The organism is Floridaenema evergladense BLCC-F167, from assembly GCF_041929205.2.
Classification (GTDB): domain Bacteria; phylum Cyanobacteriota; class Cyanobacteriia; order Cyanobacteriales; family Aerosakkonemataceae; genus Floridanema; species Floridanema evergladense.
This window is the reverse complement of sequence record NZ_CM171625.1, coordinates 5,453,268-5,510,938: the sequence shown is the minus strand read 5'-3', so window position 1 is coordinate 5,510,938 and position 57,671 is coordinate 5,453,268. Positions and strand designations below refer to the sequence as shown.

Here is a 57,671-nt window from a genome sequence, read left to right as displayed (position 1 = left end):
TTGGATAGCTTGGCAACTAATTAGCCAGAAGATGAGAGCCACAGCTGCCATTGAACTCGCAACTGTTACCCACTGGAGAGCGAAATCTGACTTTTTTTTGCCTCTTGCAGAATGCTTGCGAGCCAATTTTCGAGCCAAAATCCCCACTCCTCAACTCAATAAAACCCTGTTTCCATCATGCGAGATCATGTCACGCTGGCAAACAGTTCCTCCCAACTTTTTTCTGCCGCTTGAGGCCCAGCAACAACTTCAACTATTTTATTCGCCGCTGCTGGTTGAAATAATGCCTCAACGCAAGTCTGCGCTACTTTAGTTCTAGATATCCTACCTTCAAACAAACTGTCAGCGACAGACATCACAACTTGCTGGGGATTTTCCTCATTCGTCAGACCACCAGGCCGAACTATTGTATAGGTCAGACCACTATTTTGGAGATATTCTTCAGCTTGTTTTTTCCACACTAAAATTAACCAAAACAAATTTAGTGGATGAAAAAACTTTGATACACAAAGGGATGTAACCAAAACAAACTGTTGAATGTTATTAGCTTTAGCAACATCAACTAAGTTTTTGGTACCTTCATAGTCTACTTTGTAAGGGCCTGTGGGGTCAAAACTGGGACTAGCGCCAGTAGCGCAAAGCAGAACTGTACTATCTCCGATCGCCTGAGCTAAACTCTCAGGTTGTAGTACATCCCCAACTACTAACTCTACTCGATCTGGCAACAATCCTTTGGCTTTTTCCAAATCCCGCACTAAAGCGCGAACAGGAATTTGCCGCTTCACCAATTCTTGGACAATCCGGCTACCAGTTTCACCTGTTGCCCCTGCTACAAATGCTTTCATGCTTCAAGCTATATTGATTAGCATCTTTTTTACTAGGAGACTTTTTTGAGTTACCTAACCCTAAATTAGAGATAGGAGTCTCTCAGAGATAATCAGCGTGCTGATTCTACCAGGATAGGAAAGTTATATGCAACTGTTTTCTCCCTATAGGAGTATTTATTACTGTAGGAGGAGTTCCCAGGACAAAGGATGATGTTTGTAAAATTAAAACTTAACAGTTATAAATTTTCTAGGTTAAAATTCAAAACTTAGATGTAACTTTTTTTCCTGTAAATGGGCATCCTGAAAATAGATAACCAATAAACAATTTAGGATAGCATCTATGCAATCACAATACAGCGAGTATCAATCTAGAGAACTATCTGAGACGTTTTTAGATTTTCGGCAAAATTTTTCGGAAGCAGAAGAGCCAAGCGCACAAGCTGCTGAAGAACTAGAGCCATTTCGCTTTCATGGCTATTTTGAAGATTGTATGGAAATGTACGCGCCGCCGGAAGTAGTTGCTGAGTATCTAAATGCTCATCATGAATGGTTTCGACGTTGCGCTCAACCGATGAAAGCTGAGCCTTTAGGGGAAAATGGCTATGCTTTAGTAATAGGAAAATTTGGTTCTTTTGGTTATGAAGTAGAGCCAAAAATTGGTTTGCACCTATTACCACCGGAGGCTAGTATTTACCGTATCCGCACAATTCCTATTCCCGGTTATGTGGCTCCTGGGTATGATGTAGATTTCAATGCGGAGATGAAATTGCTTGAGGTAAAGGCAGATTCACTTGAGGGAAATACGGAGTCACCTAAAAATTTACCAAGTACAATTACCCAGATAGAATGGCAACTTGATTTAGCTGTTTTTATAAAATTTCCCAGATTTATTCATCGGTTACCTAAATCTTTAATTCAAAGTACGGGCGATCGCTTATTAGCCCAAATAGTCCGGCAAGTAAATCGCCGCTTAACGCAAAAAGTCCAAGAAGATTTTCATAAAAGCTTAGGGCTAATATTACCCCAAAAATCTAAAAGGCACTAATGGGGAATTTCAGATTAAATTTAAACTAGGAATTTTAACTCTGAAATTCCCTCTTTTTTTTGCTTACATTTTGCTGATGATTCTTTGCACGATATCAACCCCTGTAATTGCCTGCCAACCAAACAAAACCAGAAGTGTAATATTCAAAAAAATGTGGCTGTAGCGAGCCCAATTTTGCCCTTTTTGCATGAAAGGAGAAAGTGCAGCTGAAGTAGCAATTAATCCGGTCATGCCTAACCCTACCAACAAATGAGGGCCAACAAACAATTTGCCATTATTGATATATGTAACACCCATACCAACCAGGGTGCCAATTACCATGACCGCCAAAAGTAGAGAGCCTACTTGGTAATGTTTGATGTTAAACTTACCCTTGATTAGCTCTTTCTTAGCTTCCCCTTCTGCACTTCTGGTACGTCGAACTAAAACGCCCAGATATAAGGCATACAGGGATAAGGCAAATAGAATCCACATTAAAGTGGGGTGAATGAATTGGCTCCAAACTTTCACAGAGGTAGGTATTTCCAAGCTCATAGACTCTTAACAATGGGAGGAACTTTATAAAACTTAGCATAATTGTTCCGGTTCTTTGTATAGTTAAGATTATCTCCGATGTTTCTTTTGTAACCGATCGCTTTATTTGCATAATATAGCTGCACAATTGGCATAATGTCGGGGGTACTGTCTTCTCAAATTTGAGATTTAACGCTAAGTTGTCAGTGAGTGGAATGGAACGAGGGACAGGCATGATCTCCACTAAAGATAAAGATGTTTTATTAAGACGGGCAGCACAAACTGGTGACATTAATGGAGTAAAAGCTTTACTTGCTCAGGGTGCGAATCTTAATTCTAGCGATAAAGATGGCACTACTCCTTTAATGTTTGCGGCTCGAAATGGCTATATAGAAATAGTCACACTTCTGTTAGAAGCAGGGGCTAATGCTAACAAGCCAAAAAAACTCAATGGTGCGACGGCTTTAATGTTGGCTGCTACTAGCAACCAAGTGGATATAGCCAAGGCTTTAATCGCTGATGGTGCTGATGTCAACGCCAAAAATGATGAGGGAAGCACCGCATTGATGGCAGCGGCTTTCAGAGGAAACACGGAAGTAGTGCAGCTTTTGTTGGCGGCTGGTGCGGAAGTTAATGTTAAAGATAGGGATGAGGATACGGCGCTGACTCTAGCGGCTAATAGTGGTTTTACGGATGTGGTAGGGGCTTTATTGGCGGCTGGTGCGGATGTGAATCAAACTAGTGGGGGGGAAACTGCTTTAACTTTAGCTGCCGATCGAGGTCATTTGGGAGTAATTCAAGCGTTGTTAGCAGCTGGTGCGGATGTGAATGCGAAAAATCCCGATGGATGGACAGGATTAATTTCGGCAGCAGCTGGTGGTCATACTGAGATTGTTAAAAGTTTATTGGATAAAGGTGCTGATATCAATGCTCAGGATTCCGATCGGGAAACAGCTTTGCATTTAGCTGTGGTGGAGGGGAATCTGGCTGTGGTAGAAGTTCTGTTGGAAAGGGGGGCAGATTTTCAAGCAAAAAATCAGCTTGGGGATACACCTCTACTGTTAGCAGTTTTACATAATCACGAGCAAATTGTCGCTATTTTGCAAAAGTTTGGCGCTGATTGTAATGCTACTAATTTTGATGAAACTGCTTTAACTTTGGCAGTATCTAACGGTAATGCCAGGATGGTGGAAATTTTATTAGCTGGTGGTGCAGATATTAATTTGGCTACGGAAGATGGGAAAACTGGGCTAATTAAGGCAGTAGAAATTAGTAGTAGTGATATGTTGAAATTGTTAATTTCTGCTGGTGCTAATGTGAATGTGAAAAAAGATGGAATGACAGCTTTAGCGATCGCCAAATCTATAGGTGATTATGCGATCGTCGAGTTACTCGAAGCAGCTGGAGCCCAGGAGTAGCAGAGGGGCAGGGGAGCAGGGGAGCAGGGGAGAATTTAAAACTTAAAACTCTCCAACTCTTCTTAATTCAAAACTCAAAACTCAAAACTCAAAACTGTCCCAGTTCCCTAAAACCGACGTACCCAACCGTTGATAGTAAATCTACTGTCAGCAAATGCTTTAGAAACGCAAGTTACTGGCAAAACTTCGTGATAGCATTGGCTGGGGAAAAATACTATGCTGTTGTTGCGTGGTTCTATGGTGTGATAGCTTTCGCTTGGATACCAGGTGGAGTTGAGGGTTTTGCGATCGTAAATTATTAGCTGTCCACCAGAAAAAGGTTTAGGTTCTCGGTAAAAATAGTAGGAATAAGTTAATTCTCTTGTGGCAGTTTCGGGAGTTCCATTATCGTTATGTAATCGGAAGTAATTATTATCATTGTGGGCTGTTAATTGTACTTCTATTTGGGAAATGGGAAATAATTCCATTCCCAATTTACTCATGACAAAAGGCATGGCTTTTCTTAGCCGTTGTAAAAAGATTTCAGAAATTTCAGGAAATTGGTATAAAACCCAAGATTTGCGATGATCTGGATGATAGGAGGTGTTAGTTAAAGGGGCGGTATCTACAAAAACTGATTCTTTTTCTAAACTGTAATTAATTAATTGTGTCTTCTCTGCTTCACTTAAAAAGTCGTCAATTTGAATGAAGGGAGAAGTTAAAATGTTTGTTCCTTGCAGATCCTCTGTATCAGGTTTTTGTAACAGTAATGGGGGTTCAGTTACTACGCCAACCAGGGAACTTTGGGGAAAAGATAAAGCAGCTTGACCATTTTCTAAAGGTATATGAAACCATTGGGTAGCTACATTTGTTTGCTGTTGAGGTTTACCGCTAATTACAGCTAAAAGACTATGTAAAATTGCCGAATTTGTATTAAGCCAAATAGTGTAGTTATGTCCTCCATTCAGGAGAATATTAACTTTGACTTTTTGATTTGCGATCGCTTCTAGATAAAATTCCATAGAAAACTTTCTCAATCACATCTGCAAAGTAAAAAGGGAAAATTCGATCGGGATGTACAGATTTACCAGCTTTTCTTAATTAATCCCGATCGTCATGTAAATCAATAAATCTGAGCCTAATGTAAGAAATGACGGATGCCTGTCAATACCATGACTATACCTAATTCATTGGCAGCTGCGATCGCATCTTTATCACGCAGACTACCGCCTGGTTGAACGATCGCCTTAATTCCCGCAGCAGCAGCGGTTCTTATAGAATCATCAAAGGGGAAGAAACCATCACTAGCTAAAAAAGCATTTTGGGCTTTTTCTCCAGCTTGTTCTAAAGCAATCTTAACCGAACCCACACGATTCATTTGACCAGCGCCAACACCAAGAGTAGCCTTGTCTTTGGTCACAACAATAGCATTAGATTTGACGTGCTTACAAACCTTCCAAGCAAACAATAATTCTGCTAATTCTTCTGGAGTTGGTTGATTTTCTGTCACCACTTTCCATTCACTAATATTTTCTTCAACATCATCAGAATTTTGTACCAACAAACCACCAGCAATTACCTTGACTGTTTGTTTTGACCCATTTTTTAAATCTGCTAAAGTTAACACTCGTAAGTTCGATTTTGCTACTAATATTTCCTCTGCTTCTGGTTCACAACTTGGCGCAACAATACATTCTAAAAATGTTTTGGTCAAAGCTTTAGCTGTAGCTGCATCAATAGGTCTATTTAAAGCTACAATTCCCCCAAAAGCAGAAACCGAATCGGCATTAAAAGCCTTTTCATAAGCTTCAACCAAACTATTACCTAAAGCAACACCACAAGGATTAGTGTGTTTTAAAATTGCCGCAGCAGGAGTGTCGTCAAATTCGGCAATAATTCTTCTCGCCGCTTCTAAATCTACTAAATTATTGTAACTTAATTCTTTGCCTTGTAATTTAGTAGCAGATGTCCAACCAGTAGCAACGGTTCCTGTTTGATACCATGCAGCAGGTTGGTGAGGATTTTCTCCGTAACGCAGGGGTTGTAACTGCGTTCCCGAAATATGGAAAAATGAATCATCAGTTGCTAAATAATTAGAAATTGCTAAATCGTAAGTAGAAGTATGTCTAAATGCTGCTAACGCACAAGCTTGACGAAAGGCAAAACTTGGTTCTCCATTTTGCCTTAGTTCTTCTACGTAATTGTTATATCGATCGGGATTGCATAAAACTGTTAAATGAGCAAAATTTTTCGCAGCAGCGCGGATCATAGCAGGGCCACCAATATCGATTTGTTCGACAGCTTCTGCTAAAGTTACATTAGGGTTGGCAACAGTTTTTTCAAAGGGATAAAGGTTAACTACTACTAAATCTATGGGGCGAATTTGGTGAGTTTCTAAATCTTTAATATCTTCTGGTAAATCTTTTCTGGCTAAAATTCCCCCATGAATTCGGGGATGGAGAGTTTTTACTCTTCCTCCTAAAATTTCGGGAAAACCTGTGTATTCAGAAACTTTTGTGACTGGTAAACCTGCTTCTTTCAAAGTTACAGCGGTTCCACCACTGCCGATCAAATCAAATTGAAATTCTTCGACTAGAATTCGAGCAAAGTCTACTAATCCGGTTTTATCAGAGGTACTCAGCAGTGCTAGACGCGCCATGACTTTAACAATTTCCTATCGCTGATTGACCATTAGTAATCTTACCTGATATCCGGGAATGAGAAAATTATTAATTTATTAAATATTTAGATAATGTCGTCTAAGATGCGGGGATTTGTTAAGGTAATGTCATAAGTTTCTACGCTTGCTTGTTTGCGTAATTTTAGTAATTGTCTTGCTTGTAAGTCTGCATCTAAGTTGGCTAATGCTTGAGCTTCTTTATCTAGTAATGGTGATTGAGGGGCGTTGAGTACTTGTAATCTGGCATTTCTAAGTAATTTACTTGCCATTTCGTAGTCGCCGCGATCGAGATGGTGTACAGCTTCTTTTTTCGCCCTAGCTACCATCATTAATAACATTCTTTGTTGGACTTCTAAACTCGGGGGAAATTCGCTTATTGATGCGGAATTAATCACTGGTAAGCGTAGACTTGTCCAAACTTTTTGCAATTCTTCTTGCTTGGGATTCTTCCAATTTAAGCGAAAATAGCACAGGTCTGTAATTTGTGGTATTGGTGGCACTTGCAATTTTACCACCACTTCCATTGGATTACCCATGATTAAATTTGGTAACTGAAATCTGCCTCTTTGATCTGTTTCTAAATCGTTAAGTACGTCTTCAATTTCAACGGCTCCTTGAGGGTCAATTGCTAAACTAACTGTATGCCCTACTGTTGCCATTAAATCTTGTAATTCTGTGCGAAAAATTAGGGGTAATTTTTCAGGAGATTGAATGTAATAGTATCCACCATTTCCACGTTTTCCCATTGAGGTGAGTAAGTCTTCATCATAATGATTACCGACACCCATAGTGGTGGTACTTACGCCATGTTGGGCTAAACCATAAACATCTGTGGCAATGACATAAGGATTTTTTTCACCGATGCTACTAAAGCCATCGGAAAGTAAAATAACTCGATTTAAATGATGAGAATTAAGATGTTTAATAACTTGGATTGCTCCCGCTTGCCAAGCTGCGTGTAGGGCAGTTCCATATCCCGGTTCAATTTGTTGAATTTCATGAATAATATTAGTTTTATCGACGGCAAATGTACTATCTACTAGGGTACAAACTGCCCGATCGAATACTACTACACTGACGCGATCGGTAATTAAAAGTTGCTGTACTGCATAACAAGCCGCTTTTTTCACGTAATCGATTTTTCTCCCTTTCATGGAACTAGAGCGATCGATCACTAAGCATAAGTTTAAAGGTGGTCTTTGTAAGTCTTTTTCAGGTGGGGGCGGGATAATTCTAATCAGAACATCTAAATCTGATGGCACATCCGAACAAATAGCAGCACGTAAGGGAATTAATTCGATTTGTGGTACTTGCATCCACTTAACTCCATTGACAACAACAGGGAACGATCGATTTAAACAAGAATATTAGAAATAGATACAAAAGCCCACCCAAATAAATTGACGAGTATCAGGAAAATGTTTTTAATTGTTTCTAAATTCCGATAAGCAAATTATCGAGATTGATTGCTGTCACATAATTTTGTATCAGCAATAATCGGTAGATTTACCACTTCAATCTGAACGGTAATCTTAACTAGTTAAGTCCGTATAATTCCAGTCAAAGAAATTTGGTTTGCTGGCTGGGTAGTAGTATTTATACGGTTAATTCTACAAAATAATATTATGAAAGATACATTCCCTTAAGAAACTTCACTGAATCTTCATAAAACTAGGATTTATGTATATTTACGTAATTGTGTTCTTAAGATTGATTTAATATTCTTCGAGAAACTAGAGGTAGCGATCGCCTAAATAATTCATTAAATATAAAATGATGCTTTATCTGCATTTAGTAGAAGATACAGCGAAAACTATTGGTTTAAAATCAAAAGCGTTAGTCTGAAATTAGGAGCAAACTTCTGTCCCTTCAAGTAATTTCCATTCTACCAACAACCGGACAAACGCCGACTGGGGTGATTGTCGCTTTACATGGCTGGGGTGCCAATGCAGAAGATTTGGCTGACTTAGCGCCTTTTTTGAACTTACCGGATTATCAGTTTCTCTTTCCTAATGCCCCTTTTCCTCACCCCTATTCACGAGAGGGAAGGGCTTGGTACGACTTTGAGCAAAATAAGAGTGAGGGCTTACCACAGAGTCGCCAACTTCTTACAGATTGGCTTTCTGGGTTGGAGAGTGAAACTGGTGTTCCTTTGTCGCGCACGATTTTAAGTGGATTTTCGCAGGGTGGGGCGATGACGCTGGATGTGGGATTAAATTTACCTTTAGCGGGTTTAGTCTGTCTCAGCGGTTATTTGCATCCGGTTACTCAGGAAAAAAAAGCATCAGCTTTTCCGCCAACCTTGATAGTTCATGGGATCAGGGATTCAGTTGTACCTGTGATTGCTGCTGAAAATGCTAGGGATATATTGACGAGTTTGGGGGTAGCGGTGCAGTATCAAGAGTTTAATATGGGGCATGAAGTTATACCAGCAGTTCTTAACTTAATGCGAAGTTTTGTGTTGCAGGTGATGTCTTTGGAAAGCCCCAAAGCTTGAGTCAAAAGGTATCTACGGCTTGTTGCAAATAATTAGTAATTATTTACGCATAGTGAGGTAAGGGTAAGATAGTAACAGTGACTGTATTTTTACCAGTTGACCAATTTTAGATTGCAGGTTGCAGATAGCAGGTTTAAACTCTGTGACTCATCCTTATGTGATGTAGCCTGTCTAAAATCCCAAATCTAAAATCGATTGACTCTACGCTGGGATGGGAGGTGCCGAGAGATGATGACAGCAAGCATTGTGAAGCGCGATATAGCTGCTATGACTTCAGTAGATGTAGCTGAATTAGCTGCTCGTTTGGAGCAGGATGATTATGCTAATGTTTTTGAGGGACTGGATGATTGGCATCTACTAAGAGCGATCGCTTTTCAGCGTCCAGAGTTAATTGAACCTTACATTCATCTGTTGGATATGGAAGCTTATGATGAAGCCTGACGATCGAGGATTTTAGATTCAAAATTGGAGTTAAATCCAAATTCCTCAATCTAAAAATGGCGAAGGTTCTGATTGGCATTAGCGGTGGAATTGCTGCTTATAAAGTCTGCGAAGTAGTTTCTGCACTGGCAAAATCTGGGGTCGAGGTAAAGGTTATTTTAACTGCTGCGGCTTGTGAGTTTATCACACCCTTGACCCTGGCTACTCTTTCTCGAAATCCGGCTTTTACCGATCGAGATTTTTGGCAACCGATTCATGGTCGTCCGCTACATATAGAGTTAGGTGAATGGGCTGATATTTTCGTAATTGCACCTTTGAGTGCGAATAGTTTAGCAAAACTGGCGCATGGTTTTGCGGATAATTTATTAACTAACACGGTTTTGGCTTCTACTTGTCCAATTTTGTTAGCGCCTGCGATGAATACGGATATGTGGGAACAGTTGACAGTGCAGCGCAATTGGCAAGAGATTTTTACAAATCCAAGATATCACAGTGTTGGGCCAGGGGCGGGGGTTTTGGCTTGCGATCGTGTAGGTTCTGGTCGCATGGCTGAACCTTCAGAAATTATCGCACATATTCACAGTTTATTACATACTAAAGGCAAAAAAGATTTAACTGGAAAACGAGTTTTAATTAGTGCTGGAGGAACGAGGGAATTTTTAGATCCGGTGCGATTTATTGGTAATCCTTCTACTGGCAAAATGGGATTAGCTTTAGCAACAGCAGCATTGCATCGAGGCGCATCAGTAACGTTAGTACACGCACCAATCAACGGGGAAATTCCATTAGGTGTAAAAAGTGTGGGAGTGACTAGCGCCGCTGAAATGCAAAAGGCAATGTTAGATTCTTTTTATAGCGCTGATTTAATTATTATGTCAGCAGCGGTGGCAGATATGAAACCTGCTCATTATGCCAGTGAAAAGTTACCAAAAAAATCTCTTCCTACTGCTTTGAATTTGGAGTTTGTCCCCGATATTATTGCCGAATTAGGAAATTTAAAACAACCGCATCAAAAGTTAGTTGGTTTTGCGGCGCAAACTGGGGATATTGTAACACCTGCTTGGGAGAAGTTGAAGCGGAAAAAACTGGATGCGATCGCCGCTAATCCCATAGATAAAATCAACAGTGGTTTTGCCAGCGATCACAACCAAGCAATCTTGTTAGATTACCAAGGAAGGCAAGTAGAAATTCCCCCATGTTCTAAATTAGAAATGGCACATTTGTTGTTTGATTTTGTCCAAGAGTTAGGTTAGGTTTTTATGACTCAAGAACTCACAGATTTAAGAAATAGCATCCTTATGGAAAAGTAGGGCGTGAGGCTTATAATAAGTGAATGAATAAAAAAGTTTCACAGCCTTTTCGTCCTACTTCTAATCTACTAACTATAGCAAAGTGCGATCGGCTTTCTTATTTAAAGAAGTCATCGTAGAACTTACCTTTCTCAATAATGCCTAATTCCTTGAGCACGTCATTAAACGCATCCATCATGCCAAAATCTTGAATACGACGTTCTTCACCTTTAAGAATCCGGCGCAATGCCATGTAAACATTTAATTGACCTAGTGCAGAATCATCGCTTTTATCGCTAGTTTCGATAATCCGCTTTGCGTAATTGTTGATTTTATTTTCAACAAACTTCAGTAGTTCTTCCTTTGTCATGTTGTATCCTTATTGATGCTAAAATCTTGAACAAAGCTGGGCTAACACTCAAGTCTTAACTCGCAAACTATTCCTTGAGGAGTATGCCCATAGATAGAATACCACGTATATTTTCCAACCACGCTGTTTTTTTGTTACAAGTAGTAATCTGAGTTGCTTTAGTTAATGAATCTTTACTTAATAAACTGCAATGATTTGGGTGAATTCAAGGAAACATTTGGATTTTCTAACCGGATATTTCTGCCACTATTATCAGTACGATAAACCCAAGTTTTTTGACCATCTGTTAAGGTAATTCGCCATCCGGGAACTAATGCTTGAGTACATATTTGATCTGGTTGGGAAATTCCTAAACAACCATTGGGCCAAGTTTCTTGTTTATAGTTAGTAATTCTAAGTTTTTCGAGAGCGATTCCAGTACGTTTAGCTAAGTCTTTTTTCACAGCATTAGCTAGGGAATCTGGTAGAGTATTAGTAGTGCGATCGGATCGATTTTCACTAACCAAACTACTTCTATAATTAAGCATTTGGTGATTAATTTCGTTAGTATTCTCTGGATAAGCAACAGCAGAGTTACTGATAGTAAAACTGGCACCCAAAGATAAGATAGCAGCCAAAACAAAAACCGGAAAAATACGCCATTTAATGGTTAAATTTGTTGTAAATTGATGAGTAATATGTTTCATGGTAGTAACACAAAGTTTTAATTAAGTAAATTGGCGTTTGCTAAACCTGTGCGTTAGCACTTATCGTTCCCTAGTATAAGATCTATTACCCTGTTCTGAAGTTCCCAAATTCTCAGAAATTATTCCTCCCCAAGGAGTATGGCTGAAAATTGCCGATTAATTAAGATGTCAGAGTAAACGTCAAGTAAAAACCAAGGAATATCAAGTGATTAAAGTTACTAAAAGTTGGCAGCTAATTTGTAAAATATTTGCGATCGGACTGTTAGTTACTAACATTTGGTTGTTCAACTTACCAACTGCAACAGCAGCAGTTAATACTCCTCACGAAGAGACTCATCTTACTCAAGGAGATTCCAACGTTTCTAAAGCTAGGATTAAACGTATTGACGCTGTTGCAGAATGCAGAAATATTTTAGACCAAGGAAATAACAGCAACACTGCCAAATTAGACAGACCATTAGATAAAATGGGAAACGATCGCGTAGTAGGAGCACTAAAAGCTACCGATAACCCGAATCCGACAGAAGCAGAAGTCGCCTTTAAGCGTTGTCTGGAAGCGAACAAGATTGTACCTCAACCTACAAAGAGCGATCGGCCTCACATTCTATAATTACTTTAAATAACAGAGAAAAACATGGAAAAAGCCACTTTTGCTGCTGGTTGTTTTTGGGGAGTTGAAGAAACTTTTCGTCAAGTTAAAGGCGTTATTTCCACAGCAGTTGGTTACACAGGTGGACATTTTCCTAACCCTTGCCATTTAGATGTTTGTGCTAGAATTACGGGTCATGCAGAATCAGTACAAATCGAGTATGACCCGGCACAAATTACCTATAACGAATTATTAGAAATTTTTTGGAATTGTCACGACCCGACCCAATTAAATCGACAAGGGCCCGATCGAGGCGAACAATACAGATCTGTTATATTTTTTCATAGCTCAGAACAGGAAACTGCTGCTGGCGCATCTAAACAAAAATTGCAAAATTCTGGGAAATATGATAAAGATATTGTCACCGAAATCAAACCAGTTGGAGAATTTTATTTAGCAGCAGAAGAACATCAACAATATTTTGCCAAAAAAAGGCAAAAAATCAGTAATTACCAAGCTTTATAAATTTAGGCTGGGTAGCTGAATATTTTTAGATAACAGAATCATAAGGATTCTTAGAGTCAACATATTGAATATTTCTTAACCAATTATCAAAATTATCTATCTGCTAAAAACGTTTTAATGCTAATCTACTGATTGTTTCCAATTACACCGATCGAGTTATCCAACTCTTAAGTCGGTTGTAATACCAAATTCGGGTTAACAGCACCCTTTTGATATTGAGTAGAGACATTTCATGAAACGTCTCTACAGTAGGCAATAAAAATTTTCCATGAGGTGTGATAGGAGTTAACAGTATGTTTAAAAAGCGCAGATGGTTTCCCCTCTTAATAGCCTTGAGTATGATAGTAGCGATGTTAACGCCAAGCCGATCGTACTCGCAAACAAAACTAGCTGATATTCAAGGACATTGGGCACAACCTTGCATCGAACAGCTAGTGCAAAAACAAATTATTATTAGTTCTGAAGATGGGAATTTTCGCCCAAATTCCCCAGTCAATCGAGCCGAATTTGCTACGATAATTAGTAAAGCTTTTCCTAACCAACCCGTAACTAGAAATGCAATTCGCTTTGCTGATATTCCTTCTAATTATTGGGCAGCTAATAGTATTCGTAAAGCTTATCAAACAGGGTTTATTTCCGCTTATATAGGCGAAAGTTTTAATCCACTGCGAAAGATGACGCGAGAACAAGTATTATTATCTTTAGTAAGTGGTTTAAAATATTCACCTATTCAACCAGTTGAAAAAACATTAAATGCAGTTTTTGATGACGCACAAGAAATACCAAAAACTTCTCGAAGCGCCATTGCTGCTGCTACAGAAAAACTACTAGTCGTCAACTATCCAAATGTCCGTCAACTCAAACCAAATCAAATTGTTACCCGTGCAGAAGTAGCAACTTTCTTATGTCAAGCATTGGGAACTTCTCAAGTAGTTTCTGAACAATATATTGCTAGAATTAATTCTCCCACTGTAACCACAACCGAAATTAGAAACCAAACTCCTCAAACTACAGTAACAGGAACTAAACCCACTCCAGCAACAAATTCTACCTCACAAACAACAGGAACTAAACCTAATTCAGTCTCAAATTCTGCCTCACAAACAACAGGAACTAAACCTACTCCATTGTCAACTTCTGCGACTACTCCTAGATTACCAACCCCGCCTGAAACCACATCCCCAGCAGCAGTTTCTATTACCACACCGAATTCTCAAAATAACATAAATAGAACTAGTCAAACATCGACAAATCCAGCAAATATAAATACTACGCCACGAAATCCCATAGCAATAATTAGAAAACCTACTCCTCAAACCTTAGAAAGAACCACAGAAATTAGAGGCGTTTGGCTGACAAATATTGATAGCGATGTTCTTTTCTATAAAAATAAACTTTCTGATGCAATAAATCGTCTAAAATCACTGAATTTCAACACATTATATCCAACTGTTTGGAATTGGGGTTACACACTTTATCCCAGTAAAGTAGCGGCATCAATAGTAGGAAGTCCCATTCGTTTAGTCACACCAATAGATGAAAATCTCGATCCGAAATTAGGTACAGATAGAGATGTTTTGCAAGAAGTAATTACCCAAGGACATAAACAAGGTATGGCTGTAATTCCTTGGTTTGAATTTGGTTTTATGGCTCCAGCAGATTCTCAAATAGCCAAACTTTACCCTGATTGGATTCTGAAACGTCGAGATGGTAGTTCAATTTGGATTGAAGGGCCACACCAACGAGTTTGGATGAATCCTTTTCACCCAGAAGTGCAGAAATTTATTGAAAGTTTAATCTTAGAAATTGTCACAAAATATGATGTTGATGGTATTCAATTTGATGACCATTTTGGGTTCCCATCAGAATTAGGGTACGACGAATTTACTGTTGCACTTTATCAACAAGAACACGCCGGACAATCTCCTCCAGATGATTTTAAAGACCCTGAATGGATTGCTTGGAGAGCAAATAAAATTACTCAATATATGCAGCGAATTTACCAAGCGATTAAACAGCGTAAACCTACAGTTGTAATTTCTGTATCTCCCAATCCTCAAGAATTTTCCTACAAATATTTTTTGGCTGATTGGCAAACTTGGAGAGAAAAAGGATTTATTGAAGAATTGGTTTTACAAGTTTATCGCAACGACTTGAATCGCTTTATTGAAGAAATTGAACGTCCTGAAGTTGAAGTTGCCAGACAGAGAATTCCGGTTGCGATCGGCATTATGACAGGAGTAAAACCTCAAGCGGTTCCCATATCACAAGTGAAGGAACAAGTAGAAGTTGCTCGGAACTGGGGATTTTCGGGAGTTTCGTTCTTTTTCTATGAAAGTTTGTGGAATTTAGCAAAAGAACCACCTGCACTTAGACAGTCGGCTTTACAAAATATGTTCCCCAATAAGATGCCAAGACCTAATATTTTTGTAGGCTGGAAACCACCTCTTTGAGGGAATGGGGAGATGGGGTGATGGGGGGATGGGGTGATAAGGGAGAATAATTAATTTAACTATCTAATTCTTCTACTTCTTCTACTCCCCCTACCTCTTCCTCCCAGTCCCCAATCACCCATTACTAACAGATGAGATTGTGCTGGCAAAAGCGTTGCCTTGACTTTGGTATTTGGGTGTGAGATTGTTGTCTAGTTTTAGCATTGAACCAGATTTATTTGTGCGATACACCCAACGTTTTTTTCTGCTGGCTACAGTTATTTGCCATCCAGATATTTGTGATTCAATGCAGGGGAAATAAGAGCTTTTGCTATTCAAACAACGATCGCTTACAACCAATAGCTGAGCGTCAACTATCTTTAATTCTGATTCTGGTAATCCCGATCGCTTAGACAAATCATTTACAACAGCATCAGCAACCGATTTAGATAAAGTTGTTTGTGCTACGCGAGAAGTAACAACAACTCTATTGCTCCCATTAACTGATGGTCTAACACCAAAGCATAGTATAGTCGTGAACACTAAAGCTAAAACAAAGGGATTTGGTTGCTTAGTAGTTTTAGCAGTTTTATTAAATTTTGCTTTAATAGCGCCAGTATTAATTGTATTTTCCATAGCAAGCTTAGTGAATCTATGGCGTTAACAAAGAGCATTCTTAGAGGTAGAGACTACACCCCAATTATGGAAGACTCCAGAAAACTTATAAAGTTTTTTATTGGGTGCGCTTAAGATGCTATTGCAATATAGCTTTAAGCCTGATAGAGAGAGACTCAGTAAGAGTCACACTGGCATCACAAAAGGCTTCAAAACAGGCAAGCAGTTGCGCCTAAATAGTATGTGTTCCGCAAAAGGTTGGTTTTTGACGAAACTTCACTGAAACCTTACATTAATAGTTTGCTTGCTATTTCCAGGTTTTAACACCTAGAAAATACGGAATTTACTGTAAAAAAGATTACATTTTATTATACAAATTATTAAGCCGAGCTTACTCCACAAAGTTTCCCAGTCCCCAGTCCCCAATCCCCAGTCCCCAGTCCCCAGTCCCCAGTCCCCAGATTTGTCCCGGAGAATGGTTGGTAGAGCTATTTTTCATAGATTTCTAAAGGCAAATCATCGGGGTCTTTAAAAAAAGTAAATCGCTTGCCTGTAATTTCATCAACTCGAATATTTTCCACTGCTACACCCTGAGATTGAAGACTAGCGACAGCTGCATCAAGATTTTCCACTTGAAAAGCTAAATGTCTAAGTCCACAAGCTTCAGGGTTGTTGGTTCTTTGGGGAGGATTGGGGAAAGAAAAAAGTTCAATTTGGTCATTGTCGCTGACGCGCAAATCTAGTTTATAGGAATTGCGATCGGCCCGAAAAGTTTCTTCAATTACCGAAAAGCCTAAAACATCCACATAGAATTTTTTCGACTTTTGGTAATCTGAACAAATAATGGCAACATGGTGAAAGCCCGTAGTTTTCATAATTCCTAAAAATTTAAGCTACAAAAACACTACCCAAAGCAGATTCCATCTCGCCTAACCTAGTAGCTTCAGCAATTTTAGGAATGCCAAAAATGCGAGGTAAACGTTTAGTATCTGCTAAAACTTGTCTAACTTCTCGATTTTTCACATCTGCCAAATTTCTGTTGCTTAGTAGTGCGATCGCAGCTGCAATACCTAAAGCTTGACCGACACCAGAATTATACTCTACAATTCTGCCCGAAGCTGGAGCCATCCCAGTAAAACCAGAACCCGGACTAACAACCGCTAAGTTACGCACATTCCTAATTAAAGTATGTTGAAAACCAACATTATAAATAGGTACCTGAAAAGCAAGTTGAGTAAAACCCTTGGCATAAGCTTTTTCACCAATGCCTTTAATTCCCCCCCGCACGTCAAAATGATAGCCAAAAGTACCCAAAGCTTCCTTACTAGAAACACCTCCCATTAACATATTCGTACCATCAAGAGGTTCGACAACACCAGTAACATTTCCAGCGTGTCTAATATAAAGTTCGGTAGCTGGAATTAAGTCACTTGCACCAATACTTTTAAACCATTTTTCCAGGTAATTCATTTCTGACAACATGGGCAAATTTGGTTTAGCGCCACCCCTAGCTAAAGCTTCTGCTGTGGAACCATTTACAGCGAATAAAAGAGAATTCCAAGAAAGTCTTCCTCCGGGAAGAATGGCGATATTTGCTTTATCAAAAAGTATTCCTGATTCATTGAGAGAAAACTTTAAATTGCGGAAAGAATGGTAAGCTACCGAAAGGGCGGGCGATCGCACTAAAATATCATCAGTTCCTACTACAAGAGTTTTGAAATTTCCCTTAGTATCTACCATATCTTTACGCAATTGTTGTACTAGCTGGTCATTGTTTCCCGCAGCTTTCCATAACCACTCTTGAGCTTCTATATCTGAGAAATTAGTAAAGCGTTTGAGTAGCTTTAATTCAAAATTTCTGAGTTCGGTAATTGTGAGTCCTTGAGTTTCAAAAACTAAGGTAACAGGTAACTCAGATTCCGGCAAACCAAAAGTTTCAAAACCTCTTAATTTTCTGACTCCTGCTGCTTGAGCTAATTCAGCATGGACGGTAGAATCAATAAATTGATTAGCAGTGAAAGTTTCGCCAGTAAAAGTGGTGATACTAACCAATTTATCAGCTTGTTTATTAACAAATTTAATTCCTACATTGCTAATATAATCGATTTTAGTTTCCGTTAGCATTTGCCTGAGAACAGCGTTACCTTTGCTAGGGTCGAGGGAAACAGCACGAACACCCGCTTTTTGCAAAAATTCTTTGTAAATAGCTGGAGGGTCGCCAAAGGTATCTAAACCAAGCGAATCTCTCACTGATTTATCAATTTGGCTTCTATCTAAACAAACCAATCCGCCTCTGATTAAATGACCGCCAATTCCTTGGTATAAATCACCTTTGGATAGTAAAAGAATTCTGGGATATTTATTAGTACGACGGCGATATTCTCTAGCAGCAGCAACTACAGCAAATACCCCAGGAAGCTCATCACCAAAACAGATAATATCGTAGTTACGTACTCCACTAGCGGCGGATTGAATTCGCAGCAAAGAATTAATATCAATCAACCTAAGTAACTCCCATTAACTTAAAGTAATTGTTCGCAATTTGTGCTTACTGACCCGGAAGTGCTGGTAAACCAGTTTGTCGCCAAAATTGATTAAAACTTTGGGGTTGAATAAAGCGCCATGCTGTTAAACCTAAGACCACAAAGATGAGTACACTTATCAGAGTACCAGCTATTTTTACTGGCAAATTATTGTTACTAGACCTTTGTCGGGTTGGAGTTTCCGCAGCTGAGGCGGGTCCAGTCATGACGGGGGAATTTGCGGGAGTTGGGGCTGTTTCTGTAGGGTTTGGTTGAGAAATTGTTGCTGCTGTTTCTGAATTACTAAAGGTTTGTAGTTTTTGAGTTATTGCTGGTGGTCGCTGTTTTGTGCGTACCCATTGTAATAGTGCTGCTGTGGTAATTCCGCAAAGATTGGGTGTATTTAAAGCGGGAATTCGTTGCAGAATTGGTTGAGAGTTGGAAACAAAAACTACTAAATTATCGGGGTTTTCTTGAGCAAAACCGTACATACATTGAGCTACAGATACTACTAATCTGGCTTGCTTGCTTAAGTTTTGTCCAGCAGCAGGATTAATTGTAGGATGAACAGCATGAGCGTTGGTTAGTTGCCAACCGCTTTCGGGAAAAAAGCGGGTAAATTCTCTGGCTGTTTTTTCTATATTTTGTTCTGAGGCACGACCTGTGAGAAATTCGATTTCGTCATAGATTACTTGGGGGAGGTAGCAGTTGCCAATGCGGGAGTATTCTTGCCATTCGCGGGTGCTGCTACCTATGATGGCGCTGAGGTCGAGAAGAATTGCAATTGGTGCTGTTGTTGCCATGACCGTCACTTGATTTTAGGTTTTAGATTTTAGATTTTAGATTGTTTTTGGTCATGATTTGTTCGATCGCTAACTGTGAACGATCGCTCATCTAAAATAGATTATTTGCACCCCCAATTCCCAATCTTCCCGCAATTCCGGGAGTCAGGGGAATTAGGGTGGTAATCATCAAAAACAAGGCTAACAAACCTAATGCTGCTCTAGCATCATCTGGTTCGGTAATTTCGTTTAAACTAGGGCGTTCTAAATCTCTTTGTAGGAACAAAATGATGATTGCCCAATAAATCGCGATGGGATTAGCAAAAGCGGCGATCGCCAAAAAGATAAAAGTTGCTAACGTGACTCTAGAAGCAATTTTCCGCCCATAAATTGCGTGAACTATGCGACCTCCATCTAATTGTCCAGCTGGCATAGTATTCAAGGCAGTAATTACTAAACCTAACCAACCAATTATTGCTAGGGGATGCACGTCAACTAAAGATTGTTGCAATGTGGAACCTAACACAACTTTGGCTAAAGTTCCTACTAAAATTGAACCTTGAAAAAACTCAGCGGGAACTTGGAAAAAACTGCCTTCATGGGAAAGAATCAAACCAATAATTAACATTAACAAAGAAACTATACCTCCGGCTGCTGGCCCTGCGATCGCAATATCAAACATAACTTTTCGATTTGGTAAAAGCGATTCAAAGCGAGTAATTGCGCCGAAAGAACCTAACTGCCAAGCGGGAATAAAATAAGGTAAACTTAAGCGAATTTTATAGCGTTTAGCCATGACTCTGTGACCAATTTCATGGACTAGTAAAATTGCTAAAATCCCTCCGGCGATCGGTAATACTTCTTGAATTCTGCCTAAATTGTTGAACAAATCAAAACCCAAGAAGAAACCAGCAGTTTCTAAACAAGTAGCTATAGTCGCTAACAGCAAAATCAAAGCTAAAAACTTTTGACTTAAAGTAGAAGGTTTCGGGTCATTGCTGCTAGGTAAAACTACAATTGTGGGTTTTCCTTCAGGATTTTCAATCATAAATAGCCGATAGCGATCGCTCAATCTTTCCTGTAAAGCAGCAGTTAATCGATTGTGAGTTGCTTCGGCTTCGCCGCGCAAATTTCCCTTAAAAATTGCACCTTCTTGATAGGGAATTGTTTCTGTGGCAAAAAAGGTATCAATGCCAAAAATTCCTTGAATTACTTTGAGGTCTTGTTCGGGAATCGGTATTGGTTCTTTAATTCCAAATAATTCTGACTGCGCCTTACCATTGTCTGATTCAGGTACTTGCGAAGGCTGTTCTGCTGCTGGGCGTTGCGAATCTTGATTAGATTGAACCATCTTAGCAGCTTTTTCTCGCAGTACCACATCTTGACCAGCGGCGCGGAGTTGTCTACCTAAGAAAATATATAAACCAGATGAAAGCACCAACATCAACAAAATAGCGGCTATATTAATGTAAATTCCCGCCGCAAACAACCCAAAGAATAACAGCCAAGGAGCCATTAATACTACTGATTGTAACCATGCTAAAATGCCGATTTTTCCGAAGGGTTTAGCCCGAAAAAATCCCCAACTTAGTATTCCTAAAGCAACTAACACAATTAGTGCTATTATAGGAGTTTCTGATGCCGTAAACATTTCCAAAAAATTTGCTCCTTAAAAACTTTAACTTAATTTGTAGTAATTTAAAAGGCAATTTCAAAGTTGATTTTGAGAATTCTGTACAGCTTGTCTGAGGTTTCCTTGATTGGCAATTAACAGCTTTTCACCTTGTTCTCGGTCTAATCCTGTCCAGTGCATGAGTAAAGCTAATTTTACATTGCCACTATTTTCTAGTAAATTGGCAGCAGCATCCCTGTTTAGATTGGTAAGGTCTTGGATAATTCGCAAAGCTCGATCGCGCAATTTACTGTTAGTAACTGCCACATCGACCATGCGATTGCCGTAAACTTTGCCCAGTTGTACCATTACGCCAGTTGAGAGAATATTTAAAGCCATTTTAGTCACTGTTCCGGCTTTTAATCTCGTAGAACCTGCTAAAATTTCTGGCCCGACTAACAATCTAATGTCAATATCCACATCGCAGCTAAATTGTTCTTGGGGGACGCAAGCCATAAAAATAGTAGTAGCGCCCCGACTTTTGGCGGCTTGTAAAGCACCGTGAACGAAGGGTGTAGTTCCACCAGCGGTGATTCCCACTACTACGTCTAATGGAGAGATTTCTTTTTGGACGATCGCAGCTGCACCATCCTCCGCCCGATCTTCCAACGCTTCCGAACTCCGCACCAAAGCATCAGCACCGCCAGCGATAATTCCCTGTACCAACTCTGGAGGCGTACAAAAGGTGGGGGGACATTCGGCTGCATCTAAAACGCCCAAACGCCCGCTAGTTCCCGCGCCGACATAAAACAGCCTTCCGCCTTGACGTAACGCTTTGGCTGTGGTAGCGATCGCTTCCGCGAGGGGAAGACGGGCTTTAGCGATCGCGGCTATAGTTTGTCGATCCTCTTGATTAAACAGATCCACCAATTCCAAACAACTTAATCGATCTAAGTTTTGGCTATTCGGGTTAATCTGTTCCGTCAGAAGATGACCGCGTTCTTCTAATTGTTTCATGACATCTCTCAAAATTAAAGTAACCCTTCCAGCCTACGGCGAATACTATCCAATTCTGCATCTGACATTTCTGATTCTGATTCCTCCTCAGATTCATCAGACTCAGCTAAATCCAGTTCATCATCGAAGTCATCTTCAAATTCTGCATCAAACTCATCATCTATTTGCCAATCAGTTTCTTCGACGTTCGCTTCTGGGGGTAGAGTTAATTCGCCCTCAGAAACGAGTTCCCAGCCATAGCCAGTACTTTCACAAAACTGCTTGATTTCCTCATCGTCGATCGATTCCACCGTCGCAGGCGGAAAGTCTTGTGCTTCCAGCATTAAACTATAGCGGGTAGCATCGTCTTCTGACTCGAACATCAGCACTTTATTGTGATCGCCAATCTGAAGGGTATGAATTCCTTCATTATCGGTACCAGCATTGAATAACAGAACGAATACACGCATGGTCTTTACTTTGCTTTTGCGCTCATCAGTTATTTATATTACTAACCAAGAGCGATCGTATTGCTAATTGGTTTAAACTGACACATTTTGGTACTCAAAAGGAACCCGGAACAGGGGAAACTTTAACCCAGGATTTACAGATTTACCAGATTTCTTGATTAATCCTGATTATCTTGCAAATCAATAAATCCCGATCGAGTTTCTAGTTAGCGAGTGGGAAAAATCTTTGACTATTTAATCCTTGAATTGTGCAGATGTGGGATAAAATGCTGTTCAGCTAAATTCTGATGCTATCTTAAAGGATGTTTGAAAAAAGTCGGTGGTTAAAACCGCGACTAGACAAACTCTCGTCTGCTTGACAAGGACTCTAGAATCAAGCAATTTAGGAACCTGTGAAGGGCAGATTTTGTCTGTATAGCCAACGACTAAAGTCGTAGAGACGACGATAATTAGTGCTTTTCAAACATCTACTTAGCTTGCCAGGTGTGAGGTTGTGATGACAAATTCCCCAGATCCAAATTCGGATAACGAAACCGAACAAACTAGAAACCGTCGTGTATGGCTGTTGTGGCTAAGTCGTGCTGGGCTTGGTTTTGGTGTAATTGCGCTTATAGGTATACTTGCGGGTGCTTGGTGGGCGTGGGTTTTTATCAATCGAGATTTAGCGCCCTTAGTGGAAAAAAATGTCAGCGATTTATTTCAAAGACCTGTAAATTTAGGTAAATTAGAGAGATTTACTTTCAATAGTTTAAGGTTTGGTGCTTCTAGCGTACCACCAACGGCGACCGATCTCGATCGCGCTTCCGCCCAAGCAGTAGATGTCAATTTTAATCTGTTAGACTTACTTTTTACCAGAACTTTAAATCTCGATATTACTTTAGTTAATCCTGATGTTTTCATCGAACAAAGTCCTGATGGGCGTTGGATTACTACTCAACTTAAACAATCTGAAGAAGAAGGGCCGATTACTACCAATGTAGACTCGATTCGGGTGAGTAATGCTAATGTGGTACTCCTTCCTCAAGCTAAATTAACTAATCCCAGAATACCAGTTAATGTTAATCCAATTTCTGCGACTGTAGACTTTTTAGATAATGGTCAAAGATTCCGGTTTAATGCGGAAGGGCGAATTGTCCAAACTACTAACAATCAATCATCTAATAATCAAGCTACTTTTAGAACCAATGGCGAATTTTTAGTTTCTTCTCAACAGTTAAATGCTCAAGTACGAGCGCAAAATATTCCAGTTCGAGAGATCGATCGCTTAGTTCAAATTCCTAATGCTGATATCATAGCAGGTCAAGTCAGCGGTAACTTAAATGTCAGATATAATGCCCAAAATACTCAAGAATTACCTTTTGTTTCAGGAGTCGCGACTTTACAAAATGTTGCTCTCACCAGTCCCCAATTACCAGCACCAATTGTTAATACTAATGGTGTAGTTAACTTTACTGGTAGAGGATTAAACTTAAATAATTTTTCCGCTTCTTTAGGACAAATTCCCGTTCAACTTGGGGGAAGTGCGGATTTAGATAAAGGGTTAAATTTAGATGTCACAGTTCCGAATGCGAATGTGGCAAATTTAACTCAAACTTTCAAAGTTAAACCACCAGTTCCGGTGAGTGGGGAAGTAAGATTAGTCTCAAAAGTAACTGGAACTGTTGACTCACCAACTATTTTAGGGCGAGTTAGCACCACGAAACAAGCCCAAGTTGATAAACTGAATTTTCGAGATATTAGCACTAACTTTGCTTTTGCGCCGCAAACAGGCGAAATAATTATTTCTGAGATCCAAATTGTCCCTGTTTCTGGGGGAAGAATCACAGGTAAAGGTAATGCGAAATTAGGTGAATCTGGGGGAGTGGCGTTAGATTTACAAGCGCAGGATTTGGCTGGAGATGCGATCGCCAAAATCTACAACGTAAATCTTCCTGCTAACATTACTATTGGCAATATTAACGCCCAAACTCAAGTTTCCGGCCCATTAAATAATATTCGCATCGCCACTAATTTTCAAGCTCCTCAAGGTACTTACCCGTTAAACGGAGAAGTAATAATTAATAATGGCGAAATTCGGTTAACAAATGCTACTGCCCAAGTACCAGGCGGAAACGTTCAAGCATCAGCTAGAATAGCAAATAATCGTTGGCAAGCCACAGTTCAAGCCGCCCAACTTCCAGTTAATAGCATCCTAGCAATTACCCAAACAGCTAACCAAAACCAACAACAAAATCAGCCAGAAATTCCCCCAACAATTCGCCAAGGAAGAATCACCGGAACCGTAAATTTAGCCGGAAATCTTGACTCTTTCCAACTAGGAGATATTACAGCAAACGCCCAAGGAAACTTACAAGTTGCTGGCGGAAACATTCGCCTTAGTCAAGCCGAGTTAAATCAAGGAAGTTGGCGAGGTTTAGTCAACGCTTCCGGCATTAACCTAGCACTTTTCCCCCAAGTTCCCCCACAATTTCGATCGACTTTTAACGGACAATTCCGCGTAGCTGGAAACCTCAACGCCCCTACAACAAATATTCAAGCAACAGGACAAGGAAACATCAATGTTGCCGGGGGAAATGCCCAAATCTCTCAAGTAGCATTAAACAATGGTAATTGGAGTGCTACAGTTAGAGCTAATAACATTAACTTAGGACAATTAGCCGAAGTTCCCCCAGAATTACAAGCACCTTTTAACGGACAATTCCGCTTAACAGGAAATTTAAATGAACCTGGAACTAACAATATTACAGCAGTAGGTTCGGGAAATATTCAAGTAGCTGGCGGTAATGTTAACCTTCGCAACTTAGCACTCAATCAAGGCAATTTTAAAGCCACAATTGCAGCATCAGGAGTCCAATTATCACGCCTTCCTCAAGTACCAAAAGGATTACCAATTGGCGCACTTAACGGACTATTTCAAGTTACCGGAAACTTAAATAATCTTACCGCCCAAAATCAATCTCCTCTTAACCAAATTGTAGTTTCTGGACAAGGAAACTTACAACTTGCTGGCGGAAATGTACGGCTGAGTCAAGTGCGATTAGATCGAGGAAATTTCCAAGCTTCAGTTAATGCAAATAATGTCCAAGTATCGCGTTTTACCCAAGTACCAAATAATTTCCAAGGTACATTTAACGGAACATTAACAGCTAAGGGAAATCTTGCCAATTTAACCGCCGAAAATGCTCAATCTCCCTTGAATCAAATTCAAGCAACTGCAACAGGAACTTTGCAAACTCCTAGCGGAAATTTACGATTGCAACAAGTTGAATTAAATCAAGGCAATTTTATCGCAAGAGTTAATACAAATAATTTCCCTGTGGGAAGTTTACCGCAAGTTCCCCAGGGATTTCAAGGTACATTTAGCGGCGAATTACAAGCTAGAGGAAATCTAAATTCATTAACTAATCTGCAACCAAATCAAACTCCTCTGTCCGAAATTCAAGCCAGCGCCCAAGGAGTTTTAAGAATTCCTAATGATGGCACAATTCAATTGCGCCAAGCAACATTAAATCAAGGAAACTGGCAAGTAGATTTGAATGCTAATCGGTTACAATTAGCACGTTTACCCCAAGTACCGCCACAATTTAAAGGAACATTTAACGGACAATTACAAGCTAGGGGAAATGTTGCCAGTTTGACCCAAAAATCGGATAATCCGTTATCAGGAATTGAGGGTATTGGACGGGGAACATTACAAACTGCGGGTGGTACAGTTGAAATTAGAGAAGCACAAATAAGCCAAGGACGTTGGGCGGCGGCTGTTAATTTAGCCCAAGTACAATTAAGTCAGTTTTCTAACCAATTTAAAGGTAGAGTTAACGGTAACTTAAAAGTAGGAGGAAGTTTAGCTGCACTAACTCAACAAAAGGGTTCTCCTTTAGCAGATATTCAAGCTACTGGTGATTTAAACTTTACCCAAACACCTTATTTAGATCGTCCTTTAAATGTCGCTTTTCAATGGAATGGGCAACAATTAGAAATTCAACGGGCGACAGCACCTGGACTTAATGCTAGTGGAACTATTACTGCGAGTTTTGATCAAAAAAATACGCCGCAAATTGGTAATGTAAATTTGAATGTGCAAGCGGAAGATTTTAACTTACAAACTTTGCCGATAACTTTACCGCAAAATGTGGCTTTGTCGGGGTTAGTTGATTTTAATGGGCAAATTTCAGGACAGTTAAATGCTTTAAATGTTAATGGTCAAGTTGGATTACAAAATTTAGTGGTTGGTGAGTTTAAATTTGACCCGAATTTGCGAGGGAATATTACTGCAACGGCGGGTAGCGGAATAAATTTACAACTGCAAGGACAACAAGACCAAATTGCTGTTCAGTTAAATCAAAATTACCGCCCAGAAAGTTTGCTATTCCGTCGGGGTGAGACTTTAGCGCAGGGGAGAAGACAGGGGGATTTATTCTTATTAGATTTGGCAAATGTCCCTGTAGCGACGGTGAAGAATTTAGCTCAAAGTTTTGTGAATTTACCACCGGAATTAGTCGTTCAACAAGTTAGCGGTAATCTTTCGGGAAATTTGGCGATTAATTTTGATACATTGAGTGTAGAAGGGCGAAATGTGGCGATCGCAAAACCCAGAATCGGAGAACTACAAGGAGATTCCTTAGTCGCTAATTTCCGCTACAATAATGGCACATTAGAAATTATCAGCAGTCAATTACAACAAGGTGAAAGTATTTACGCCCTAAGCGGTACCGCAACTCAACTATTAACTCAAACTCCCCAAGTTCAAGGAAAAGTTACTGTTGATAAAGGCAAAATTCAGAACGTTTTAGCTGCTCTTGATTGGTTAAATTTACAAGGTTTTGGTACTAAAAGAGGAGAGGTTGGTACCGCTGCAAATGTGCCAACTACGCCAGTAGGATTACCAGATGCTAACTTAAGGACGCAACTACAAAGATTTTCCGAAGTTACCTCTTTACTCGCACAGGAACGTGCGGAAAATAGAAGAGGATTTTCCATCCCAGATATTACAGAATTGCGGGGTAATTTTAACGGGACAGTTGATTTTGCAGGAACTCTACCGACAAATATTCAAGCTAGTTTTAATCTCCAAGGTAATGATTGGCAATTGGGTACTTACAAAGCTGACCAAGTAGTTGCTCAAGGAACGTACAATAATGGTAGTTTGAATGTTCAAAACTTACAATTAGAATCCCAAAATAGAAGAATAGCATTTACTGGAATTTTAGGAACTGATAAACAAAATGGAGTTTTACAGATCCAAAACTTTCCTTTGGAAACGGTTAACCAGATTTTAGAGTTACCTGTTTATCTTACTGGAAATCTAGATGCAACAGTTAATATAGCTGGAGATTTAAATAACCCTTCCGCTAGCGGTCAATTAACTGTTAAAAATGGTACTTTGGATGGAACAAAGATAGAATCTGCGCTGGCGAGTTTTAGCTATCAAGATGCTAGGTTAACTCTGGATTCTCAAGTATTAATTAATCCACCACAACCGATCGTAATTTCTGGTAGCATTCCTTTTAAATTACCTTTTGCTAAAGTTCAACCAGCTAACAATCAAATTAGCCTGAGTGTTAACGTCCAAGATGAGGGATTAGCTTTAATTAACTTGGTGACAAATCAACAAGTCCGATGGGTAAATGGTAGTGGACAAGCACAGTTAACAGTGGGGGGAACTTTAGAACGTCCAATACCTAAAGGATTTGTGAATTTGCAGAAAGCGACTCTTGGGGGTCAGTTACTTGCAGAAGATTTGAAAAATGTTAACGGACAGATACAATTTGAAGGCGATCGCATAGTCGTAGAAAATCTTACAGGAAACTTCCCGCAAGGACAAGTAATTGCCCAAGGAACTCTTCCTATTTTCACACCTTTAGACTCCCAAGACCCCGCCCGTCAAAATCCTCTCACGATCGTTCTTGACCAAGCGAGAATTAACCTGAGAGGATTGTATGGAGGTCTGGTCGATGGTAGAGTCACCATAATTGGTGCAGCAGTCAATCCTACAATTGGCGGACAAGTAAATTTACTAGATGGTCAACTTTCTTTACCGCAAACTCCCGCTACCGTTGCTACTGTAAACCAAACAGGAACTACTAACCAAAATCTAGTTGTTGAATTTCAAAATTTCCAAATCGGATTAAGCGATAGGGTTAACATTGCTTTACAACCAATTCTCGCTTTCCGAGGTAGCGGGATTTTAACACTTGGAGGTTCTTTAGATAATCCTCGTCCAGAAGGTTCGATCGTATTACGAAGAGGTTCGGTTAACTTATTCGCCGCTCGGTTTAGACTAGATCGTGGTTACGATAATACAGCATTGTTCGTTCCCGATCGAGGATTCAATCCCTTTTTAAACGTCAGATTGTTAACTACCGTCTCGGAAGTCACTCGTTTTCGTTTACCTGCTTCCGCTTTTAGTTCGGAAATTAGTGATGTTCCCGCGACAGGTTTCGGCAGTTTACAATCAGTGAGGGTGATAGCGACCGTTCGCGGCTGGGCGAATCAATTAGGTGTAAATCCCGATGTTAATGTAGCATCATCTCAAATTATCGAATTAACCAGCGATCCTCCCCGCAGCGAATCAGAAATTGTAGCTTTGATTGGTGGTAGTTTTATTAATAGTCTCGGTCAAGGTGGCGATGGACTTGCAGGGTTAGCTGGAATTGCTAGTTCGGTAGTTTTGCCCGGTTTAGAAGGATTTTTTGGCGATATTGGCGAAAGACTGGGATTAAGCGAGTTTCGCATCTTCCCCACAGTCATCACTTCTGGAAGAGAAAGTTCTAACTCAGTATTAGGTGTAGCCGCAGAAGTTGGGGTTGATATTACTAAGAATTTATCGGCTTCTGTGCTAAGAATTTTAACTGACGATCAACCCACTCAATTTGGTTTGCGCTATCGTTTCAATCCAGAATTTACACTGCGCGGTTCTACGGATTTTTCTGGTGATACTAGGGCAATTCTGGAGTTTCAAAGAAGATTTTAATAGGGAAAGTTGTGAATAAAAAAGGCATTTTGGTTATGAAGTCGGTTTTTGTAAGTTCGATCGCAGAGTTTCTTTCTCAAGCTAACATAGAAGCTTCGCCAGCTTGGGAATTAATCAACGGACGTGCAATTCAAAAACCAATGCCAACTCTTTTTCACTCAAGATTACAACGCAATTTGGTTAACTATATTAATCTTCATAGTGAAAGTTTAGAAGCAGTGCAAGAGTGGCGTTGTATTGTACCTCCTCTCTCACCAGTACCAGATATTTCTGTTGTTCTTCGTTCCCGCCTTCCCGAAGAAGATGGGCCATTGAATGGATCGCCAGATTGGTTAATCGAAATTCGTTCTCCTGACCAAAGTACCCTAGATTTACAAAACAAAATTCTTCATTGTCTTAAAAATGGAACACAACTCGCTTGGTTAATAGATATAACTCGCCAACAAATTTGGGTTTGGCAAGGAGATGATTTACCAAACATATTTTCAGGCGCAGACATTTTGCCAAGTTTGGAAGAAATACCAGCACTTTCAGTTAATGAAGTGATGGCAATGACTGGTAGAAATTGATTTTTTCACCATCAAGCTGGGAAACATTTACCAAAGGCTTGCAGTAGTTTGATAGAACCGCGAAACCGAATTTTACCTTGCAACAATGCCAAAATTAAGTTTTTTTCCTTAGCCAAAAACGCCAACCAAGTTTTGCTATCTGCTGTAATGGAAAGATTTGCTCTCCCAATGTGACCTTCTTGCACTTGTAGGGTTTTATTTTGAATGATCACCGTTGCTTGGCGCGACTCAGAACCAGTGAAAGTGAAGTGATAAACTGCATTCAATCCCTCTGATTGATTCCGTTGAAATAGGAGTGGTAATCCAAAGAGAAATCCTTGAATTGATTTGGAACGAATACCGCTGCTGACTTGTTTAATTGTTTTGTGGGGAAAGCGTCGCGGCACATAAGTTTCGGCATCCGATCCTGGCACTACATAAATCGTTTCTGTTTTGTCTTGCAAGGGTTTAACAACTTCTTGAATAAATGCTTTACGATCGCTCAAAAACGGCGCAATTACATCTTCTCCCGCAGGACAAGCAGCCATACAATAGGCAGCTTTATATTGAGCATTAAAAGACAAACTTTGCCACATGGAAGCTGACTCGGAATCGTTGACTTTTTGCCGATAACTATAGGCATTTTTGCTGTCTGCGATTGTCTCTGCCCAATCAGTAAACCCACTCATAAATTCTCGGTAATTGTGAGTGTAACAAGCGGAAAAATTGAAGTGACCATCCGATCCGATCGCACCAACTGGACAAGCTGCTACACACAATTTACACTCGACACAGGGATTGTAGTCGATCGGATGGGTGTATTCCGTGACTTCTGCATCGATCAATATTGTTCCTAATGCGATGAAATTACCAAATTTCGGATGAATTACTAACCGATGAATCCCCATGTGCCCCAAACCTGCGGCAACTGCAACGGGTTTATGGGAAACTACCCACACCTTGCCAGGAAATTGATCCATTTCCATTGGGAAACTAGCCCCTGGAACCATTCCATGTACGCCAGTTTGTTCCAAGGTTCTGACAATACTGCGAGCTACTTCGTTAGCATGGTCGTAGTTGGCATGAAATTCAATATTTGCCGCAGAACGAACGGGAGTGCGAATATTTTCCCGATTCATCCGACAAACAAAACTAATCAGCGTTTTGGTGCGGGGAAATGCTCTCAGGATATCTGAAAGTTGGTCTGCGATCGCAGGTCGGTCAATTTCTACAAATCCTACATCATCAGCACCCGCTTCTAGACAGAGCGATCGTAGCACCTCAGAGTTTAAGGCGACTGTGCTGGTTGCTTGGTTTTTCGTAGCCTGTGCCCGCCACCATTTAACAGTGGGGTGTTCCTCAAATTTAGTCATAATGAGAAAGGTTTTTTATTCCGTAGTATTTGAAAAGTACGAATAGAGGCTTTGCATAAGTCCTAGTACTAGAACGCCGATTCAGTATTGTAGTCGGGGATGAGAAACTGGGTTTCTTTCCCTAGCGCAGTCGATATTTTGTTACCCCAAGCCAAAGAAACCCGGTTTCTGGGATTACTGAATTGGTGTTCTAGATGGGAGCGAAATTAGCGTCTCGGTAAAACTCTGAACTGCGTTCAGCTAGTCAACTGTTATCGATCGAACTTAGTCATTGCAGCCTCTAAAGCTGATTATTGTATGTATATACATATTTTTCCGAAATTTTTTAGATTAGCTCAAGGTTTTCACCTCCGATAAGAGCGATAGCAAGTTTTGCCACTTCTGTTGTCCAAATTGTTGCTTGAGTTCCGCTTGAGCCTGCTCCCACAAAGGCATAGCCTCAGCTAGGACAGCTTGCCCTTCAACCGTCAAAGACAACAGCTTAATCCGCCGATCTTCACCGGGAGCGATCGCCACCAGTCCCCGTTTTTCCAGAAGTTTGAGATTTCGGGTTAAGGTTGTTTGATCGGTTAACAACTCTTGCGCTAGGCGAGTAATAGATACAGATCCAAACAGGTAAATAGATACCAACAACGTAAACTGGTTTAACACCAACCCGACTGGGCGTAATGCGGCATCATACGCCTGCGTCATCACTCGCGAAGCCCGACGAACGTGCATTCCCATGCAGATTGCAGGTACTTGACTCACTTGAGCAAGTTTGGCTTTAGGTATTCGATCGTTCATATAATATGTATATACATATAATTTTATTTTGTCAAGTCTGCTGGAACGACTCAAGTCACAGCTAAAGAGGCAGAGCCTCCATTTTTCGTTCCCAGGTTGAACCTGGGAACGAGGATCTGGGAGGTTCTACCTCCTTTGAGTGCAAGATCTGAGGTTAGGAGTAGTACGCACAGGCAGATTAAGTTTTGTGTGGTGACGGTTTTAATTACCAGATCTTTCTATTAATTCATAGTCTTGATGAACTAATTATAGAGGATGAATTGTTAAAGACAATCCGTAAAATTGACAGGCTGAAAATTATTAAAAACAATACTAAACCAATAGTGCAAGCGTAACTAATTTCTAAGTCGCGGAAAGCTCGATCGTACAAGTAATATACCACAGTTTTAGAACTGTTTCTTGGCCCTCCTTGGGTCATAATGTAAACTTCTTCAAAAACTTTTGTTGCTGAGATTGCCGAAATTACTGCTACTAAAAATAGATAGGGTTTCATTAAGGGAACGGTGATATCCCAATGTTTTCTTAGTCCGTCGGAACCATCGATCGCAGCTGCTTCATAAAGTTCATTAGGAATAGATTGTAACCCAGCTAAATAAATTACCATGTAATAACCTAATCCTTTCCAAATTGTCACTGCCATGACGCTAAAAAGTACCCAATTTGGACTAGTTAACCAGGGAATTCCTTCACTAAAACCTATTAATTTTAGTATTTGATTGAGTAAACCATTTTCAGCATAAAGCCATTTCCAAGCTAGTCCAGCAACTACCATCGAAATAATTACAGGCGTGTAATAAGCGGCGCGAAACCAACTAATTCCCCGCAGTTTTTGGTTAACTAAAATAGCTAATACTAAAGGTAAAAATACTAAAATTGGCACCACACCAATTAAGTAAATTAATGTGTTTCTTAAGGTTTGCCAAAATATTTTATCTGCTATTAATTGCTTAAAATTTGCTAATCCTACCCATTGTGGCGCTTGGGTAATATCATATTCGTAGCGAGTGAAACTGAGGTAAAATGCTTGTAAAGCAGGCCAAATTACTGTTAATCCTAAAAGTAAAATAGCTGGTAATAAAAATAAGTAGGGAGTAAGTTGTTTTTGGTTAATTGTCATTTGTCTAAAGCAAGTAATTTTGAGTATGTTGTTGCGCTTCAGCGCTGAAGCGCAACAACGTACACTAATAGCTAATCCGACTGGCGATCGGCATCCGCCAACCAGTACCAAAGGCGCGATCGGTTATTTTTAATCCTGGTGGTGCTTGACGGCGCTTAAATTCTGCTCTTGAGACTAACTTTACTACTTTTTGAACTACAGCAGTATCATGTCCTGACGCGACAATTTGCGCGATCGATAAACGGTCATGAATTAGCTTTTCTAAAATATCATCTAACACATCATAAGGTGGTAAGGAATCTTGGTCAACTTGTCCGGGTTTTAGTTCAGCACTAGGGGGTTTTTCTAACACATTTTCTGGGATAATTTCCCGATGACGGTTTAACCATTTACAAATTGAATAAACGCGAGTTTTGGGGACATCTGCGATCGCTGCTAATCCCCCATTCATGTCACCATAAAGGGTACAATAACCTACCGCCATTTCTGATTTGTTTCCGGTGGAAAGTAGCAGATAACCAAATTTATTGGCTATTGCCATTAACAAGTTTCCCCTAATTCTAGATTGGATATTTTCTTCGGCAATGCCAAACTCGGTTCCTGCAAAAATATTGATTAAACTTTCATCATAAGCGTGCATTAAATTGGCGATCGGTAAAGTATGAGTACTAATTCCCAAATTTCTCGCTAAAGCTAAAGCATCTTTAACAGAATGATCGGAACTATAAGGGGAAGGCATTAATACGCCTAACACATTTTCTGCACCTAACGCTTCTCTGGCGATCGCAGCAACTAAAGATGAATCAATCCCACCACTTAACCCAATCAAAACTTTAGAAAAACCGCATTTATGCGCGTAGTCTTGCACTCCTAAAACCAAAGCCAACCAAATTTCTTCATCAGAATTTTCTGGTCGATCAGCTATAGTTCCAGAGACTAAATCTTGAGTTTTTTCATCAAATTCTATTGTTGCTATCTCGGTTTCAAAACTAGCTAAAGCACAGATTAATTTTCCTTGGCGATTTACGGCAAAACTACTACCATCAAAAATTAAATCATCATTTCCGCCAATTTGATTTGTATAAATAATTGGTTGCTGATATCTAACTGCACTGTGACTTAGCATTGCTTTGCGTAAATCTGGTTTTCCTACGGAATAGGGAGAAGCGGAAACATTCACCGTGAAATCTACACCAATTTGTGCTAAATCTGCGATCGGATTCGCCGCATAAGTGCGCTTTCCCCAAAACTCTTCATCATTCCATAAATCTTCGCAAATAGTTACTCCAATGCGAATTCCCTCTAAAATAAAATAACTCGTTTCTAAACCTGGTTCAAAATAACGATCTTCATCAAATACATCGTAAGTTGGCAATAACCGTTTATAAAATAACTGTTTAATCTTGCCTTTTTCTAACAAAGCGATACTATTAAATAAAGGCTTTCCCCCATTAAATTCTGCTTTAGGATTTGGTTCAACTGTACCTACTAAAACAGCTAAATTTTCCGGTAAATCTTGAGCTAATTTACTTAATACAGTTGCCATTCCTTCGACAAAACTAGGCATTAATAATAAATCTCTGGGTGGATATCCACATAGAGAAAGTTCTGGAGTTAATAATAACTTTGCACCCAAATCAGCAGCTTTTTTGGCAGCTTCGAGAATAGCTTGGGCGTTACCAGTCAAATCACCAATAATTGGGTTAAGTTGTGCGATCGCTATTTTCATAAATTATTATTTGTTATTTGTCAGTTGTGATTCACCAATAACTAAGAACTACTAAATAAATACCAAAGGTTTATCCTTAAATGGTACAAAAGCTTCCGCATCAAATCGATATAAACTAGCCGGACGACCTGCACCACGAGAAACTTTAATTCCTGTATCGCATAAAAAACCTAATTTTAACAATCGAGAGCGAAAATTGGAATAATCAGAAAAATTTTCTCCCAATACAGTAGTATAAAGCTGATAAAGGTCATTTAACGTAAAAACATCAGGTAAAACATCAAAAGCTACGGGACTGTATTCTAATTTATTGCGTAACCTTTGATAACCGTATTCCAAGATTTTATTGTGATCGAAAGCTAGTTGAGGTACTTGTTGAATGGGATACCAAGCAATACCACTTACACCATCAGCTATTAACTCTGCTTCCGCGAATCTCACTAAAGCAAAATAACTTACTGAAAGGTAACGAACACCAAAACTATCTGGTGCTTCTCTGGGGTCACGACCGGGGCCACCAAAAGTATATAATTGCTCTAAATAAAGATTTTTGACGCGAATTTTTTCGGCTAAAATGCGATAGGCAGCATCCTCTAAAGATTCTCCATTTCTAACTAAAGTTCCGGGTAAACACCACTGACCTAAGAAAGGTTCATCTTGGCGCATTACTAACAACACCAACAAGCGATTTTGCGAGGTATCGACGGAAAAAATTACGTTATCTACCCCGACTTTAAAATCAGCTAATGACTGTTTTTTTAATGGATATGCAATTTTTCTCGTGGTGCGTTCTGACATTCGTATAGTTGCTCTCGATCGATGTATTCCTCAATAGTCGGCGTTAAACTTGTTGTATCTTTATTTTGACGATAAGCTGTAGAAGAAACATTTGGGCCTGTTAAAGAAGCGATCGCCACTTTCGCCCCTAAATTTCGCAATTCACCTAAGCTAATCTCTTCTATAGGAGATCCTGGACGAGGTATTACTAATAATTCCACTTGCCGCAACAAATCTTCAACTTTGTACCAACGTGGTAGCTGTTTTACTAAATCTGAACCGACTATTAATACCAGTTTTCCTTCAGGCCATAAACTTTTTGCTTTCTCCACAGTTTCTAAAGTGCGAGGACTACTTAATTCTTGATATAATCCAATATTATATCTCGGAGGATCGATATCCTTAATTAACAATCTCAGCATTGCCGCCCGATGTTCTAAAGGTGTTTGGTGAGATTTAAAAGGATTATCCGAAGCCCAAACTGCTACCCAATCAAAATGCTGAGATAGCCAATTAATTATTGCTTGATGTCCGGTAGTCGGGGGGTCGGCACTAGTGCCAAAAAGAGCAATTGTTGTCATGGGTAATTGGTAGTTGGTAGTTGGTAGTTGGAATTAGGTTTTTAGCGTTTGGTTTTTTCTGTTAATTCTTTGAGTGCTGAAGAAATTTCTACAGGGATTTGTTGGGGTTGGGTTAATTGACGGGTCGCAACTGGTAAACTGGCGACAGAATTACTAGTGCGATCGCGAATTTGCGCTAAAGTTTCTGGAGGTTTTACTCTTTTCCCTTGCTTCATAAATAGTTGTAGCAAAGCTTGTTCTCCCTCTAAACTTTCGCTACTCAATCCCAATCTGTCAGAGTGAATTTCTCCCTTTTCCCAACGGCGAAAAATTTGTTTTCGACCAGGATAAGTAACTTTATGGCTCGACTGTTTCATGGTGGGAATGCTATCGATTTCTACCAATTTATAAACACCACCTACAGGAACACCTGTGACTAATTTTGTTCCTAAACCATAACCATCAATACAAGCACCAGCCGCTTTTAATTTAGCAATTTCCCATTCGTCTAAATCGCCGCTAGCAAAAATCGGAACTCCTGGTAAAAGCGATCGGACTTGTTGCGATAAACTGGTTAAATCCCCTGAATCTAATCGCACGCCCGACAATTGCATTTCCCCAGCCTTAATCTTTTCTAACAACATCCGAGCCGCAGCAACAGTATCGAAAGTATCTATCAGCAAAGGTGCGCCAGGAAAATATTCATGAAATGCCTTAAAAGCTTCCTCCTCACTTCCAGAAGTCGCCGTCAACGCCATCACGAAAGCATGAGCCATTGTACCACTTGGTTTTTGCCCCAACTTCAGCGCCGCCAATACATTAGATGTCCCATCCAATCCTGCTGCTAAGGCCGCTCGCGCCGCCCACAATGCCCCTTGGGGACTAAAAGCCCGTCGAGTGCCAAATTCCAGCAAAGTCGCCTCTAGACCAGCTACATCTCGGAGTCGCGCCGCCCTAGTCGCAATCAATGTCTGATAATTCAGAGCATTTAGCAGGTAAGTTTCCACAATCTGCGCTTGCCATAACGGTGCTTCCACCCGTAACAAAGGCTCATTAGCAAACACAGCCGTTCCCTCTGGTACCGCCCAAATATCGCCAGTAAAACCAGATTCTACTAAAAGCGACCAAAATTCGGCAGGCGCTTGCTGAAAAATCCCTGTTGCCCGTAAAGCATTGATTTGGGCAGGACTAAAGCGCCACTTTTCCAAATAGTCTAAGGCTTGTTCTAAGCCCATTGCAATTAAATAACCAAAACTTTCTGGTAATTGGCGCACAAATAATTCAAAACTAGCCCGCTTCCGATCTAATCCTTTACCCGCATAACAAGCAGTCATTGTCAATTGGTAAAGGTCTGTCAACAAGCTATAATTTTCGGGAGAGAGCGTGAGTTCCCTATCCTCTAAGGTTTCTGTCTGTTGAGCATTTTCAGGGGTTAAACATTTCCAGTCTGGGGCAACAGTCATAGCCCAAGTTCCTAGTCGAGTTTGATTATTTCAATTATAGTAAGTTTTACCAAAATATTGTCAAGGGATTTTGGGAAATTTGTCTGAAATGGGGATTGGGGATTGGGGACTGGGGATTGGGGATTGGGGACAGGGGGACTGGGGGACAAGGGGACAAGGGGACAAAAGAGTTTTTAAGGGTCTCTCTATGAGAAATTCTTGATGAGTGATAAACAAATACTAAAAAATGTGTAGATTTAGTAGTTTAACTAAACAATTAGGGGAGTCTAGGACAAAGTATTGCAAACATAATCAAATAAGTGTTGCGATCGCACAATCACGATCGAATTTTGTAGATAATAAAAATCAGATAGACAAAAAAGCTATCTAGCATAGAACAACGAATAGATCAAAAAGGGAGAACAGTTTTATGGCTAAGATACCTGAAATGTTTGACCGCGTAACTCAGTTTTTCTCAGAAGCCTTAACTAGAGTTTTTAGTCCTCCAGTGGACAAAAATTATCCTGAAACTGGCGTACAACCTTTTGAAGGAGATGCTTACAAGAAAACCTCTAAAGATTCAGATTAGTAATTGTGCAAAGAAGTAATCAGATTGTTAATCGAGGTCAAACACTAAATTTTGCTAGGCTAGGCGATTTGCCTGTGGGAAATTCTGCGATCGCTTAGTCTCCTGTTATCATCCAATCTTTACATTGTGTCATTTCTTCCTAGAAAAAATGGGTGCTGGAATTAATTTCCCACCCAGTTTTAATGCTTACATAGAACTTGATAATAATTCGATTAGCAAAAAGCTTAAAGCTGCACTACCAACCGGAACGGTTAAATTATCTACACCTAATTTTGAGAAAGCTTCTAAAGCAGTGGCGACTATAGCAACAACTATTGATACTACATAAGTTTGCCAGATGTTACCTTGCACAGCTAATAAAATTAAACTAGTGACGATGAAACTGACTATAGTCATTGTTAGCGAACCTTCCCAGCTTTTTTCAATACCGCCAACTTTGTAGGGATGTTTTCCATATTTTTGTCCGATTAATGCTGCTAGTCCATCGCCCCAAGTCATAACTAAAATGCCTATAGCAGCGTATTGGGGTTGTTGGATATGCCAAAACCAAGCTACTAAAATACCAATACTTAAAGCGTAAAAGAATGTGCCTAAACTTTTGCGTCCCACACTATTGATGCCGGGAAGGATGGGAAATTTATAAGATAAAAGAGCGATCGTACTCGCTAAAATAGAAGCTGTAATTCCTACCCAAGCGGGGATTTCTAGCCACCAAGCAAGGAGAATTACTTGTCCAGTTCCGATGTGAACTACTTTGCGAATTTTTTCGGGATCTGTGGTGGTGTAACGGTGCAATAATTCAGCTGTTAGGACGATCGCACCCACCCAAACGGCAGCGATCGCAATCTTAAACCACAAACTAGATATGAATGGAAAATCTGACACAGTTTTTAATTTAATGAAAAATTTACTGATTTGGCTAATTCGTGGCTATCAGATGTTCATTTCGCCCTTGTTTCCACCTTCCTGCCGTTATCAGCCCACTTGTTCTAAGTATGCCATGCAAGCGATCGAACGTTTCGGCCCTTGGCGCGGTTCGATTATGGCAATTCGTCGCATTCTGCGCTGTCACCCCTTCCATCCCGGAGGTTACGATCCAGTTCCAGAAGTTGATGCTTGTAATTGTCACCCAGAAACAGAAGAATTAACAGAAAAACAATAAATAACAATTTAAAATAATTTTTGTTTAAGCATGACCATTATTACGTTGATTAAGTAAGTATTGCCAGATTTGATTTACTTCGGCTTGCATTTCTCTGATTTGAGCTTGCGTTTCTCTCATAACTGCGCGATCGGCTTCCCCATTTCTAGTTAGTCTTCCCACTGCATCTACTAAAGTTTCGATCGCCGCTTCTGTTCTATTTTGTCTCTCAGATAATCCACCTAATATTCTTTGCACTTCAAAAACTAAGCTATCCATACGAGTAACTAGCTGTTGGTGTTGTTGTTCAGCGAATTGTCGTTGTTCAGCGAATTGCTGTTGTTGTTGCGTAATCTGCTGTTGTTGTTCAGCGAATTGCTGTTGTTGTTGCGTAATCTGCTGTTGTTGTTCAGCGAATTGCTGTTGTTGTTGCGTAATCTGCTGTTGTTGTTCTGTGAATTGTCGTTGTTGTTGTTGTACTAGCTGCTCTAGCTGCTGCTGTTGTTGAGCAGTTTCTTGCAAAATTGCTTCTATACGGTCTAATCTCTCTGTCATCTCTGTTTCTCTGGTTTTAGCAAGCTTAACTCTTATTATCGCTGAAATGTTGGATTTTCGATAAACTTGATATGCACGTTAGGGTTAATCCCGTTTCAATCCCTGAAAGGGATTAATTGAAGTTTAAACCGAATTTTAATTAATTTCTTCCCCCTTAATTGGGGGTTTCAATCCCTGAAAGGGATTAATTGAAGTTTAAACTGGGCTCCATTACATTAAATATGGGGATGATGGTGATGCCCTGTTTCAATCCCTGAAAGGGATTAATTGAAGTTTAAACTATTGTTAACCGATAATTGAGTTTGATTTGTAATTAGTCCCCTGTTTCAATCCCTGAAAGGGATTAATTGAAGTTTAAACAATATCACAGCTAGAGCTTTTTTCCTGCTGTCCCAAAGTGTTTCAATCCCTGAAAGGGATTAATTGAAGTTTAAACCTGTCTCCCCAGTGGCTTAGAGTACCAGTCTCTCTGTTTCAATCCCTGAAAGGGATTAATTGAAGTTTAAACATCTCCATTAGCTATTGTTGGCGTTATTCCTGACAAGTTTCAATCCCTGAAAGGGATTAATTGAAGTTTAAACTTTGTTGGTAAACCTTTAAGTAAAGTTGGTTGTTTGTTTCAATCCCTGAAAGGGATTAATTGAAGTTTAAACCGTCTTTGGCGGACACAATAATTCGCGTTATTGATGTTTCAATCCCTGAAAGGGATTAATTGAAGTTTAAACCAGAGGAACTCCCACCACAGACAGCAAATTATTTAGTTTCAATCCCTGAAAGGGATTAATTGAAGTTTAAACCTTCTTTAATAAAGGATTCTTGGAAGCTGCAAGATTTTGCGTTTCAATCCCTGAAAGGGATTAATTGAAGTTTAAACTTTACCGAAGCGGTATTAGAAGCCGGATATATTGCGGCTGTTTCAATCCCTGAAAGGGATTAATTGAAGTTTAAACTCCTAGAAACTCTAATATTGCCGCAATTCAAGGACGTTTCAATCCCTGAAAGGGATTAATTGAAGTTTAAACTTTATATCAGTCACATCCTGAATCAGATATCTATTTGTCTGGTTTCAATCCCTGAAAGGGATTAATTGAAGTTTAAACTGGGACCGAATCAAGAGGGAATGCTCATTGATTTATTCTATTTGTCTGGTTTCAATCCCTGAAAGGGATTAATTGAAGTTTAAACGGGAAAAAGTTAAGGAAGAAAGCTTCCGTATTTATCGTTTCAATCCCTGAAAGGGATTAATTGAAGTTTAAACTGACAAAAAAGATGAGCCATGTTGGAAAATTTCAGTCGTTTCAATCCCTGAAAGGGATTAATTGAAGTTTAAACTTGAAAGATTAAGAGAAATTCGGCAAGGTTCCTACCCTGTTTCAATCCCTGAAAGGGATTAATTGAAGTTTAAACTTTAGAGGAACCATAAATGGCTAAGTTTCTGTTATTGTTTCAATCCCTGAAAGGGATTAATTGAAGTTTAAACTTTCTTTTTTTGCAGGATAGGAGTTTTCGACAATCTGTTTCAATCCCTGAAAGGGATTAATTGAAGTTTAAACTCCATTTTATTGCGCCATATTTCAATACTTGATATTTTAAGTTTCAATCCCTGAAAGGGATTAATTGAAGTTTAAACTCACCCCAATTAGTCTTGGGGTGTAAACTGTTTACAAGTTTCAATCCCTGAAAGGGATTAATTGAAGTTTAAACCCCGCAGCTTTATCTGCTGCCTTCGATAGAATAAGGCGTTTCAATCCCTGAAAGGGATTAATTGAAGTTTAAACGAATTGTTGAGTAAACTAGAAAATCAATCGGTTGGTGTTTCAATCCCTGAAAGGGATTAATTGAAGTTTAAACGTTCCCACAGATAGCCTAGTAATAGGCTAGATAAGTTTCAATCCCTGAAAGGGATTAATTGAAGTTTAAACGAAGATCCGGCTGTAATAACGCCAAAAATAAAACACGTTTCAATCCCTGAAAGGGATTAATTGAAGTTTAAACGTCGCAGTGACGAACAACTTACCATCTACCTACTTGGTGTTTCAATCCCTGAAAGGGATTAATTGAAGTTTAAACCCGAAGAGCCACAGTGTCAGCAAGAATATCAAGGTTTCAATCCCTGAAAGGGATTAATTGAAGTTTAAACGGCGGAACTCCGAAACCCTGAATATATTTAGTTTTCGAGGTGCAGTTGCGCGATACAAAATTAATTTATCATTTCCGCCCACAGACTGTAAATACCTCAAAACCTGATTTTTGCCAAAACCCTTATCCCACAAGCATTACAAACTTTGCGCGGAACACATTTTCCCCAAACAAACCCCAAACTCTTGTACATTAACCATTTGAGGCACAAACAAACCACAAACGCCAAAAACACCTACCCATTCGCGCAACAAAATGAAACCCTACCAAAAAATTCCTATTTTAGAATGTGGCGAACCCCTAACACCCATACCCTTAGCACATTTTGCCGCCCAAACACCTCACGCTTACGAAAAACTCCACGCACCTTACGGCAAACTTTCACCCTATTATCTCCGAGAAACCGTTCTGGAAAACTTGATTCAAGCGCAAAACCAACTACAGTTAACCCATGCTAACTGGCGAATTTTGATATTTGATGCTTACCGACCAGTAGCAGTGCAACAATTTATGGTTGATTATACTTTTGCTGAATTAGTTAGCGATCGACAACTCAACCTTGACGAATTAAGCGAAACCCAAATTGAAGAACTTTGGCAACAAGTATATCAATTTTGGGCAGTACCGAGCCTCGATCCTGCCACACCACCACCTCATAGCACAGGGGCTGCGATCGATGTTACTTTAGTCGATGAAAATGGCAATTTAGTTAACATGGGTTCTGAAATTGATGAAATTTCCCCTAAGTCTTTTCCCGATTACTTTGCCAATAGCAACGAATTCCCAGAGCAAGAATATCATGCCCATCGACAATTGTTGTTTGAGGTAATGCGATCGGCAAATTTTCAACAACATCCTAACGAATGGTGGCACTTTTCTTACGGCGATCAAATGTGGGCTTGGTTATCCCAACAACAACAACCCAACCAAAGGTTTACAGCCCAATACGGCAGAATTTGAAAGGGGACTGGGGACTGGGGACTAGGGACTGGGGACTGGGGACTGGGGACTGGGGACTGGGGACTGGGGACTGGGGACTAGGGGACTCTTGAGAATTTTTCACTCAAAACTCCCCAAACTAACTCAAAACTCAAAACTCAAAACTCAAAACTCCCCTTGTCTCCTTGTTTTCAAGTCCCCAATTCCCACCTTTTCTATTCTGTTAATTTCACTTGTCCGCTAGTAGCTAAAACTCTCGCACTTACGCCAAAAACACGCAACAAACCTTCAGAATCAGCATGATTATAGCTACCGATACCTTCCATTGAAGCGTTTTCTTCCGAATATAAAGAATGTGCTACATCAGTCGCCGCTAAAAAGGAAATTGTTCCTTTATAAATTGCTACTTTAATAGTTCCCGTTGCTAACTCTGCGGTACATTTAATCGCCTGAAGTGCCATCTTAGTTGCTAAATCAAACCAGTAACCTTGATAGATTTGTTTGGCAATTAATAAAGATAACTGATCGTAAAACTCACGGGCGCGACGATCCAAGATTAATTGCAACAAATAAGCGTAACAAGTTCCTAACAATTCTACCCCTGGACTTTCATAAACTCCCCGTGATTTAATTCCAACAAAACGGTTTTCTACTAAGTGCGTACCGATACCTAAACCGTACTTTCCTCCGATCGCATTTGTTTGCAAAAATGCTTCCACCAAACCTACAGAATTCCCATTAATTTCTACCGGAACACCCTTTTCAAATCTCACAGTAAATTCTACAGTTTCATCAGGCGCATCAACTGGATAACATCCCATAATTGGCTTGACAAAATGAGCCGGAGTAGTTAACTCTTCTAACATTCCAGATTCATGAGTTAAACCCAACAAATTCGCATCAGTTGAATAAGGTTTATCTTTAGTAGCAGAAACAGTCAATCCTTTTTCCTGACAAAAATCAATCATTTCGCTACGTCCAGGGAACCGGGCTAAAAATTCCTCATCGCGCCAAGGAGCATAAACTTCAAATTCAGGAGCTAACATATTAGTAATTAATTGAAAGCGTACTTGGTCATTTCCTCTACCAGTAGCGCCATGACTAAAAATAGTTAAACCCCGTTTTTTCATCTCCAAAATCATCGCTTTGGCTAATACACAACGGGCAATTCCAGTTGTATTCCAATAGCGTCCTTCATAACAAGCTTGTGCTTGAATTATATCTACACCTACTTGGGCGATCGCATCTCTAGCAGGTAATAATACAAAATCCACTGCCCCTGCTTGCAACATTCTCTGGCGAACAGCTTCAATATCCTCCTCATCCGGTTGTCCCAAGTCAGCAGTAAAACAGACAACATTTACCCCAATATCTGTTAGCCAACGAGTAATTGTACAACTATCTAACCCACCCGATCCGGCAAATGCAACTGTTTTCCCTATTAAATCCTGTGCTTTCATCGCCAATTTTCCTTTAAAGTAGCTGCAATAAAACCAAAAGCCTAAAAAGACAAACTCTTATTATCTACTAATAGCGATCGATATCTGTCCCCCAAAGCACAGTTTTTTGGGGACTGGGGACTGGGCACTGGGGACTGGGGACTGGGGACTAGGGACTGGGGACTGGGGACTAGGGACTGGGGACTGGGGACTAGGGACTAGGAAAGGCAGAAAACAGAAGGTCAAAAGTCCCCTTGTCCCTTCGTTAGTGATGAGTTTTAAGTTTTAAGTTTTGAATTAATAACTTAAAACTCATAACTCAAAACTCATAACTCGCCCTTGTCCCCAGTCCCCAGTCCCCAGTCCCCAGATTGACACCAAGCCGATCGCCACGTAACATATTCCTTTGACCAACTAAAGCTGTGAGTTATCTTTTAGGTGTTTTTCAGCGTTGTCATTCCTACTTATAATCGTCAACCGATTCTGGAAAAATGCCTCAAAGCTTTAGAAAAGCAGCATTTTTCCCCAAATAGCCCGATTACTGGCTACGAGGTGGTATTGGTTGATGATGGTTCTACTGATAATACCCTGTCTTGGTTGGCATCCCAGGCTGCTGAACTGCCTCATGTTAAATTATTTCAGCAAAGTCACCAAGGGCCAGCCGCTGCTCGGAATTTAGGTGTGGAAAATGCGATCGGTGATCCGATTATATTTATTGATAGCGATTTAGTAGTTACAGAAAATTTCCTGCAAGCCCATGCCGATGCTTTAGTAGCAGGATATCAGAAAATCGGGAGCGATCGGCTTTTTACCTACGGACGAGTAATTAATACCTGTAACTTCGAGAATCCCACCGCCGAACCTTATAAAATTACCGATTTTTCCGCCGCATATTTTGCTACCGGAAATGTGGCAATTTCCCGACATTGGCTCGAAAAAGCCGGATTATTTGACACCCAATTTCAACTTTATGGTTGGGAAGACCTAGAACTTGGAGTTCGCTTAAAAAAATTCGATTTAAAGCTAATTAAATGTCCCGCCGCAGTTGGCTATCATTGGCATCCACCCTTTGCCTTAAACCAAATTCCCAGCTTAATTGAAAAAGAAATTCAACGGGGACGCATGGGAGTTTTATTTTATCAAAAACATCCTAGCTGGGAAGTCAGAATGATGATTCAAATGACTTGGATACATCGGTTACTTTGGGGAATTTTATCTTTAGGGGGTCGTCTGAACGAACGCACTCTAGCTCCATTATTACAAGCATTAATCAACCAAGGTAAACCACAACTAGCCTTAGAAATTGCCAGGATTTTTCTGAATTGGTACAACGTCAAAGCAGTTTATCAAGCATCAATTATAAAAGATTTGTAATTTAGAAAATTAGATTTTCACTCCTTTAAAATCTAAAATCTAAAATCTAAAATCTAAAATAGCAAAGATATGGTATGTTAATAAGGCTATTTTCACATACCGACTTGGTATGGAATGTTTTTTCAGGAAGTAACAGCTTCCCCAAATACAGCAATTCACTTTTAAATGTGAGATGTAATATGCTTAATCGGGCAAAATTTTTAGGAGTGGTTACAGGATTAGCTGTTTTAGTAGCTGCTTGTTCTGATAGTACCCGAAGTGCTACAAATACCAACCCACCACCAGCGGACAATGCCGCTAATGTCAGCACCACCGCACCTGCTGGACAAAAAAAACCCACACCAGCTACCGATATTAGTAGCTTGGGTGTTAAAGATGTCAGCGAAATTAAATTTCAGACACCGCCTCCCGCTGTTTTAAATGGTTTTTTTGATGCAGTTAATAACTCTGGGGCGCTAAAACATAACGTTAGCAAAAATGGCACCGTTACCTTGACTGGTTGGGCAATTATCCCAGAAAAAACCAAAGCAGCTGAAAAAGTGATTATTACCTTACCAGATAGTAATCAAATTGTCGCGATCGCCAATGTCAAGTTAGCTCGACCTGATGTAGCCAAAGCTATAAAAAATCCCAGCTACAAAAACTCCGGCTGGACTACTGCATTTAAAGCTGATAGTTTGCCCACAGGTAGAGTCATCCTAAGAGCTTGGACTTACGACCCCACTACCAAGACAGCAACTCAACTGAAAAATATTCACGAACTCACTGTTTCCGAATAACGGGCTAACAATCTAAATCGGGAAAATCTGTTTCCTGGTTTTACCAAATTGTGCTAGTTTAGAAATTGCTGTCTAAAATCACACAAATCACACATCTGAGGTTTCGGGTGTTTCTGTGACAAAAAGTTATCAGAGATCCCCTCAGATGGAGGATTAACCCGAAAGGAGTTTCAAAAATTATGCCAGTTGTCTCTTTGGCTCAAATGATGGAGTCTGGTGTTCACTTTGGGCACCAAACTCGCCGTTGGAATCCAAAAATGTCCCCGTACATTTACACATCTCGTAACGGGGTACACATCATCGATCTAGTACAAACTGCTCAGTTGATGGAGGAAGCTTACACCTTCATGCGAACTGCGGCAGAACAAGGGAAAAAATTCCTGTTTATTGGTACGAAGCGCCAAGCAGCTGGGATTATTGCCCAAGAAGCTTCTCGTTGCGGTGCTTACTATGTTAACCAACGTTGGTTAGGCGGAATGCTGACCAACTGGACGACTATTAAAACCAGAGTCGAACGGCTGAAAGATTTAGAAAGACGGCAAGAAAGCGGCGCACTTGATTTGTTGCCGAAAAAAGAAACTGCCGTTTTGCGCCGAGAAATGGAAAAGCTGCAAAAATATCTGGGCGGCATTAAGTTGATGCGGAAAATTCCCGATGTGGTTTTAATTGTGGATCAGAAACGGGAATATAACGCAGTTCAAGAGTGCCAGAAACTAGGATTGACGATCGTTTCTTTGTTAGATACTAACTGCGATCCAGATGTGGTGGATATTCCGATTCCGGCAAATGATGACGCGATTCGATCGATTAAGCTAATCATAGGTAAGTTGGCAGATGCGATTTACGAAGGTCGTCACGGTCAACTAGATGTACCTGAAGAAGAAGATTACGAAGATTACGAAGGTGCGGAAGACGATCTGGAATACGATGAAAGTGATTTCATAGATTCTGACGAAGACGAAGATTCCGACGAATAATCACGTTGAATCCGTAAAAACTAGATTAGGTAAGGGCAAGAGATGGCGGAAATATCTGCAAAACTAGTTCAAGAACTGCGCCAAAAAACGGGTGCAGGAATGATGGATTGCAAAAAAGCACTCCAAGAAACTGACGGTGATGTTACTAAGGCGATCGACTGGCTGCGGCAAAAAGGTATGCTCAAGGCTGGTAAGATTGAAACCAAATCAGCTACAGATGGATTAGTGGGTAGCTACATCCATACTGGTGGCAGAGTGGGAGTTTTGGTGGAAGTAAACTGCCAAACAGACTTTGTTGCCCGTAACGAAGATTTCAAAAGCTTAGTGCAGAATATCGCTATGCAAATTGCTGCTTGCCCTAACGTTGAGTATGTTAAGGTTAGCGATATCCCAGCTGAGGTTGTGGAAAAGGAAAAAGCGATCGAAATGGGGCGTGATGATTTGGGCAATAAACCAGCTAACGTGAAAGAAAAGATTGTCCAAGGACGGATTGAAAAACGCCTCAAAGAGATGACCTTGCTGGATCAACCTTACATTAAAGATCAAAATATCTCGGTGGAAGATTTGATTAAGCAAACTATTGCTAAGTTGGGGGAAAATATTCAAGTTCGTCGCTTTGTCCGCTTTGTACTCGGTGAAGGATTAGAAAAAGAAGAAAGCAACTTTGCTGAAGAAGTTGCCGCCCAAATGGGAGGTAATAAATAACCTCTTCGCTCTCCTAATTATCTCCCTTAGCTCTCCCTTAAAAAGGGGGAAGCTAGGTGATACTTTCGTAGATTTTCAGCATTGCGGTAATGTTAGTTTAACACCGCAATGCTTTGTGTATTTATTAAATTTTTAGTAAGATTATGGCTAAAGCAATTGAGCGAATTCAACGGGAAATTGAGGTACTAGAGCAGACGATCGCAGAACTCGCAGAAGAATTTTACAATAGCTACAGTCGCTATATGACTGCGTTAGGTCAAGGAATTCAGAAACAATTGATTGTAGCAACTTATCATTTATGTACGCAAAGTTATCCAGAACAATTTCTCAGTTTGTCTTTTAGTCAACGCCAAAAATTACAACAATCAATTAAGCAATTGGCAGATCGTACTGCACAAGAATTAGTTCTTAAGGTTAACTCTCCCATGCAAGAAAAAGCTCGTTCCTTGCCAATGAATGATTTGGAATTTAGCCAACTTCAAGAATTAATTGAGGAAAGAATTGGCGAAGGAGAACCGCAGGAAAAGAGTGAAAATTCTCCGTTTTCTGAATCTGATTGGGAAGAAAGTAATGCTGAATCGACAAGCGAAAAACCAAATACTCAAATTACCAATCCAGAAGCTTTGTTGCAATGGCAAGAAAGATTAGAAAAAGCGATCGCTAAAAGTCTGCAAAAACTGTCTCGTGACAGTAATTTAAAATTACAACAAGCAGGAATATTGCCGAAAAAACTTCCCGAACCTGTGTTGGAAGCAGCGGCTAAAGTGGAAGCAGCAGCGGAAACAATGCCTGGGCCGCCAAATTTGTTAAACTTAGTAATTGAGACAGAAAGCGATCGAGAATCTCAAAGTTCTACCGTTACACATTTAGTAGCAGTTCATCTCCGGTTATCAGAAATCGAATTTCCTGACTCTACACTAACAACAATGCGTCAGCAAATTAGAAACCTTTCCGTAAAACTGCATACAACTCGTCGAGAATATCAGAAAAAACAGCGGGAAAAAGCGATCGCAGAAGCCGAATTAGCTTGGCGTGCTAGTTGGTTTGATGAATAATTGTTATTGGGTTTTCGTCATTCGTCATTTGTCAATTGTCATGGCAATTATCCCTATTTCCTTGGTTATTTGTTAAACTAAAAATCTAAAATCCAAAATCGGAAAGTAGATTTATGACTAATCCTCAACCCGATTGGGTGCGCTGGCAAAAAGCCTTAGAAGTAGAAGAAAAAAGCGGTTTTGTTGACTTAATAGGCAATCAATATCGCTTTAGTGAATTTCTTTGCTTAACTTTTGGTAAACCTCCCACAATGTTAAATACAGAATGGCGCAAAAACTGGCAAGAAATGGCAAGTAGATTTGCGAAATATCCCAACTTACCAATCAGCGAACGAGAAAATTTAGTTAAATTAGCCAAGATATTCCTCCAAGCTTCTGAGGAAGAATGCCAAAAGATTTGGCAACAAAGAAGTAAATTTACAGAGAAATTAGAAAACAACGAAAGCTTAAAACAACTACCAACTACCAACTACCAACTACCAATTACCGAATCAGAAATTTCCTTAGATCAACCTTTAAGAGAAGTCCCCAAATTAGGAATTACCAGAAGTAAACATTTAGCAAAATTAGGACTTTACACAGTTCGAGATTTACTATTTTATTATCCTCGCGATCATATTGACTATTCCCAACGAGTTGACATTTCGCAATTAGAAGCTGGCGAAACCGTAACTATTGTCGCCACTATTAAACGTTGTGAATGTTTTACTAGTCCGAAAAATCAGAAACTAACTATTTTAGAAATTGTCTTACAAGACCGCTATGGTAAAATGCGGATCAGTAGATTTTTTGCAGGTAATCAATACACTAATCGCGGTTGGCAAGAATCAATAAAAAGCCGCTATCCTGTAGGTTCAATAATTGCCGCATCTGGTTTAGTTAAAGAGACAAAATATGGTTTAACTTTGCAAGATCCAGAAATGGAATTGTTAGCTAATCCGGGAGATAATATTGAATCAATTAATATTGGTAGAGTCGTACCAATTTATCCCTTGACTGAGGGAGTTCCGGCTGATGTGGTGCGACAAGCGGTGATAACGGTGTTACCAGCAACCTCGCAAATTCAAGACCCTTTGGTGGAGGGATTGCGCGATCGCTACGGATTAATTAAACTACCAGAAGCCATTAATAACATTCACTTTCCCACAGATAGCGCCAGCAAAGAAGCAGCTAGAAGACGTTTAGTATTCGACGAATTCTTTTACTTACAATTAGGATTTCTCAAACGCCGTCAAACATTACGCCAAACTCAAGCCTCAGCAATTTTAGCCCCCACAGGTAAACTAATCGAACAATTCTATCAAGTATTACCCTTTAAATTAACAGGCGCACAACAAAGAGTAATCAACGATATTCTTAACGATTTACAAAAACCTACACCCATGAATCGATTAGTTCAAGGAGACGTAGGTGCAGGTAAAACAGTGGTAGCAGTAGTCGCCATTCTCGCCGCCATTCAAGCAGGTTATCAAGCAGCATTAATGGCACCCACAGAAGTCTTAGCCGAACAACATTATCGCAAATTAGTTAGTTGGTTTAACCTCTTACATTTGCCTGTAGAACTGTTAACAGGTTCCACAAAAGCCGCCAAACGCCGAGAAATTCACGCCCAATTAGAAACCGGAGAATTACCTTTATTAGTAGGAACTCATGCCTTAATTCAAGATAAAGTAAACTTTCATAGTTTAGGTTTAGTAGTAATTGACGAACAGCATCGTTTTGGAGTTCATCAACGTGCCAAATTACAACAAAAAGGCGCACAACCTCACGTCTTAACCATGACAGCAACCCCCATTCCCCGCACCTTAGCCTTAACTTTACATGGGGATTTAGATGTGAGTCAAATCGATGAATTGCCACCTGGAAGACAAGCAATTAATACCGTAGCTTTATCGGGAAGAGAACGCAGCCAAGCTTACGATTTAATCCGCCGAGAACTTGTGCAAGGCAGACAAGTTTATATTGTTTTCCCTTTAGTTGAAGAGTCGGAAAAATTAGATGTTAGGGCAGCCACAGTAGAATACGAAAAATTACAAGAAAGCATATTTCCTGAATTTAAAATCGGCTTGCTTCATGGTCGCATGACTTCAGCCGAAAAAGATGAAGCAATTAACGATTTCCGAGAAAATAAAACCCAAATATTAGTAGCTACAACAGTAATTGAAGTCGGTGTAGATGTACCAAACGCCACAGTAATGTTAATTGAAAATGCCGAACGTTTTGGCTTATCTCAATTACACCAATTACGAGGTAGAGTTGGTCGTGGTGTCCATAAATCTCACTGTTTATTAATGAGTAGTAGTACCTCTGCCGATTCTCGTCAACGTTTAAGTGTTTTAGAACAATCTCAAGACGGCTTTTTTATCTCAGAAATGGATCTGCGTTTTCGGGGTCCCGGACAAGTTTTAGGAACTAAACAATCTGGTTTACCTGACTTTGCTTTAGCTAGTTTGGTAGAAGATCAAGAAGTTTTAAATTTGGCGCGAGATGCCGCAGAATTAGTCATGTTGCAAGACCAACATTTACAGAATTCTTTGCTCAAAGCTGAGTTAGAATACCGCTATCAAAAGTTGATGGGTGGCACAATTTTAACTTGATTCTTCTAAACCAAATATTGTAGCGATTTGCGGTAAAAAATACTTGCTTCGATCGCTAGTTTTTACCTCTACCTACAGATAGATTCGTTTAGAAAATACAATCAAAAATCTAAGATCGATCGCTCTGATTAATTGGTAATTCTATAGTAAAAGTTGTGCCTGTTTCTGATTTAGAGTGACAATAAATATTTCCCTGATGAACTTCGGTAATAATCCGATGAGAAATTGACAACCCCAATCCAGTTCCGATTAATTTGGGATGAAAAATTGGCTCAAATATTCGTTCTTTAACTTCTGCATTCAAGGATATTTGGATTGCTACTCGATCGTTACTAATTTTTTTGCTTTTAACAATAATTTGTTTTTCTGCTAAATTATCAGAATTAGGTTCGGATTCTAACAAAGTATTTATTGCTTTACCAAGCAAAGTCAAAAATACTTGATTGATTTGATTAATATAACACTTTACTAGGGGCAATTCCTCAAGCTGTTTAATTATTTCTATCTTATTTTTGTAAAAGTTATACAACAATAATAAACTACTTTCGATGCCTCGACTAATATTTGCTGGTTTCATTTGCGAATCATCTGCACCATAAATATTTCGCAGATTTTCAACTAATTCTAAAATTTTATCTGCTCCTAATTTAATAGAAGCAATGATATAAGGAAAATCCGATCGCACATAATCTAAATCAACTTCCTCCTTCACCTTTTCAATCTCCAAATTATCTGCATAATTTTCCTGATAAACCTCAACAACTTTTAGTAATCCTTGGGTATACTCTTCTAAATATGGCAAATTGCCATAGATAAAATTAATCGGATTATTAATTTCATGAGCAATACCAGCAACCAACTGACCTAAAATTGTTAACCTTTCTATTTTAGCTAAATGTAGCTGAATTTTTTCCAAATTAGCTTGCGCTTCTGCTAAAGAATGACTTTGCTGTTGTAATTTCTCTGTAGCTTCCCGCAATCTTTGTTCTAACTCTTGGTTAGATTCCTTAGTTGGAGTTGAATTGAGTAAAAACTGATAACGTTGATATATCAGAAAAAAAGCGATCGCAGGTACTATCTCAACCCAATTTCCCAATATGAAAATTTTTTCAATCGCGATCGTAATTTTGGGAAAAATGTAAGTTCCACTAATAATTAAAAATAAACTCGCTATTAAAATAGTTAACCGACTAACTGCTACTTTGCGATTGCGCCATAAATCCCCAAATATCAAAACACTAATTAAAAAGTAACAGCAAGCAATAATGAAATTTTCTAATCCACCTGACAACTTCGTATCGACTAGGATGTGAGCGATCGAAAAAAAAATTGTATTCGACATAATTATTAGTATTCCTGTCAAGTACTGGTAGCGTCACCTTGATGAATCGGGGGATTAGACGAAACCAGCGCCCCATCACAGACATCTTGACATAATTAAATTATTGAGTTAAAAAGTAAAACCGAAAGGTTAAGAATTTTCCTTTCCCGATCGACCCTTCCTTTTAACCCTAAACCTTTTTCAATCACCATAACTAAAAAAATTTTCGTTGGAAATCTTACATCTCAGAGATTTTGCAGATAGAGTTCGGCAGATTTCTGAGATTGAAATTTTTACTATCTCTATTATTATATTATAAAACTTTGCACACTAAAAATATTACAAATCTCAATGGCATTGTACCTTAAACATAGATAAATCTTTATTTTCATGCTAGAGTATTGCGTTTTGCCTTCCTAATTCAGCGGATAATTTAACCAAGGTTAGCATTAAAATAACCTTTACTACATAAGGTAAGTTTTCTTATCGACATCTATCACAAGACTAATATTTCTAGAATTTCTTATCGTGAGTTAGACCACCATGTACCGGAAACTGTTTCAGCTGCGTCAGCCAAAAAGCCAAATGTACCGCACCGAAATCCTGCTAGACCGCTTATGGGTCATCGGCTTGCTAATAGCAGCATTAACTCTTTATCTAACCAATCTAGGTGGTCTGCCTTTGCGAGACTGGGACGAAGGAATAGTTGCCCAAGTTGCCCGTGAAATATACAATGCACCCCCAGGCTCGTTACGTTGGCTTTATCCCACGTTAGCGGGAGAAGCTTACATCAACAAACCCCCCTTAGTTCATATTCTCATCGCCAACACTTACGCAATAGCAGGAATTATTAATGAGTGGACAACTCGCTTACCAGGGGCAATATTAACAGCCCTTTCCGTACCCCTACTCTACGGCGTGGGGCGAGAAATCTTCATAAGAAGGTTATGGGCTATTTTTAGCGCCTTAGTTTACCTCACCTTATTACCAGTGGTGCGACATGGGCGTTTAGCGATGTTAGATGGGGCAATATTGTGCTTTTTTCTCTTGACAATTTGGTGTTTATTGCGCTGTCGTCGGGACTTACGTTACTGCTTGGGTGTGGGGATTGGATTGGGATTGATTGCTTTAACTAAAGGTTTTTTAAGTGTATTATTAGGAGCGATCGCACTAACATTCATAGCCTGGGACACGCCCCGATTACTCACATCAATTTACTTCTGGAGTGGCATCATCATCGGTAGTTTACCCGCCACCTTTTGGTATGCCGCCCAACTACTACACCAAGACCCAGCCTACGTTCAAATGTTCATCAACCAAGGCATATTTAACCAATCCCTCAAACGCATTTGGGATCGAGTTGACAACCATGCAGGCCCACCTTGGTACTACATTTTAGAAATCCTCAAATACAACTGGCCTTGGTTAATATTTCTGCCAAATAGCTTAATTTTAGCTTGGGAAAATCGCAACCTTAGTTGGGCAAAATTAAACCTAATTTGGGGTGGTCTTTACTTACTTGTCATCTCCATCATGACCACCAAACTGCCCTGGTATGTCCTACCAATTTACCCAGCATTAGCCCTATTAATCGGCGCACAATTAGCAGAACTTTGGAATTGGCCTAGCACCAAACCCTTTCCCCGGTCTTGGGTTGCCCTTTTAAGCATCTTAGCAATTGGTTCTTGGGCAGGCTGCATTTACTTTGCCAGATTCACACCGCAAATAGAAATTGATTTAGTCCTAACATTGACTGCCATAGCATTAACAATGTCGATCGCCATTGTATTAATGTTTAAACGTGACCTACAATTCATCATCATCTTATTTTGGGGCAGTTACCTCTCCCTATTTCTCCTCATGAACTCCAATAATTGGATCTGGGAAATAGCCGAACAATACCCAGTCAAACCAGTCGCCCAAATGATTCAAAAAAGCCAACTACCCCCTACTCAGAAAATTTACACCTCTCACCCAGCTTTTCGCCCCTCATTAGATTTTTACAGCGAACACCAAGTTATTCCCGCCACTGACGACCAACTAAAACAAATTTGGCAAAAAGAACCCTCACCCTATTTCCTACTCAGGTCATATTTCCCCAAAAAACTTAACCTAGAACCCGTGAAAATTATTGGTCAAGTCAAAACAAACACCCTAGAATCAGAAGCTAGCTGGGTCTTAGTCACCAAAGACAAATATTACTAAACAACTAACTTTTGAAAAAAGGAACGAGAGCAGTCTTGCATGGTAGGGACATTTGAATTAATGAATTTCCTCTTGTTCCCTCGTTTCCTTGTCCCTTATCCGGCTGCGGATACTCTCAATTAAAATCAATCTGTAGACCTTGTAACCCAATCCATAAATTGCTGAATAGGATTCTGTTCCGCAGGTTTTTCATCTAAAGTTGTTACAGTGTAGCCTAAAAAAATAGCACCGCCGATAATAGCAATTAAAGAAATTGGTCTGGCAATGCGAAAATCACGAATTATTCTTGCTAAAGGACGACTTTGGCGACGCAGCCTTTGCCCATCCGTTCGCTGTCTGGGAAATGAGAGGGGGTCTCTTACATAATGACCGCTTTGACTAATTACAAAGCGTTCATGACAATAGGGACACATATATAATCCACCACCCACATTACCCAGCTTCCTTCCCTGAGAACGATAACAAATAGGGCAAGTAACAGAATTGCCATCAAAAGTGTGAGCATTCATCAGAATTTCCTACTTTTTCACAGGTTGTGCCTTTTTTCAGTGCAATTTACTAAACCTGCTGTCGCCCATAGCGTCCAGCAATTGGTCATTGTTAATGAGCTAGTGCTTTCAGAAGATTACTTTAAGCAAAACCCACCCTTACTAACATTTCATAATTTCAGCAACGAAGGCAAGATAAAGATAAATTTATTCAAAAGACAAATTCACATATAGTTCCATATCCTATTCTACCTAAATTAACTAAGAAAACTGCATACTTTTAGCCTTCCTTATCGTTAAAATTTATATGAGAAGCCTCTGACAAAATTTTAGCTTTCTCTAAATACTTAATATACTCACATTCATATATAATGACTTCCATTCCCCCCGTTAATTTACGTCTAAATCAACCACCTTTGTCAGATACGGGAAATTCTGAACCTACCTCTCACTCCTCTCCCCTATTCACAAGACTTCTCAATCGTCTCCAGCCATCACCGGAAACAGTAGTCATGCTTTTAGCAGTACTTATCGGTGGTGGAACTGGCATGGGAATAGTCACATTTCACTATTTGATTGAACTTATCCATAGTCTCGCCCTAGAACATTTTATGGGACTAATCTCTCGTTGGGGAGCTTGGACTTTAGCTTGTGTTCCTACTCTTGGTGGCCTAATAGTCGGTTTAATGCGTTGGCGCTGGCAAGATTTAGGCCCCAGCATTTCTTCAATGATTGCGGCTACTCAGGGTTCCTTAAATGATATGTCCCGCCAACTTAGACCAGTGACGAAAATGGTTGCCGCTTCGGTATCTTTAGGAACTGGGGCTTCTTTAGGCCCAGAAGGGCCAAGCGTAGAAATTGGGGCGAATTTCGGAATGTTACTTGGTCAAGTGCTGCAAGTTTCTCAAGAACGGCATCGTTTACTGTTGGGCGCAGGGGCGGCAGCGGGTTTAGCGGCGGGTTTTAATGCGCCGATTGCTGGGGTGTTTTTTGCTTTAGAAGTGGTATTGGGAACTACTTTTGCGACTTCGGCAGTTAGTGTCGTGTTGTTAGCGGCTGTGGTTTCGGCGTTAATTGCCCAAATTGGGTTGGGGGCACAACCTGCTTTTAGTCTGCCTGTTTATGAGGTTCGCAGTCCTTTAGAGTTACCTTTATACATGGGTTTGGGTTTACTGGCTAGTTTGGTATCTCTGACTTATACCCAAGCCATTCAAACTGCTGGACGTTGCTTTAAGGGACAAGTTAAAGGCTTTACTTGGTTGGGTAAAATTCCTCGCTTTGTTCATCCGGTAATTGGTGGGTTGTGTGTTGGGTTAGTCGCTTTAAAATGGCCGCAAATTTTAGGTATTGGCTATGAAACTGTAGAAGCAATGCTGCAAGATGTGGAGTTTCCCCTTCAGTTGTTGGTGGTGTTACTAGTAGTGAAACTGGTAATGACTGCTGTGAGTGTGGGTAGTGGTTTGGTTGGTGGTGTGTTTGCGCCAGCGATGTTTTTGGGTTCATCTTTAGGTGCTGCTTATGGGAAAACTCTGGCTGTTGTCTTGCCTGGAATGAGTGCTAGTATGGCGGGGCCGCCTGCTTATGCGATGGTGGGGATGGCAGCGGTTTTGGCTGGCAGTGTGCGAGCACCGCTAACGGCGATTTTGTTGATGTTTGAGTTAACGCGAGATTATCGGATTGTTTTGCCGTTGATGGCTGCTGTGGGTTTGAGTGTGTGGTTGGTGGAATTACTTAAACCAAGTGCGACTCAAGCTTTGAATCTTCAGCAGATGGGT

The 57,671-nt window shown here is 39.9% G+C and carries 48 protein-coding genes and 1 CRISPR repeat array (2 of these 49 cut by a window edge); of the genes, 21 read left to right on the top strand and 27 right to left on the bottom strand.

Features of this window, described 5'->3' with window-relative positions; all coding sequences use genetic code 11:
- Positions 1–138 carry the 5' portion of a glycoside hydrolase family 24 protein gene (locus ACE1CA_RS26525; protein WP_413279320.1) on the bottom strand. 651 nt of this gene lie to the left of the window's left edge, so the window shows 138 of its 789 coding nt (coding positions 1–138); the start codon lies at positions 136–138; its stop codon lies beyond the left edge, outside the window.
- Between the two features lie 47 nt (positions 139–185).
- Complete coding sequence (locus tag ACE1CA_RS26520; RefSeq protein ID WP_413279321.1) at positions 186–845, bottom strand: SDR family oxidoreductase; 660 nt, start codon at positions 843–845, stop codon at positions 186–188.
- A gap of 322 nt (positions 846–1,167) precedes the next feature.
- Between ACE1CA_RS26520 and ACE1CA_RS26515 the strand changes: the two genes are divergently transcribed.
- Positions 1,168–1,872 carry a DUF1997 domain-containing protein gene (locus tag ACE1CA_RS26515; protein ID WP_413279322.1) on the top strand — a complete coding sequence of 235 codons (705 nt, stop codon included), beginning with the start codon at positions 1,168–1,170 and terminating at the stop codon, positions 1,870–1,872.
- Positions 1,873–1,935: 63 nt separating this feature from the next.
- Here ACE1CA_RS26515 and ACE1CA_RS26510 read toward each other — a convergent pair whose 3' ends face one another.
- Complete coding sequence (locus tag ACE1CA_RS26510) at positions 1,936–2,406, bottom strand: DUF4079 domain-containing protein (protein WP_413279323.1); 471 nt, start codon at positions 2,404–2,406, stop codon at positions 1,936–1,938.
- 212 nt (positions 2,407–2,618) lie between these two features.
- Here ACE1CA_RS26510 and ACE1CA_RS26505 point away from each other — a divergent pair, with 212 nt between their 5' ends.
- Positions 2,619–3,803, top strand: coding sequence for an ankyrin repeat domain-containing protein (locus ACE1CA_RS26505; protein ID WP_413279324.1), 1,185 nt, complete (start codon positions 2,619–2,621; stop codon positions 3,801–3,803).
- 107 nt (positions 3,804–3,910) lie between these two features.
- Here ACE1CA_RS26505 and ACE1CA_RS26500 read toward each other — a convergent pair whose 3' ends face one another.
- From ACE1CA_RS26500 to ACE1CA_RS26490, 3 genes are all read right to left on the bottom strand, one after another.
- Positions 3,911–4,804 (bottom strand): 2OG-Fe(II) oxygenase, encoded by an 894-nt coding sequence (locus tag ACE1CA_RS26500; RefSeq protein WP_413279325.1) that lies wholly within the window; start codon positions 4,802–4,804, stop codon positions 3,911–3,913.
- 116 nt (positions 4,805–4,920) lie between these two features.
- A complete protein-coding gene (purH, locus tag ACE1CA_RS26495) occupies positions 4,921–6,441 on the bottom strand; it encodes a bifunctional phosphoribosylaminoimidazolecarboxamide formyltransferase/IMP cyclohydrolase (protein WP_413279326.1) in 1,521 nt (506 codons plus the stop codon).
- 86 nt (positions 6,442–6,527) lie between these two features.
- Positions 6,528–7,778 (bottom strand): vWA domain-containing protein, encoded by a 1,251-nt coding sequence (locus ACE1CA_RS26490; RefSeq protein ID WP_413279327.1) that lies wholly within the window; start codon positions 7,776–7,778, stop codon positions 6,528–6,530.
- A gap of 545 nt (positions 7,779–8,323) precedes the next feature.
- Between ACE1CA_RS26490 and ACE1CA_RS26485 the strand changes: the two genes are divergently transcribed.
- The 3 genes from ACE1CA_RS26485 to coaBC all read left to right on the top strand — a co-directional run bounded on the left by ACE1CA_RS26485 (position 8,324) and on the right by coaBC (position 10,653).
- The gene (locus tag ACE1CA_RS26485; RefSeq protein ID WP_413279356.1) at positions 8,324–8,959 is read left to right on the top strand and encodes an alpha/beta hydrolase; all 636 of its coding nucleotides are present in this window, start codon (positions 8,324–8,326) and stop codon (positions 8,957–8,959) included.
- 228 nt (positions 8,960–9,187) lie between these two features.
- On the top strand, positions 9,188–9,400 hold the full coding sequence (isiD, locus tag ACE1CA_RS26480) for a protein IsiD (protein ID WP_413279328.1): 213 nt from the start codon (positions 9,188–9,190) through the stop codon (positions 9,398–9,400).
- A gap of 56 nt (positions 9,401–9,456) precedes the next feature.
- Positions 9,457–10,653, top strand: coding sequence for a bifunctional phosphopantothenoylcysteine decarboxylase/phosphopantothenate--cysteine ligase CoaBC (gene coaBC / locus ACE1CA_RS26475; RefSeq protein WP_413279329.1), 1,197 nt, complete (start codon positions 9,457–9,459; stop codon positions 10,651–10,653).
- A gap of 154 nt (positions 10,654–10,807) precedes the next feature.
- Here the strand turns inward: coaBC and ACE1CA_RS26470 are convergent, their stop codons facing one another.
- Positions 10,808–11,059 (bottom strand): hypothetical protein, encoded by a 252-nt coding sequence (locus tag ACE1CA_RS26470; RefSeq protein WP_413279330.1) that lies wholly within the window; start codon positions 11,057–11,059, stop codon positions 10,808–10,810.
- Positions 11,060–11,232: 173 nt separating this feature from the next.
- Positions 11,233–11,745, bottom strand: coding sequence for a hypothetical protein (locus ACE1CA_RS26465; protein WP_413279331.1), 513 nt, complete (start codon positions 11,743–11,745; stop codon positions 11,233–11,235).
- A 205-nt stretch (positions 11,746–11,950) separates the two neighbouring features.
- Between ACE1CA_RS26465 and ACE1CA_RS26460 the strand changes: the two genes are divergently transcribed.
- From ACE1CA_RS26460 to ACE1CA_RS26450, 3 genes are all read left to right on the top strand, one after another.
- On the top strand, positions 11,951–12,355 hold the full coding sequence (locus tag ACE1CA_RS26460; protein ID WP_413279332.1) for a hypothetical protein: 405 nt from the start codon (positions 11,951–11,953) through the stop codon (positions 12,353–12,355).
- A 24-nt stretch (positions 12,356–12,379) separates the two neighbouring features.
- Positions 12,380–12,859: a peptide-methionine (S)-S-oxide reductase MsrA gene (msrA, locus tag ACE1CA_RS26455; protein ID WP_413279333.1), complete on the top strand. Its 480-nt coding sequence runs from the start codon at positions 12,380–12,382 to the stop codon at positions 12,857–12,859.
- Between the two features lie 293 nt (positions 12,860–13,152).
- The gene (locus ACE1CA_RS26450) at positions 13,153–15,312 is read left to right on the top strand and encodes a glycoside hydrolase family 10-like protein (protein WP_413279334.1); all 2,160 of its coding nucleotides are present in this window, start codon (positions 13,153–13,155) and stop codon (positions 15,310–15,312) included.
- A gap of 114 nt (positions 15,313–15,426) precedes the next feature.
- Here ACE1CA_RS26450 and ACE1CA_RS26445 read toward each other — a convergent pair whose 3' ends face one another.
- From ACE1CA_RS26445 to ACE1CA_RS26415, 7 genes are all read right to left on the bottom strand, one after another.
- Complete coding sequence (locus ACE1CA_RS26445) at positions 15,427–15,927, bottom strand: hypothetical protein (RefSeq protein WP_413279335.1); 501 nt, start codon at positions 15,925–15,927, stop codon at positions 15,427–15,429.
- Between the two features lie 467 nt (positions 15,928–16,394).
- Positions 16,395–16,781 (bottom strand): SMU1112c/YaeR family gloxylase I-like metalloprotein, encoded by a 387-nt coding sequence (gloA2, locus tag ACE1CA_RS26440; protein ID WP_413279336.1) that lies wholly within the window; start codon positions 16,779–16,781, stop codon positions 16,395–16,397.
- A gap of 13 nt (positions 16,782–16,794) precedes the next feature.
- The gene (locus ACE1CA_RS26435) at positions 16,795–18,408 is read right to left on the bottom strand and encodes an FAD-dependent oxidoreductase (protein ID WP_413279337.1); all 1,614 of its coding nucleotides are present in this window, start codon (positions 18,406–18,408) and stop codon (positions 16,795–16,797) included.
- A gap of 46 nt (positions 18,409–18,454) precedes the next feature.
- On the bottom strand, positions 18,455–19,231 hold the full coding sequence (locus ACE1CA_RS26430; RefSeq protein WP_413279338.1) for a hypothetical protein: 777 nt from the start codon (positions 19,229–19,231) through the stop codon (positions 18,455–18,457).
- A 91-nt stretch (positions 19,232–19,322) separates the two neighbouring features.
- The gene (locus ACE1CA_RS26425) at positions 19,323–20,861 is read right to left on the bottom strand and encodes a site-2 protease family protein (RefSeq protein ID WP_413279339.1); all 1,539 of its coding nucleotides are present in this window, start codon (positions 20,859–20,861) and stop codon (positions 19,323–19,325) included.
- A gap of 60 nt (positions 20,862–20,921) precedes the next feature.
- On the bottom strand, positions 20,922–21,839 hold the full coding sequence (gene murQ, locus ACE1CA_RS26420; protein WP_413279340.1) for an N-acetylmuramic acid 6-phosphate etherase: 918 nt from the start codon (positions 21,837–21,839) through the stop codon (positions 20,922–20,924).
- 14 nt (positions 21,840–21,853) lie between these two features.
- A complete protein-coding gene (locus ACE1CA_RS26415) occupies positions 21,854–22,288 on the bottom strand; it encodes a DUF3110 domain-containing protein (RefSeq protein WP_413279341.1) in 435 nt (144 codons plus the stop codon).
- Between the two features lie 496 nt (positions 22,289–22,784).
- Here ACE1CA_RS26415 and ACE1CA_RS26410 point away from each other — a divergent pair, with 496 nt between their 5' ends.
- Together ACE1CA_RS26410 and ACE1CA_RS26405 are read left to right on the top strand one after the other, a co-directional pair.
- Positions 22,785–29,261 carry a translocation/assembly module TamB domain-containing protein gene (locus ACE1CA_RS26410; protein WP_413279342.1) on the top strand — a complete coding sequence of 2,159 codons (6,477 nt, stop codon included), beginning with the start codon at positions 22,785–22,787 and terminating at the stop codon, positions 29,259–29,261.
- 35 nt (positions 29,262–29,296) lie between these two features.
- The gene (locus tag ACE1CA_RS26405) at positions 29,297–29,830 is read left to right on the top strand and encodes a Uma2 family endonuclease (protein ID WP_413279343.1); all 534 of its coding nucleotides are present in this window, start codon (positions 29,297–29,299) and stop codon (positions 29,828–29,830) included.
- Positions 29,831–29,841: 11 nt separating this feature from the next.
- On the opposite strand, the gene ACE1CA_RS26400 is transcribed toward ACE1CA_RS26405, so the two are convergent.
- The 7 genes from ACE1CA_RS26400 to ACE1CA_RS26370 all read right to left on the bottom strand — a co-directional run bounded on the left by ACE1CA_RS26400 (position 29,842) and on the right by ACE1CA_RS26370 (position 37,614).
- The gene (locus ACE1CA_RS26400) at positions 29,842–31,182 is read right to left on the bottom strand and encodes an SCP2 sterol-binding domain-containing protein (RefSeq protein ID WP_413279344.1); all 1,341 of its coding nucleotides are present in this window, start codon (positions 31,180–31,182) and stop codon (positions 29,842–29,844) included.
- Between the two features lie 330 nt (positions 31,183–31,512).
- Positions 31,513–31,968: a MarR family winged helix-turn-helix transcriptional regulator gene (locus ACE1CA_RS26395; RefSeq protein ID WP_413279345.1), complete on the bottom strand. Its 456-nt coding sequence runs from the start codon at positions 31,966–31,968 to the stop codon at positions 31,513–31,515.
- A 226-nt stretch (positions 31,969–32,194) separates the two neighbouring features.
- Positions 32,195–33,085 (bottom strand): carbohydrate ABC transporter permease, encoded by an 891-nt coding sequence (locus ACE1CA_RS26390; protein ID WP_413279346.1) that lies wholly within the window; start codon positions 33,083–33,085, stop codon positions 32,195–32,197.
- Between the two features lie 64 nt (positions 33,086–33,149).
- Complete coding sequence (locus ACE1CA_RS26385) at positions 33,150–34,814, bottom strand: NAD+ synthase (RefSeq protein WP_413279347.1); 1,665 nt, start codon at positions 34,812–34,814, stop codon at positions 33,150–33,152.
- A 51-nt stretch (positions 34,815–34,865) separates the two neighbouring features.
- The gene (locus tag ACE1CA_RS26380; RefSeq protein ID WP_413279348.1) at positions 34,866–35,612 is read right to left on the bottom strand and encodes an NUDIX hydrolase; all 747 of its coding nucleotides are present in this window, start codon (positions 35,610–35,612) and stop codon (positions 34,866–34,868) included.
- Positions 35,573–36,172, bottom strand: coding sequence for a nicotinate-nucleotide adenylyltransferase (locus ACE1CA_RS26375; protein ID WP_413279349.1), 600 nt, complete (start codon positions 36,170–36,172; stop codon positions 35,573–35,575). Before ACE1CA_RS26375 ends, ACE1CA_RS26380 begins: the two co-directional genes overlap by 40 nt.
- Before the next feature lie 41 nt (positions 36,173–36,213).
- Positions 36,214–37,614, bottom strand: a complete 1,401-nt coding sequence (locus tag ACE1CA_RS26370; RefSeq protein WP_413279350.1) for a nicotinate phosphoribosyltransferase — start codon at positions 37,612–37,614, stop codon at positions 36,214–36,216.
- Positions 37,615–38,023: 409 nt separating this feature from the next.
- Between ACE1CA_RS26370 and ACE1CA_RS26365 the strand changes: the two genes are divergently transcribed.
- Positions 38,024–38,182 (top strand): isochorismate synthase, encoded by a 159-nt coding sequence (locus ACE1CA_RS26365; protein ID WP_413279351.1) that lies wholly within the window; start codon positions 38,024–38,026, stop codon positions 38,180–38,182.
- A gap of 186 nt (positions 38,183–38,368) precedes the next feature.
- Here ACE1CA_RS26365 and ACE1CA_RS26360 read toward each other — a convergent pair whose 3' ends face one another.
- Entirely contained in the window at positions 38,369–39,067 is a 699-nt protein-coding gene (locus ACE1CA_RS26360; RefSeq protein WP_413279352.1) for a diacylglycerol/polyprenol kinase family protein, read from the bottom strand.
- A gap of 13 nt (positions 39,068–39,080) precedes the next feature.
- Between ACE1CA_RS26360 and yidD the strand changes: the two genes are divergently transcribed.
- Positions 39,081–39,344, top strand: coding sequence for a membrane protein insertion efficiency factor YidD (gene yidD / locus ACE1CA_RS26355; RefSeq protein ID WP_413279357.1), 264 nt, complete (start codon positions 39,081–39,083; stop codon positions 39,342–39,344).
- A gap of 24 nt (positions 39,345–39,368) precedes the next feature.
- Here the strand turns inward: yidD and ACE1CA_RS26350 are convergent, their stop codons facing one another.
- On the bottom strand, positions 39,369–39,878 hold the full coding sequence (locus ACE1CA_RS26350; protein WP_486517547.1) for a hypothetical protein: 510 nt from the start codon (positions 39,876–39,878) through the stop codon (positions 39,369–39,371).
- 92 nt (positions 39,879–39,970) lie between these two features.
- A CRISPR array of direct repeats spans positions 39,971–42,018; the repeat unit is 37 nt; unit sequence GTTTCAATCCCTGAAAGGGATTAATTGAAGTTTAAAC.
- 254 nt (positions 42,019–42,272) lie between these two features.
- Here ACE1CA_RS26350 and ACE1CA_RS26345 point away from each other — a divergent pair.
- Positions 42,273–42,977, top strand: coding sequence for a M15 family metallopeptidase (locus ACE1CA_RS26345; protein WP_413277911.1), 705 nt, complete (start codon positions 42,273–42,275; stop codon positions 42,975–42,977).
- 194 nt (positions 42,978–43,171) lie between these two features.
- Here ACE1CA_RS26345 and argG read toward each other — a convergent pair whose 3' ends face one another.
- Positions 43,172–44,416 (bottom strand): argininosuccinate synthase, encoded by a 1,245-nt coding sequence (argG, locus tag ACE1CA_RS26340; RefSeq protein WP_413277912.1) that lies wholly within the window; start codon positions 44,414–44,416, stop codon positions 43,172–43,174.
- Positions 44,417–44,833: 417 nt separating this feature from the next.
- Between argG and ACE1CA_RS26335 the strand changes: the two genes are divergently transcribed.
- From ACE1CA_RS26335 to recG, 6 genes are all read left to right on the top strand, one after another.
- The gene (locus tag ACE1CA_RS26335; RefSeq protein ID WP_413277913.1) at positions 44,834–45,769 is read left to right on the top strand and encodes a glycosyltransferase family 2 protein; all 936 of its coding nucleotides are present in this window, start codon (positions 44,834–44,836) and stop codon (positions 45,767–45,769) included.
- 179 nt (positions 45,770–45,948) lie between these two features.
- Positions 45,949–46,548, top strand: coding sequence for a hypothetical protein (locus ACE1CA_RS26330; RefSeq protein WP_413277914.1), 600 nt, complete (start codon positions 45,949–45,951; stop codon positions 46,546–46,548).
- Positions 46,549–46,727: 179 nt separating this feature from the next.
- Positions 46,728–47,525: a 30S ribosomal protein S2 gene (gene rpsB / locus ACE1CA_RS26325; RefSeq protein ID WP_413277915.1), complete on the top strand. Its 798-nt coding sequence runs from the start codon at positions 46,728–46,730 to the stop codon at positions 47,523–47,525.
- Positions 47,526–47,567: 42 nt separating this feature from the next.
- A complete protein-coding gene (gene tsf, locus ACE1CA_RS26320; protein ID WP_413277916.1) occupies positions 47,568–48,230 on the top strand; it encodes a translation elongation factor Ts in 663 nt (220 codons plus the stop codon).
- 143 nt (positions 48,231–48,373) lie between these two features.
- Entirely contained in the window at positions 48,374–49,285 is a 912-nt protein-coding gene (locus ACE1CA_RS26315; protein ID WP_413277917.1) for a hypothetical protein, read from the top strand.
- Positions 49,286–49,398: 113 nt separating this feature from the next.
- On the top strand, positions 49,399–51,882 hold the full coding sequence (gene recG / locus ACE1CA_RS26310) for an ATP-dependent DNA helicase RecG (RefSeq protein WP_413277918.1): 2,484 nt from the start codon (positions 49,399–49,401) through the stop codon (positions 51,880–51,882).
- A 109-nt stretch (positions 51,883–51,991) separates the two neighbouring features.
- Here the strand turns inward: recG and ACE1CA_RS26305 are convergent, their stop codons facing one another.
- A complete protein-coding gene (locus tag ACE1CA_RS26305) occupies positions 51,992–53,224 on the bottom strand; it encodes a sensor histidine kinase (RefSeq protein ID WP_413277919.1) in 1,233 nt (410 codons plus the stop codon).
- A 522-nt stretch (positions 53,225–53,746) separates the two neighbouring features.
- On the opposite strand from ACE1CA_RS26305, the gene ACE1CA_RS26300 reads away from it, so the two are divergent.
- A complete protein-coding gene (locus tag ACE1CA_RS26300) occupies positions 53,747–55,408 on the top strand; it encodes an ArnT family glycosyltransferase (protein ID WP_413277920.1) in 1,662 nt (553 codons plus the stop codon).
- A gap of 125 nt (positions 55,409–55,533) precedes the next feature.
- On the opposite strand, the gene ACE1CA_RS26295 is transcribed toward ACE1CA_RS26300, so the two are convergent.
- A complete protein-coding gene (locus tag ACE1CA_RS26295; RefSeq protein ID WP_413277921.1) occupies positions 55,534–55,917 on the bottom strand; it encodes a hypothetical protein in 384 nt (127 codons plus the stop codon).
- A 350-nt stretch (positions 55,918–56,267) separates the two neighbouring features.
- Between ACE1CA_RS26295 and ACE1CA_RS26290 the strand changes: the two genes are divergently transcribed.
- A protein-coding gene (locus tag ACE1CA_RS26290; protein WP_413277922.1) for a chloride channel protein crosses the window boundary here: on the top strand, positions 56,268–57,671 show its 5' portion. It continues 522 nt past the right edge of the window; the window shows 1,404 of its 1,926 coding nt (coding positions 1–1,404); it begins with the start codon at positions 56,268–56,270; its stop codon lies off the right edge, out of view.

What these genes read in the sequence shown, in the direction of transcription:
- ACE1CA_RS26520 (WP_413279321.1), bottom strand. Translation starts at nt 845, where the DNA reads ATGAAAGCATTTGTAGCAGGGGCAACAGGTGAAACTGGTAGCCGGATT.
- ACE1CA_RS26515 (WP_413279322.1), top strand. Translation starts at nt 1,168, where the DNA reads ATGCAATCACAATACAGCGAGTATCAATCTAGAGAACTATCTGAGACG.
- ACE1CA_RS26510 (WP_413279323.1), bottom strand. Translation starts at nt 2,406, where the DNA reads ATGAGCTTGGAAATACCTACCTCTGTGAAAGTTTGGAGCCAATTCATT.
- ACE1CA_RS26505 (WP_413279324.1), top strand. Translation starts at nt 2,619, where the DNA reads ATGATCTCCACTAAAGATAAAGATGTTTTATTAAGACGGGCAGCACAA.
- ACE1CA_RS26500 (WP_413279325.1), bottom strand. Translation starts at nt 4,804, where the DNA reads ATGGAATTTTATCTAGAAGCGATCGCAAATCAAAAAGTCAAAGTTAAT.
- purH (WP_413279326.1), bottom strand. Translation starts at nt 6,441, where the DNA reads ATGGCGCGTCTAGCACTGCTGAGTACCTCTGATAAAACCGGATTAGTA.
- ACE1CA_RS26490 (WP_413279327.1), bottom strand. Translation starts at nt 7,778, where the DNA reads ATGCAAGTACCACAAATCGAATTAATTCCCTTACGTGCTGCTATTTGT.
- isiD (WP_413279328.1), top strand. Translation starts at nt 9,188, where the DNA reads ATGATGACAGCAAGCATTGTGAAGCGCGATATAGCTGCTATGACTTCA.
- coaBC (WP_413279329.1), top strand. Translation starts at nt 9,457, where the DNA reads ATGGCGAAGGTTCTGATTGGCATTAGCGGTGGAATTGCTGCTTATAAA.
- ACE1CA_RS26470 (WP_413279330.1), bottom strand. Translation starts at nt 11,059, where the DNA reads ATGACAAAGGAAGAACTACTGAAGTTTGTTGAAAATAAAATCAACAAT.
- ACE1CA_RS26465 (WP_413279331.1), bottom strand. Translation starts at nt 11,745, where the DNA reads ATGAAACATATTACTCATCAATTTACAACAAATTTAACCATTAAATGG.
- msrA (WP_413279333.1), top strand. Translation starts at nt 12,380, where the DNA reads ATGGAAAAAGCCACTTTTGCTGCTGGTTGTTTTTGGGGAGTTGAAGAA.
- ACE1CA_RS26450 (WP_413279334.1), top strand. Translation starts at nt 13,153, where the DNA reads ATGTTTAAAAAGCGCAGATGGTTTCCCCTCTTAATAGCCTTGAGTATG.
- ACE1CA_RS26445 (WP_413279335.1), bottom strand. Translation starts at nt 15,927, where the DNA reads ATGGAAAATACAATTAATACTGGCGCTATTAAAGCAAAATTTAATAAA.
- gloA2 (WP_413279336.1), bottom strand. Translation starts at nt 16,781, where the DNA reads ATGAAAACTACGGGCTTTCACCATGTTGCCATTATTTGTTCAGATTAC.
- ACE1CA_RS26430 (WP_413279338.1), bottom strand. Translation starts at nt 19,231, where the DNA reads ATGGCAACAACAGCACCAATTGCAATTCTTCTCGACCTCAGCGCCATC.
- ACE1CA_RS26425 (WP_413279339.1), bottom strand. Translation starts at nt 20,861, where the DNA reads ATGTTTACGGCATCAGAAACTCCTATAATAGCACTAATTGTGTTAGTT.
- murQ (WP_413279340.1), bottom strand. Translation starts at nt 21,839, where the DNA reads ATGAAACAATTAGAAGAACGCGGTCATCTTCTGACGGAACAGATTAAC.
- ACE1CA_RS26415 (WP_413279341.1), bottom strand. Translation starts at nt 22,288, where the DNA reads ATGCGTGTATTCGTTCTGTTATTCAATGCTGGTACCGATAATGAAGGA.
- ACE1CA_RS26410 (WP_413279342.1), top strand. Translation starts at nt 22,785, where the DNA reads ATGACAAATTCCCCAGATCCAAATTCGGATAACGAAACCGAACAAACT.
- ACE1CA_RS26405 (WP_413279343.1), top strand. Translation starts at nt 29,297, where the DNA reads ATGAAGTCGGTTTTTGTAAGTTCGATCGCAGAGTTTCTTTCTCAAGCT.
- ACE1CA_RS26400 (WP_413279344.1), bottom strand. Translation starts at nt 31,182, where the DNA reads ATGACTAAATTTGAGGAACACCCCACTGTTAAATGGTGGCGGGCACAG.
- ACE1CA_RS26395 (WP_413279345.1), bottom strand. Translation starts at nt 31,968, where the DNA reads ATGAACGATCGAATACCTAAAGCCAAACTTGCTCAAGTGAGTCAAGTA.
- ACE1CA_RS26390 (WP_413279346.1), bottom strand. Translation starts at nt 33,085, where the DNA reads ATGACAATTAACCAAAAACAACTTACTCCCTACTTATTTTTATTACCA.
- ACE1CA_RS26385 (WP_413279347.1), bottom strand. Translation starts at nt 34,814, where the DNA reads ATGAAAATAGCGATCGCACAACTTAACCCAATTATTGGTGATTTGACT.
- ACE1CA_RS26380 (WP_413279348.1), bottom strand. Translation starts at nt 35,612, where the DNA reads ATGTCAGAACGCACCACGAGAAAAATTGCATATCCATTAAAAAAACAG.
- ACE1CA_RS26375 (WP_413279349.1), bottom strand. Translation starts at nt 36,172, where the DNA reads ATGACAACAATTGCTCTTTTTGGCACTAGTGCCGACCCCCCGACTACC.
- ACE1CA_RS26370 (WP_413279350.1), bottom strand. Translation starts at nt 37,614, where the DNA reads ATGACTGTTGCCCCAGACTGGAAATGTTTAACCCCTGAAAATGCTCAA.
- ACE1CA_RS26365 (WP_413279351.1), top strand. Translation starts at nt 38,024, where the DNA reads ATGGCTAAGATACCTGAAATGTTTGACCGCGTAACTCAGTTTTTCTCA.
- yidD (WP_413279357.1), top strand. Translation starts at nt 39,081, where the DNA reads ATGAAAAATTTACTGATTTGGCTAATTCGTGGCTATCAGATGTTCATT.
- ACE1CA_RS26350 (WP_486517547.1), bottom strand. Translation starts at nt 39,878, where the DNA reads ATGACAGAGAGATTAGACCGTATAGAAGCAATTTTGCAAGAAACTGCT.
- ACE1CA_RS26345 (WP_413277911.1), top strand. Translation starts at nt 42,273, where the DNA reads ATGAAACCCTACCAAAAAATTCCTATTTTAGAATGTGGCGAACCCCTA.
- argG (WP_413277912.1), bottom strand. Translation starts at nt 44,416, where the DNA reads ATGAAAGCACAGGATTTAATAGGGAAAACAGTTGCATTTGCCGGATCG.
- ACE1CA_RS26330 (WP_413277914.1), top strand. Translation starts at nt 45,949, where the DNA reads ATGCTTAATCGGGCAAAATTTTTAGGAGTGGTTACAGGATTAGCTGTT.
- rpsB (WP_413277915.1), top strand. Translation starts at nt 46,728, where the DNA reads ATGCCAGTTGTCTCTTTGGCTCAAATGATGGAGTCTGGTGTTCACTTT.
- tsf (WP_413277916.1), top strand. Translation starts at nt 47,568, where the DNA reads ATGGCGGAAATATCTGCAAAACTAGTTCAAGAACTGCGCCAAAAAACG.
- ACE1CA_RS26315 (WP_413277917.1), top strand. Translation starts at nt 48,374, where the DNA reads ATGGCTAAAGCAATTGAGCGAATTCAACGGGAAATTGAGGTACTAGAG.
- recG (WP_413277918.1), top strand. Translation starts at nt 49,399, where the DNA reads ATGACTAATCCTCAACCCGATTGGGTGCGCTGGCAAAAAGCCTTAGAA.
- ACE1CA_RS26305 (WP_413277919.1), bottom strand. Translation starts at nt 53,224, where the DNA reads ATGTCGAATACAATTTTTTTTTCGATCGCTCACATCCTAGTCGATACG.
- ACE1CA_RS26300 (WP_413277920.1), top strand. Translation starts at nt 53,747, where the DNA reads ATGTACCGGAAACTGTTTCAGCTGCGTCAGCCAAAAAGCCAAATGTAC.
- ACE1CA_RS26295 (WP_413277921.1), bottom strand. Translation starts at nt 55,917, where the DNA reads ATGAATGCTCACACTTTTGATGGCAATTCTGTTACTTGCCCTATTTGT.